Genomic DNA, 57,671 nt, shown 5'->3' with positions numbered 1-57,671 from the left:
TATACGAAATATCCGCAATATTTATACGATGATAGCCTAATTAATGATATGAAATATGTCATTGGCTTTGAAACGTGGACCAAATTCATACCGTTCATGCTCATTTACAATGCCTCTAACCGTCTCGATAATCCTGTATTTAATAAATTAACCGGCATTTTCTCTAACAGCACGGATATGAAACGGATGGGCGACTGGAGTCAAGGAACGGCATTCGGCGAAGATATCGTCATTAATAAATACGAAAACAATGCCGAAGCCGTTTCCGAACAAAACGCGGACGGAATGTTCGACAGAATGAAGACTAGATTCGAAAGCGATCTGTACCCGGTTATTCAAAAGAATGATGATCGGCAATTTATCTTTTTGTTGCCCCCGTATTCCGCGCTTTATTGGTATGAGGCTGAACGCAAGGGTTACGTGAATATACTATTTGAGTTTAAGAAGTATATGGTCGCCCGGTTGTCGCAGTTAAACAATGTCGTTGTTTACGATTATCAAGATTATGAAGGGATTGTAGACTTAAATCACTATAAGGATACGACTCATTACATTCCTGCATTCAATGATATGATGATTAAGAGCTTATCTGACTCGACTTATAGGATCAATGAGGATAATGTCGATCAACGTATTAACCAGCTTAAAGATAGAATAACAGCGTTCAAAACCAATGAAGCCGCTTGGTTGAATGAAACTTAAACTTAAACTTTTCTATATTGCAAAAGAAGGAGCAGCGCCGGTCCAGCGCTGCTCCTTCTTGCTTGATCTATACGACTATTCGCCGCCCATGAATACGTAACGGTAGATAATGAGCACGGCCAAAACCCACATGAGCCAGTGAACGTTGTACTTGCCTTTTTTCGGAAGGTTGCCTACTGTCGCAAGAACAACGTACGTTACGATACCGAACGAAATGCCGTTAGCGATGCTGTAAGTGAAAGGCATGAACGCGATAATGAAGAACGCCGGAATGCCGTATACGAGATCCGAGAAGTCGATTTCCTTCACCGATTGCATCATCAGCACGCCGACGATAATAAGTGCCGCGGCCGTAGCCGCGCCCGGAATAAGCGCAACGATCGGCGACAAGAAGATGGCGAGCAAGAAGCAAATACCTGTCGTAACCGCAGTCAAGCCTGTACGGCCGCCCTGCGCTACGCCTGCGGAGCTCTCGATGTAGGCCGTTACCGTGCTCGTACCGAGTACTGCGCCGCCGCTTACGCCGATCGCGTCGACGAACATCGCTTTGCCGACTTTTTTCTTGCCTTCTTCCGGATTTTTCATAAAGCCGGCACGGTTAGCCGTACCGACAAGCGTTCCGAACGTATCGAACAATTCAACGAATGTGAACGTCAGGATAACCGTCACAAGACCAACCTCGAACACGCCTGCGAAGTCGAAGTGCCAGAAGTTCAGCTTGCCGAAGTCCGGCACCCAAGTTTGACCCGTAAATGCTTCTTTCACATTAACTTCGCCGGAAATCATACCGATTACCGTCGTGCCCAGAATACCGAACAGAATCGCGCCCGGTACGCGAAGCACCATCAATATACCGATAAGCAGGAGCGCTACAACCGTAAGCACAACCGTGCCGTCCGTGAAGCTGCCGAGTCCCATAACGGTTTCCCCGCCGCTGACAGGCGTGAACGCGCCAGCCTTAATATCCGTGAAGCTGGATACGGCGATTGTCATCAGTCCGCTGTTTTTGAGGCCAACGACCGTAATGAACAAGCCGATACCGACCGTAATCGCATGCTTCAAGCTGTCCGGTACTGCCGTAATAAGCATTTGACGAACTTGCGTGACAGTCAGAATGATGAATATGATACCGGAAATAAAGACAGCCGTTAGACCCATTGCCGGTGAAATGGGTTCATCCGTTGCCGCCGAAGCGATAACGACTGATGCGAAATACGCATTAAGACCCATACCTGGAGCAAGCGCAACCGGGAAGTTGACGAACAGACCCATTGCGATCGTGAATATGCCCGCCGCAAGCGCCGTAGCAAGAAATACTGCAGTCCAGTCCAGTCCCGTCGGCGTGAGTATGATTGGATTGACGGCCAATATGTAAGCCATCGTCATGAAAGTCGTCAGCCCCGCCATAATCTCTGTTCTGACATTTGTCCCGTGTTCCTTTAAGCGAAAGAAACGTTCCATTTTGATAATAACCTCCCAAAATTGTGGTGGAACAAACAAAGAAGCCTAGTAACAATGTGATTACCACATTTTCCTAGGCTCTGCAAAAACGGAAAAAGTATACACGCCGGACCGTGGCGCGCTTCTTCCGATTTCGTAGCCAGGTCATTTACGGTGACCGAGTAGAGACTCTCAAGCCGATTCTTGAGATTATACGAAAAAATATGCTGTTGTTTTCCGTCTCCAATTTTAAAGAAGTTTTGTCGAATTTGTCAACAACTTTTACGAACATTATACTTTGAAAAATCGTCCAATATTCGTCTTTAAAAAAATGGTAACGTTACCACTGTAAAATCATTTATTCATTTCCGTTCCTATCCACTATTCCGCGAAAAAGTTCGGCAAATACGCCTTGTTCGCAAGCAGCATTTCATCCAGTAACTGCTTCGCGACGGCGATGCTTGGAACAAGCGGATGATGCACCATCGCCTGCAGCGCTATGCCTCTGTCGCCGGTTATCGCGGCTTCGATCGTTAACGATTCGTACGTTTTGACCGCATGCAGCAGCCCTGTGATTTGCTCTGGGACGCGCTGAAGCGGCAATGCGATCGGGCCTTGGGCCGTCACGACGCAGTTGACCTCGATGCTCGCGTCCTCGGGGAGAAACGGAATGATGCCGTTGTTGCGAACGTTCAGCGTCTGAATATCGCGTCTGTCGGTATAAAGCGAGTGCATCAGATTAACGGCCGCTTCGGAATAATAGGCGCCGCCGCGCTTCTCAAGCTGCTTTGGTTTCTCGGTCAGGTTAACATCCTTGTATAGCTCGAACAGCTCCGCCTCCACGCGGCTAACGACATCGGCGCGCGTACCGTTTTTCTCCATCGACTCCTTCATCTCGGCGAACATGACGTCGGTCATGTAGAAATAACGGAGATAATAGGTCGGGAGCGCGCCAAGCGACGATAGGAAATCATAGTCCCAATCGAAAGCCGCGACGTTCGTCGCCGAATAATCTTTGCCGCCTTGGATCATTTCCTGCAGCTTGTCTTCGCCGTTCACATAGGCTGCCGTCACCCAGTGCAGGTGATTGATGCCTACGAATTCCGGAAGCACCTCGCGCTCGGCAACGCCGTACTCTTTGGCCAGAAACTTCTGGAAGTTGATCGGCGAGTTGCATAGGCCCACCGTCTTTACCTTGCTATGTTTCTGTACCGCTTCCGTTACGATGCCCGCGGGATTGGTGAAGTTGAGCAGCCATGCCTTGGGGGCAAGCTCCTCGATATCGCGGCAAATGTCCAAAATGACCGGAACGGTGCGCAGCGCCTTCATCATCCCGCCCGGACCCGTCGTCTCCTGGCCGATCACGCCGTGCGAGATCGGAATATGCTCGTCGCGGCGCCTTGCCGCCAGCAGGCCGACACGCATTTGAGTCGTCACGAAGTCCGCGCCCGCAATCGCCTCGCGACGATCCAAGGTCAGCATCACTTTGATCGGAAGGCCCGCTTTCTCCACCATGCGTTTCGCAAGCTCGCCTACAATCTCCAGCTTATGCTTGCCCTCTTCAATATCGACGAGCCATAGCTCGCGAACCGGCATTTCATTGTATTTATTAATAAATCCTTCGACGATCTCGGGCGTGTAGGAAGAACCACCCCCGATGACTGCGATTTTCAACCCCTGCTTATTCATTGTGCTTAGCCTCCTCGTATGGGTTATATGGTTAATAAGCCGATTACTGCTCACTGCTTAGCGGAACGTGATGTTCCTAAGCGCCTTGTCCAGTACCCCATCGATCGTAAAACCCGTTTGATCCATCGCGCTCATGACGGCGCCAACGACCGGATCGACAGCAAGCTTCACGACGCTCGCATGAGGCGCAATGTCGCCGACCGCTTCCTTAATGGCATCAACCATATGGGATGTTGCGCCCCGCGACAGCACGCTGCCCGTCAACACCACATCGAATGCGTCATGCTGCATGTACAGCCGCTTAATGAGCGCGTTAACCGAATTCGCCAGTTCGCTTCCCGCTTGCCGCAAAATACGAATGGACACCGCATCGCCCTGCGCGGCCGCTTCGAACAACAGCTTGCCGAGCGTATTCGGCGGACGTTTGCCATGGTCAAGCGCGTCATCGTACATCGCCTGCACCGATGGATAACCAAGCTCCTTCGGGACGATGTCCGTCAGCAGCGTCGGCTGCTCTCTGCCTTCCCATCCGCGAATCGCGCCGCGAAACGCATGGACCGCCAGATCCGTGCCGGAGCATTGGCCGTCGCCGAACAAATAGCCGAAGCCGCCGTATTGCAGCTCCTCGCCCTTCGCATTGCGGGCCGCGGCATTGAATCCGGTGCCGCTAATGATGACGGCGCCATAGGAGCGTATCGTACCCGCCCGCATGCCAATCATCGTATCGCACGCGATTGCATGATGTTTGAAGCCAAGCGCCGCGATCATCGGGCGCAGGACGACATAATCCGGCTCGCGGTCGGCTCCGGCAAGACCGAAGTACGCGAAGTCCACTTGCTCCTTCGCCACGCCCGCTGTTTGCAACGCCTCTTCACATGCTTTGCCGATGTTGGCTCCCGCCTCTGCGAACGCCGTCTGATGGTTGCCGTTGCCCGCATAACCTTTGCCGAGCACCTGTCCTCTTTCATCGACGAGCAAAGCGTGCGTCTTGCTGCCTCCTGCATCCACGCCTAGAAATAGAATGAATCTCACATCCTTGTCCGATCGAATCGTCGAAGTCCAATCGATCGTATCTTTGATATAACCAGCATATACAAAAAAAGCACCGCGCTCTCCTGCAATGGCGCGATGCTCTGATACAATCTTACTGTTTTTGCCCTTTTCGCAAGGAGGACGGCGAAATGCCGAAGTATTGCTTGAACAAGCGGTTGAAGTTGGACAAGTTGCGGAAACCGCAGGCCTCGGCTACCTCAATCATCTTATGATCGCTCTCCCGCACTAAGCTTGCGGCATGCGCCAGCCTAAGCTGAATCAAGTAATCCATCGGCGACGTTCCTACCACTTGCGTAAAAAGCGCGCTGAACCTTGAGGGGCTAAGATGCGCCCTCTCGGACAGCGAACGAAGCGTCCATGGCTGCGTATAATCGGATTCAATCGCATGAAGCACTTCGCGGATCGTTTCCATTCCCCGAAGCGGCTGGTCGCCGCCATCCTCGCGCTTCATGAAATAACGACCCGCAAGCGCGGCGAACTGAATCAGCTGCGCCCGTACGATAGCCTCGTAATGCGCTTCCTTTCGTGCATATTCCTCCGCCATGACGGCAAGCGTTTCACGCAGCTTTGGGAGCTGCGGACGGTCTCGATCAAGCACGTATTCCAATGACAAGCCACGCTCGCGGAAGGGCAGCAGCAGCTCCTTGTCGTATCGGTGCTCCAGCGCCAAGTAGGCCGGGTCGAACATGACGACATTCATGATGAGCCCCTCCGATTCGAACGCCCGGTGCAGATCATTCGAGTGGATCAGCACGATATCGCCTTGCTGGAAGTCGTAGCGGTTACCGTTGATGAGATAATAGCCGCTGCCCTCTAGTATATAGTTAATCTCCAGCGCCTTATGCCAATGCAGCCGTTGAAAGGTCGGACTCACGCCGCGCGTTTGCGTGATCGAGATCGGAAAAGCGGGATTAAACGTAATTTCATCTTTCGTAATCGTCTTCGCAGTACTCTTCATCGCGGCGGTTCCTCCCCCTGCTTGTATGACCAATCCTTCGATTATAGCAGAGTCAGTCGGCCGATTCATAAAGTGGCTAAGCCGCAATGGCTTGGGACAGTCCCTCTTTTATTTTGAAGCAATAACTATTGACAACATTTGCTAAACGCGATTATTATATAACCAATGGTTAGTAACCACAGGTTACTTTTATATCGATTAAGGGTGCTACTTTCTGAAAGAGGTGTTGGGGAATGGACTTTTTGTTATTTATCTTTTTGTTTACCGTTGTATGCGGCTGGATTGATGCCAGGATTACCCCGAAGGAGGCGAAGTAAATGTTTGCTGGACATTTCGGCCTGGCTGCCGGAGTAAAGGCGATGGCGCCAAAGGTTCCCTTATGGGCGCTTATGGTAAGCACTCAGTTGCTCGATATCGCGTTTGTCCCTTTGCTTTTGACGGGGGTAGAGTCAATGGAGCCGATCGGAGACGGTGGTTACGGCGAATCCATTATTCATGCCGATTACTCGCACTCGCTTGTTGGTGCTCTTGTGTTGTCCTTCATTGCGGGGTTGATTGCTTGGCGTGTATGGAACCGGCGCAGCGCGGTTATTATAGGATCGGTTACTTTCAGCCATTGGCTGATCGATTTGGTCGTACATCGGAGCGATATGCCCATTTTGGCCGGTAATTTCGGGGATTTGCCGTTGCTGGGTTTCAGGCTATGGGAACTTCCGACCGTTGCCGCAATTTTAGAGCTAGCCCTTGTTCTTGTTGGCGCCATATTGTACTTTAGATCGGCGGTGGCGAGGTCTGGCGGTCAGAAGGTTAACGGTGCGAAGAGATTTCAAGGCTATCTGGCAGGGTCGATTATGGCTCTATTGTTGATTTTGGCGTTCGTCAGCGACTATTTCTCGATATAAAAAGACCTCAAAACGAAAAAGAGCCCTTCCTGCGCGGCATTCCGCGTTCGGAGGGGCTCTTTGGCTTACTGGTTATGAAGCTGCGTACTTATACTTTTTCCCAACCCTAAATAAAGATTTATTGAACAACGCAGTTAGAAGAGAGTATTTTCAACTTTATTAATGCATGTTTATTCCCACTCGATGGTTGCAGGCGGTTTCGACGTTACGTCGTACACGATACGGTTGACGTTGTCGACTTCGTTGACGATACGAACGGAAATTTTCTCCAGCACGTCCCAAGGGATACGCGCCCAGTCCGCCGTCATGCCGTCGATCGAAGTAACCGCGCGGATGCCTACGGTATAGGAATAGGTACGGGCATCGCCCATAACGCCGACGCTCTTCATGTTCGGTAGCGCCGTGAAGTACTGCCAAATCTCGCGGTCGAGGCCGGCTTTGGCGATCTCGTCGCGAAGAATCGCATCGGATTCGCGTACGATATGAAGCTTCTCTTCCGTTACTTCGCCAAGCACGCGGATCGCAAGACCCGGACCCGGGAACGGCTGACGCCATACGATCGCTTCCGGCAGGCCGCATTCTTCGCCGACCTTGCGAACTTCGTCCTTGAAGAGCGCTTTAAGCGGCTCAACAAGCTTGAACTTAATATCTTCCGGCAAGCCGCCGACATTATGATGGGACTTGATTGTTTGCGCCGTAGCCGTACCGCTCTCGACGATATCGGTGTACAGCGTTCCTTGCGCCAGGAACTCGAAGTTTTCCAGCTTGTCCGACTCTTCTTGGAACGCGTAGATGAATTCGTTGCCGATGATTTTGCGCTTCTGCTCAGGGTCGTCTACGCCCTTCAGCTTGCCAAGGAAGCGCTCCTGCGCATCGATCTTGAGCACCTTCATATCGAACTTGCCGACGAAGGTTTCCATTACGCCTTCGGCTTCGCCTTTGCGCAGCAGGCCGTGGTCGATGAACATGCAAGTAAGCTGGTCGCCGATCGCTTTGTGCAGCAGGATCGCTACAACGGATGAATCAACGCCGCCGGAGAGGGCGCAAAGCACTTTTTTGTCGCCGACTTGGTTGCGAATGTCTTGGATCGTATCTTCGATAAACGATTCCATCGACCAGTTGCCGTCGCAGTCGCAGACGTTATACAGGAAGTTGCGGATCATTTCGTTGCCGAACTCCGAATGACGCACCTCTGGGTGGAATTGCACCGCGAAGAACTTGCGGTCCGCATGGCTCATAGCCGCAACCGGAGCATGCTCCGTGCTCGCGTCGACTCGGAAGCCTTCCGGCAATTCAACGACGTGATCGCCATGACTCATCCATACCGTCTGCACTTTGTCGAGTCCGAAGCCGATATGCGAACCTTCGATAAACTCGACTTCGGCTTTGCCATACTCGCGTTTCCCTGCGCGCTCTACCTTGCCTTGAAGCTGATGCGACATCATTTGCATGCCGTAGCAGATGCCGAAGATCGGAATGTTCAGATCGTAAATAGCCGGATCTACAAGCGGTGAATTTTGTTCGTAAACGCTAGCCGGTCCTCCCGAGAATACGATGCCCTTAGGCTGTAGTTCGCGGATCCGCTCTACCGGCGTGTTGTAAGGCAGCAGCTCGCTGTATACGCCCAAATCGCGAATACGGCGTGCAATTAGTTGGTTGTATTGTCCCCCGAAGTCGAGAACAACGATGATTTCATTTTGCTTAGTCATGACCGAGCCTCCCTCAATAGATGTAGTAATTATATATAAGGGGCTTCGAACGAGTCAAGGCGAATGCGCGCGTGCAGGAGATTTGGCAAATATTGGAGCATTGTCTAAGCTAGATCAGATAATGTTGTGGCGTACGCGGATAAAGAATGACTGGATGGAGATGGAGTTACTTCTTCCTCCGCCGTCCGCATACGACGAGCCGAGTGCTGTAAGAGCGAATATGATCTTACACGATCTAGTAATCAGTTACTTCTGTAATGTAAAAGCAAATATGAGCTTACACCCGCCGCAGCAGCCACCCATCCGTCGAGCAGGGTGCTGTAAGAGCGAATATGCTCTTACACAAAAAGCCGTCCACATGCTGCTCGTGGACGGCCCTCAGGGTCATGCGCCAGCTCGATTATTGATTCGCTTGGCGCGATGCTTTGCTTGCCGAAGGAGTGCTCGCCTTCGGCGGCTGCTTGATGAGCACGCGCAGCGCAGCGCGCAGCTCGGCAGGTGTCGGCGCGCCGGACCAGCCGCCAGGCCGGCCGAACTGCGCTTGCTCCAGCCAGATCGTCATCTGGCGGAGCGCGTCCTGTTGCGCCGCAGCGAGGCCGGACTCGGCTGCTGCGGCATATTGTCGCGCCGTCTGATGCGGCGCGCGCTCGCCGAGACGGCGATGCAGGAGCGGCGCGAGCGCCGCAGCGACGGCGGCGAAGCGCTCGCGCAGGCGCGTCTCTTCGCCGCCGGGCGAGGCGTGTACGCGGCCTCGCCCGCTTCGGCTGCGCGGCGCGAGCGCCTGCGCCGGCGGCGGCGTTTCGCCAGCGCCGCCGCCTACGGCTGGCGCGGCAGCTTCGCCTTCGCCGCGCCGAGCAACGCCGGCGTGGGCCGCGCCATAGCGGCGCAGCGCCAACGCCAGGCGCAGCCGATGCCGCTGCGCGGCAGTTACGGCCGCGAGCGCAAGCGCAACCGCGGCTGCGCCTGCGGCGCCGGCAGCGGCGGGCTCTGCCGCCGCGCCCCTCACGGCGCTTTGCGCCGCCTCCGCGAGCGCATCCGCCGCTCGCGCAACCGCCGAGGCGGCGCGTTCCGCCGACGCCTCGAACGAGCGGGCTGCGCCCGCCAGCCACGGCGAGCTCGCCTCGCCGATCTCGCCGCCGGCGCTGACGCCCGCCGCTCCGCTGCTTCCGGATGCGGCGCTAAGCGCCGCCGCATCCTCCTCCGACATGACGCCGCCGAATCCCGGCGTCGGATCGAACGGCACCCAGCCTGCGCCTGGGAAATACACTTCAACCCATGCATGCGCATCCGAAGCGCTGACTGCATAATTAGCCGGCTTAACGCCGCCGCTGGCCGCTTCATCCCTCGCGCTTGCCCCATCCGTTCCTGCCGAGCCGGGCACCTCCGCGCCAGTCTGGGCAGCCCGCTCCGCCCCCGCCTCGCCTGCCGCTAAGTCATCCGCCAACCTTGTTCCCGGCGTAAAGCCTTTCACCCATCTAGCGGGAATGCCTTGCGTCCGCAGCATGACAACCATCGCCGACGAGAAGTGGACGCAATACCCGCTTTGCTGCTCGAACAAAAAATAATCGACGAAGTCGGCGTCCGCAGGCGGCACCGTACTGTCCGCGAGCGAATACGCATAGCTCGTCCGCAAATAATCCTCTATCGCCTCCACCTGATCGTAGCGGCTCGTTAAGCCTCCGCCCGCAACCTCGGATGCGAGCGCGACAACGCGTCCGGGCAACGATTCCGGCAGCTGCAAATAAGGCTCAAGTTCCTCGTCAAGTCCGGAAGCCGCTGCCTCGTCGCCCCCGTACTCCGCCATCTGGCCATCCGCATATTCGCTTAACGCGCGGAGCTGGACCGCCTCCGTAATCGGCAGCACGCTTTCCACCGTGTAGCGCTCAACTTTCGTCGATTGCGATGGCGCATAGAGAGAGTCGGTGCGCTCGTTATACATGAAGCTGCCCAGTTTTCTGCGCGGATCGGAAGCAATAAGCTCCGTTACGCGGCTATCGCTGCCCGAAGCGAACAACGGCATGGCGGCTACCGGCTCGTTCCATACAATCATCTGCCGAATGACGGTTTCCTCGCTCGCCTCGTCCGATTGCATCGCTTGCGCCGCTTCGCCATCTGACGATTTGCGTACGGGCATAAGCGTCACGCTGCTCCAATCGTTGCTCCACCCTCTGCCGTCGTACGCATTCTTCGACTCGCCCCGCCAATAAGCCTCGACCGGCGAGCTTCCCGTAAAAATGATGCGCCTATCCTTCCGAAGAGGCGCTCCCAGCTCGCTATCGTCGAATCCGTAGCCGATCAATCCGCTGCCGGAGACGAAACCTCCCGAGCGTTGAAGCGTTGCTGTAGAAGCTCCCTGATTGCCAAGCGAACTTACGGCATGCTCGATCTTCTGCGATAACGATTGCGTCCAGCCGGCAGGCGCCATCGTTGTCTCCTTGCCTCCCGCGAACAACAAGCCGCAGCCGATTATCGTAAGCACCAGGAAGGCAGACCCCGTCAGCCATCCCGTATCCAGACGCTTCACCGCGCCTATGCCCGTTTCCAATAACCGCTTTGCCCGCGGTATGCTAACGATCGCGGCCAGCATAAGTCCCTCCGCGACCGTGCGCAGCAATCCGCCCATGACATCAATGCCGAGCCAGGCATGAAGCACGATTAAATAACAAACCGTAATACCCGCAAGACCGATGGCTGTTTGTCGGAGCCAAAGCAGCGCTTGGAGTGCCGGGGCAAGCATCGCCCAGCCCGCGAGCAGCATGAGCGTCCGCAATTCGCCCGACATTGCCCATAGACCATTGTTGGCCATCATGGCGAAGTCGTCGCCAAGCAGCGTCGGAAATTCAATGATCCATTCGATAAACCCTTGGCTGTCGCTTTTGTACATGAACGCAAGGGTGAAAATACAAAGCATGACACTGAACGTAATCGTAACCGCCATCGGCATTCGGAATAACCCGGCAGCCAGTACGCAACCAATGACGGCAAGCAGCGCCATCGGTTGATAGATAGCCGCCCATTCGCCGGCATTCGTCCAAGGCAGCAGCCATTCCGCCAGCAAGCCGAACAATAAAGCGCTCGTTACTGCCCGATAAGCCAAAGAATGTTCAGGCATGCTAACGCGATTCGAAGCCGGGGCACCGCCCAGTCCCCCCATCTTGCCCTCCGCATTCGATTTAGGCATAGACATGCCGCTCGCCCCCTTCCTCGGCAAAAGGAAGCTCGTTCATGCCTGCCGGAATAGGCAGCCATGTCACTTTCACGCCGCTACTCTCCAGCCACTTCTGCTGCTCTCTCATCGCGTAAGTCGGCACTGCGCTCTGCACCGCGATGAACAGCTCAAGCCTGCAGCTCTTGGAAGCTGCATAAGCAGCCAAATCTCCCCATTTCCTGCCGCTTCGCCAATCGCCGGTAAAAGCCAGCACCGCTCCGCCCCGCTCCATAAGCCGCTCTTCGTGCAGCAGCAAAGCCGCTATCGACTCCCCGCCGTCGCACTTCGCGCGCGACATCGCGAGCAGCAGCTCCGATACGCGCGTCAGGCTGTCGCCTTCCAGCCCCGACCGCACAACGTTAATAACGCCCGCTCCAGCTCCGCTCCCGGAGCTAACGCCTGCATCTGCTCCTTGCTGCATAAGCAGCGTCACCGGCGCGCCCGCTGCGGCCGCTTGTTCGGCGGCAAGCGCCGCCCAGCCCGAGCAGGCGTCAAACAACCGATCATTGCGGTCATAACCGGCCGCGCAAGTATCCAATACAATGCACGTACCGGCCGGTGTCTCAAGGCTATGCAGCTTCGTCTGCAAGCCGCGCCCTTTGGCCGCCGATCTCCAGTCCATATGCCTCAGCGAGTCGCCGTCGCGGTAAGGCCTGCTGTCCGGCCCGATACCGGCAGTCTTAGCTACGGCTGCTACATCCTCGCGGACATTCGTGCCCATATCGCGTCCCGTGCCCGTATACACCGTCTCGATACCGTCCGCGGTATATTGCGCGCCCCGCTCAGCCTCATCCATCCGCTCGCCCGTCGGCAAAGCCGGCAAGACGACGATCGCTTCCGAAGGACAGGCCAGCCGCTTCGTTATCGTCGTCAATCCAAGCCAGTCGCCGACCGTCACCGTTAGCGGCGCGAAGGAATGACTCCCTCGGCGCAAACGGCGCAGCTTATATACGATCTCCTTTTGCTTCTCCACAAGAGGAATGAATACCGCTCCGTACACGACGCGGCTTTCCTTCATCGTATAAGCGTTCGCGATTTCCTCGCGCACAGCGATCCATACGAATGGGAATGCCACGCGCCTAGCGATCGACAGGCGTATGCCGGCTTCGCCGCCGTCCCTCAGCATGACGCCTTCGACTTCACGGATAGCGCTTAACCCTGTCGCAGCTAGAGCCGGCGCGGCTCCGCTTATAAGACCGATCATCGTAAGCACGGCCGCCATGAACCATTCCACCGCTCCGCCGCGCATCGCAACAGCCGCAATCGAGCAGCCCCAACCGGCTGCAATCAGGCACCAAAGCCACCATTTCGTCCGATAAGCTCGAATGGAGGCCGTTTCTTCATCGTCGATATGCGCATCTGCATCAAAAAGACTGCTCATCTGCGCCTCCCCGCCCCTTGAGCCGAGCCGGCGCCTACAGCCGCAGCGGGCCAAGGAACGTCGCGTACCGCCCGCTTAACGACGGCAAGGGCATCTGGCGCATTAGACGAGGCGACATAACGCATCGCCAGCCGATGCGGAAGCACGGCTTCCGCCGTTGCCAGCACATCGTCCGGAATCGCATAACCGCGACCGTCCACATAAGCGCTTGCCTGCGCGGCACGCAGCCAGTCGCGCAGCGCGCGCGGGCTAAGTCCAAGCAGCACCTCCGGCGCCCGTCTCGTTGCATCCGCCACCTGCACCATATATTCGATCAATGCCGAATGCATATGCGTCTGGCGCGCTTCCGCCTGCATTTGCAGCCATTCCTCGGTCGCAATGACGGGACGCAGCCGTTCGGGTTCGACCCGCTTCCGGTCGGCGTATTGCTCCAGCATCCGCTTCTCCTCCGCCGCTGCCGGATAACCGATCGACAGCCGCATCATGAACCGGTCAAGCTGCGCTTCGGGCAGCGTATTCGTTCCCTCGAAGCTAAGCGGGTTTTGCGTGGCGATCAGCATGAACGGAACCGGAAGCCTGCGCGTCTTCCCTTCCACGCTAATGCGCCTCTCCTCCATCGCCTCGAGCAGCGCGGACTGCGTACGCGGAGAAGTACGGTTAATCTCGTCGGCCAATACCACATTGGCCATTATCGGTCCAGGCCTGTAGACGAGCTCGCTTGAGCGGGCATCCCAGACTACTCCGCCGATGACATCGGCCGGGAGCATATCCGAAGTGAATTGGATTCGCTTGAAATCGCCGCCGACAACGCGGGCGAAAGCTTGCGCAAGCATCGTTTTGCCGACGCCCGGCACGTCCTCCAGCAGCACATGCCCTCCCGCGAGCAGCGCGATCAGCGTATGTCTAATGACGTCTTGCTTCCCTAGCAGGACGCTCTCTACTTTGACTAGCAATCTGTTTAGTAACACTTGGGGAGGTTCAGCCCAGTGACTATGCGGCAGCTTATCTTCTTCCTCGGACAATTGGGGAGCATTCATCGTATAATTCGCCTCCTGAAAAATAAATCTATCTATTTTTCAGTCTCCCCAGCTTACTCTTGCTTTAGACGTGCTAGAATCGCTATTCGGCTGCTATTTTACCCAAATCTCGCGACGTTCCTCATCATAGACGTAGTCCGATATCGCGAAGCCGAACTTCTTAAGCGTAGACCGGACGGGCACGATAGCCGCCTCTGCTTTTCCTTGCACCCCGCCGAGGGCGTAATCCGACAGCCAATAGACCTGCTCGCCGTTATAGTAGGTCTCTATGACGCCGCTATCCGGATCAAGCTCCGCGCTGCCCCCTATCCATTCCGCCAGCTTCGTGAGCGGCACTTTAATCGAGCCTCCGCTTAGATCGTACTCCTCCGGCGTCAGCACAAGCTGCTCTTCGCCTTTATGAAGGACCAGATTCGGCTCCAAACCGGCCGGCTGCGGCAATTGCATGCGCTCTCTGGCGATCTGACCCGCATATTGCACGAGCGCCGCCTTCTCGTTCTCCAACACGGCAGGCCTGCTCCACTTCAGCTTTTTTGCGAGTGTAAAATGGATCGGCGTAACTTCCTCTGTAATCGGGGCGAAAGAATAACCTTTGTCCTTATAATAAGAAATAATCGCTGGCAAAGCGTTCGCCGATTCCTCATGTCCGCCGCCGTCATGCAGCAGCACGTTCAAGCTGTCCGCAAGCTTCGAGTTCTTAACGGTAGCGATGATTTCGGACGCCGGTACGCCGCGTCGCTTCGAATCCCCGCTATCCACATTCCAGTCATGCACGATGTAACCCGCCTCGGCCATCGCGTCGAAATAACCTTGGTCGAAGTTGCTGTACGTGCCTCCGGGCGCACGGAATAACGACGTCCTGACGCCTGTCGCGCCGAAGATGGCTTCGTCGGCCTTCATCACCTGCTCCGCGAATTCGGCGAAACTTCCGTAAAGCTCCTCATATTTATGATTATAGGAATGATTGCCGATGGCATGGCCTTCCTCCAGCACTCGCCTTGCGATATCGGGATGCTGCTCCACATGCTCGCCGAGCATGAAGAAAGTCGCCTTAACGCCTTCCGCCTTCAAAATATCAAGCACCTGCTCCGTGTGCTTGCTTGGACCGTCGTCGAACGTGAGGTAAACGGTTTTGCCGTTTGGCTTAGGCTGCGCGGGAACGACCGTCTCGCTGGCAGCGCGCTCCGTTTGCGCGGCTGATTCCTTCTTTACTGCGGCATGCTCGGTCTCCGCGTCGTCAGCAGCCTCATATGCGGCCGGCTCAGCAAGCAGCGGCTGTTTCTCGGCATGCCTAATCGGAGAAGCAGGCGCAAAGGCCGGCGGCTCTGTCGCCGTTGCCTCTACGGCCGCTTCCCCTTTGTAGACTGCCCATCCTCCAAGCTCAACCATCGTGAACCACACCACAATCACACAAATCGCCGCTTGCATCGTCCGCCGCATCGACATTGCCACCCTTCTCTACCATCATCGTAATGAAAATCATTCATGTGGTAGATTATATGAGCGGCAAGTCTAGTAAATGACAGCCTTCTATAAATTGCTCTACTCTTTCTCTTTGCCCAAACCAAACCCTATGATGAATATAAGATGTAATTCTCCACCTAAATCGATCCAAACCATGGCATCTCCAAAAATAAGATGGATTTCTCCAGCTATTTCTCCGTCTGCCTTGAAGGAAAAGCGACTTCTACCGTATGAATGGAATATAAGTCGGATTACTCATCTAATCTCCGCGTCGCTTGCCCTTTTTTCGAAAAGAAGTCGAATTACTCCGCTTACGCCTCCCCTTCCCGCTCAAGCCAAAAAAACGCGCCCACCAAAGCGGTGCGCGCGTTTCTATCATTGATCCGATCCGTTAAAATGCAGGCACGATCGAGCCTTTGTACGTATCCTCAATAAACTTCTTCACTTCCGGCGAGCGAAGCGCTGCGGCAAGCTTCTTGATCGCATCCGCATCCTTGTTGTCCGAACGGGACACGAGGATGTTCACGTATGGCGAGTCGCTGCCTTCGATGAACAACGCATCGGTTGTCGGCACGAGATCGGCTTCAAGGGCGTAGTTCGTGTTGATGAGCGCCAGATCGACCTCGTCCAGCACGCGGGGCAGCGTCGCCGCTTCGACTTCCCTGATGTCCAGCTTCTTCGGATTGTCCGTAATGTCGCCGACCGTTCCGTTCACGCCGACGCCTTCCTTCAGCTTAATCAAGCCGTTCGTAGCCATCAGCGCAAGAGCGCGGCCGCCGTTCGACGGATCGTTAGGAATGACGACTTTGCCGCCATCCTTCAACTCGTCGATCTTCTTGATTTTTTTCGAATAAGCGCCGAACGGTTCGATATGAACGGCCCCCGCGTTAACGAGATCATAACCTTTGTCCTTATTGAACTGCTCTAAGTAAGGCGTGTGTTGGAAAAAGTTGGCATCGATCTGCTTCTCGTACAGCTGCGTATTCGGCTGTACATAATCGTTGAATTCAATGATGTCGAGCTCAATGCCTTCTTCGGCAAGCAGAGGCTTAACAACCTCCAATATTTTTGCGTGCGGTACGGGCGATGCGCCGACCTTCAGCGTCACTGTCTCCGGCTGTTCGCCGGCATTGCCGGCATTATCGGTCGGCCCAGCCCCGTTATTCTTGTCCTGTCCGCAAGCGGCCAATGCAAGCACGAGCAGAAGCGTAACGAAAATATTTCCTGTTTTTTTCATGTATAGCCCTCCTTTGAAAGTAGCTTTTCTCTAAGCTGTTCCTTTATTCCTTATTTGCGGCTGTAGCGGCGAACGAGCGCGTCCCCTGCCATCTGGAGCAACTGGACCAGGACGATGAGGAGCACGACCGTCACGAGCATCACGTCGGTTTGAAAACGCTGATAGCCGTAACGAAGGGCAAGGTCGCCCAGCCCGCCGCCGCCGATAACGCCCGACATCGCCGTGTACGACACGAGCGTCACCGCCGTAATCGTCACCGCGGCCATCAATCCGGGGCGCGCTTCGCTAAGCAGCACGCGTCGTACAACATCCCACTTGGATGCGCCCATCGCTTGGGCCGCCTCGATTACGCCGCGGTCGACCTCGCGCAGCGACGTCTCCACCAGTCGCGCGAAGAACGGCGTCGCTGCGACGACAAGCGGCGGGATCGAGCCTTCCACGCCAAGCGAAGTTCCCGTGATCCATTTTGTAATCGGCATAATCATAATCATCAATATAACGAACGGCACGGATCGCAACACGTTCACGATAACAGACAAAATGCCGTACACCATCGGCTGCTGCAGCAATTGCCTCCTTGAAGTCAGGAACAACACGATACCGATCATCAAGCCGAATATAATCGTGAACAGGAGCGAGGCCGCCATCATGTACAGCGTGTCTTTGGTCGCTTCCCATATCTCTTCCCAGCGCACATTCTCGAAGCTCATCATAACGTATCCACCTCCAGCCCTTCCTTCCGCAGAGCCGCGACGACGTTATCGATTTCAAGGTCTTCGCCCAGCAGTTCCACGATCAGTTGCCCATAAGGCGTTTGCTTCATCCGCGACACCGTTCCCTGCAAAATAACGAATTGCACCGGCGTCTGCTTCACCGCGTTGTACAGAATCGGCTCGTACGTAAGCTCGCCCACGTAGGTCACGCGAAGCAGCCGTCCCTGCCGTTTCTCCAGCAGCACGCTTGCAGCGCTCGTATCGGACACTTGATCGACGAAATCGCGCGTCACCGGATGCTCCGGCTTCAGAAAAACATGAAGCACATCGCCAAGCTCCACGATCTCGCCTTTGTCGATGACCGCCACCCGGTCGCATATCGAGCGGATGACCTGCATCTCATGCGTAATGAGCAATATGGTGATGCCGAGCTTTGCATTAATATCTAGCAGCAGCGACAAAATCGAATTCGTCGTCTGCGGGTCAAGCGCGGACGTCGCCTCGTCGCATAGAAGCACATCGGGATTGCCCGCTAGCGCCCTCGCTATGCCTACCCGCTGCTTTTGTCCGCCCGACAGCTGCGCTGGATATTTGTCCGCATGCTGCTCGAGCTGGACAAGCTTCAGAAGCTCGTCTACGCGATCGCGCACAGCAGTTCCCGTCAGCCCCGCCAGCTTGAGAGGAAAAGCGATATTGTCGCGAACCGTCGACATCGAAAGCAGATTAAAGTGCTGAAAGATCATGCCGATCTTCCGGCGCTGCGCCTGCAATTGACGCTGCGACAGCTTGGTCAGCTCCACTTCTCCGACCTTCACCGATCCGGAGGTCGGCCTCTCCAGCAGATTGACGCACCGCAGCAGCGTGCTCTTTCCAGCCCCGGAATGGCCGATAATGCCGAATATTTCGCCCCTCTTAACCGTTAAGCTTATATCTCGAACAGCCTCTACCGAGACGGCCCCAACCTGGTACGACTTCGTGATGTTATGTAGCTCTATCAGATGCGTATGCCCCCTATCGTCCAAATGCCGCTGCCGCTCCGTACTCCCTGTTACAGCAAGCCATATTGTATAAATAGGCTGTCGCAACGGTCAACGAACAAAATATCCCAGTCCGCCCATTCATGGTCTATTGTCTCCAACAAGTTTTGTTTCATTAATGCTCGCCCGTAAAAAAAACGACGACTAATCCATTTGCTGATCGATATCGGATTCGCATAACGGCTAAATAATCACCAAGCAAGCAGGTTGTCCGTCGGAGATGGCTAGCGATGGGGCTATATTGGATACTTGCAGGATAGAACGGCTTATTTAGACGTATCAGATGGCTATATTGGATTTTTGCAGAAATACAAGCCGGAATCCGTTGAAATGGGCTCATAACGAGTACAGTTACTCTAAATTTCCAATGTAGCTTGGAGCCCTCCTCCAAATCAGCTAAAGTTACTGCGAATATCCAACATAGCTATAGTTATGACAACAAAGAAGCAGGCAAGGGATTATCCCCAGCCTGCTTCTTTGTTGTTGCCTATTTGCGGTCCAGCTCTTGAATAGCCTCGAGCACCTGCCGGACATGGTCCTTAATCTTCACTTTGCGCCACTCGCGTACCAGTTTGCCCTTCTTGTCGATCAGGAAGGTGGAACGCACGATGCCCATATACTCTCTGCCGTACAGCTTCTTAAGCTGCCAGACGCCGTACTTCTCGCATACTTTTTTCTCGGTGTCGGCGAGCAGCAGGAACGGCAGCTCCTTCTTCTCCACGAACTTCACATGCGACTTGACGTCATCGGCGCTTATGCCGAGCACAACGGCTTCCAGCTGTCGATATTCCGCATAAGTATCGCGGAAATCGCATGCCTGTTGCGTGCAGGTCGCCGTCAAATCCTTCGGATAGAAAAACAGAACGACCGGATGTCCGATGTAATCGCTAAGCTTGACCGTTTCGCCGTTCGAAGCTTTTAGCGTGAAGCCCGGCGCTTTTTTGCCCAATTGCAATTGAACCATGCTGCTCTATTCCTCCTGATTCAGCTCGAAACCTTAAGAGCCCGCTCCTCTGTATCGTTTGACGCCGTTATTCCAGAACGCGAGCCCGAGCCCGAACACGATAATGCCCATGATCGGCGTGAACCAGGCAAGGCGCGACAGATCGTCCGCCTTTTGCTCCAGGAAGTACGACGCCGGAATGACGCCGACGAAGGCGAACGGCAGCAGCCAAGTGAGTACGAAACGAATCATTTTATTGTAAATGTTGACCGGATAGCGGCCATAGTTCTGAATGTTATACATAAGCGGCACGATGCCTGTCGGCGCATCCGAGTAGAAAGACAACGCGCTGAGCGCCGTATACAGACCCGCATAAATAAGAACGGCGCCGATGACGAACACGAGCAGCATCACAATGTCCATTACATGGAACGGCAAGCCGAGCTGCGTCCAGCATATAACCATAATGACGGCGCCGACGAACGAGCCGATCAGCGACGGCGGATCGACATTTTCGAGCAATACTTGATAGAGGTTATGAGCCGGCCTGGTGAGTACCCGGTCCATCTCGCCCTTCACGATATAGCGCTCGCTGAAATTCCAGATGCTGAAGAACGTACTGAATATACCGAAAGGAATCATGAAGAAGCCGTAGACGAAGACGACCTCCGCCTCCGACCAGCCGCCGAGCGACGGCGTATGCTGGAATACGATCAATATGAAGATCAGGTTCATCCCTTGGAACAGCAGATCGGACAGCACTTCAATCCAGAAGTCGGCGCGGTAAGTCAGACGCGTCTTGGCATAGTTCTTTAAATATTCCCAAAATAGTTCCGCGTATCTCATCTCTGGTTATCCTCCTTGCACGAACGTCCGCTTGCGTGCTGTACGCCACACGAACCAAATCGGCAGTAATAGTCCTAAAAACCATACGACCTGCAAGCCAAGTACCCCGGCAATCTCGTTGCTTGGCGTACGGCCCGTGAATACCGCGCTTGGCAAATACGTAATCGCTTGGAACGGCAGCCACTGCATAATCCCCGAGAGCCAGCCCGGGAAGAAAGCGATCGGAACGACGACGCCGGAGAACAGGTCGACCATGACGCGCTTCATGCGCATCATACCCTCGTTATTTTCGACGAAAAAGGCGAATAGGCCTGTAAGAATATTGATTTGTGAATTGATCAGAAAGCTGAAGAACAGCATGACGAGATAGATCAGCCATGTCGAGAGATCGGTCGGCAGCTTCACCGGGAACAGCAGGCAGACGACGATCATGCCCGGCACCATGAACAAAAGCATGCGGAACAAACCTTCGCCGAACCCTTGCATCATTTTCACGAACAGATAGGAATAGGGCCGAATGAGTTGAACGGCGACGCTGCCGTCGCGTATTTCATTCGCTATCTCGCGGTCCAGGTTGTTGAAGTAGAACGCGCGCGCCATCCACGAGACGGCGACGTAAGTCGTCATCTGCGCGACGGTAAAGCCGGCGAGCGACTCCTTATCGCCATAGATCGCTTGCCACAGAAAATAGTACGCACCGATGTTAATGGCATAAATAACGATACCGCTATAATAGTTAACGCGGTAAGCGAGCATCATCAGGAAGCGTATCCGAATAAAGTCGATATAAGCGCTCATCATTGTCCGCTCGTCTCCTTCGAGACTTCGGCAGAGCCGGATGAGTAGATGCTGCGGACGATATCGTCCGTGTTCGTCTCGAAAATTTTGATGTCGCGGATTTCGGTACCGGCCACGACCTTCGAGAGCGCGTCGGATACGTTCACTTCGTGCGGCAGCCACATTTTCGCGGTCACGTCGTTCTCAAGCGACCATGTTACAGCAAGCTCTTCCGTCAATTGCTGCAGCTTCGCCAGCGGCGTATGCCCGGCGAATTGGAACTGAATTTCGCGGCCCTTGCTCCAGCGGCTCTTCAAATCGTCAAGTCCGCCGTCATAAATAATGCGGCCGTCGTCGAGCATAATGACACGCGAACATAACGCTTCAATATCTTGCAAGTCATGCGTCGTGAGCAGGATCGTCGTTCCGTGCTCGCGGTTCATCTCTAATAAAAAGTCGCGGATCTCCGTCTTCACGACTATATCGAGCCCGATCGTCGGTTCGTCGAGGAAAAGGATCGACGGATTATGCAGCAGCGAAGCAACGAGCTCGCAGCGCATCCGTTGTCCGAGGCTAAGCTTGCGGACCGGGCGGTTAAGCAGATCGCCCAGTTGGAGGCGTTCCACGAGGTTGTCCAATCTTTTGCGGAAGTCCGCTTCCGATACGCGGTATACTTTGCGCAGCAGCTGGAACGACTCGATTACTCCGATGTCCCACCATAGCTGGGAGCGCTGACCGAATACGACGCCGATGCCGCCTACGAATTGCTCGCGATCCTTGTAGGGCACGTAGCCGTTGACCTTGATATGGCCGGCTGTAGGCACAAGAATGCCGGTCAGCATCTTGATCGTCGTCGACTTGCCTGCCCCGTTCTCGCCGATATAGCCGCATATTTCCCCTTGCGGGATTTGGAACGAAATATCTTTGACCGCCGTTACCTCGTTATATTCGCGCTTGAACAAGTCCTTAAGCGCACCCGACAGCCCTTCGCGGTTTTTCTGAACCTTGAATTGCTTGCGTAAATCCTTCACATCTATAGCCAGCATAGCGTGTTGTCTAGCTCCTCTCGTTCGACATTTCCTGGGAAATTACGATTTTTTATTGGCTGAATCGATAAAACTTGCTTCCAAGCAGCGTTCAGCTTTATAATTTTATGATATGTAATATTACATTAGATAAGGGCAAGCGTAAACGCCTTGTGTCAACCTTTGGTAACACAAGTTTCGTTTCACGTAGAAATACAGGACGATAAATGCAGATTCCATGCATGAATCCTTGTATTTAAAGCGTAAACGCCTTGTGTCAACCTTTGATAACACAAGTTTCGTTTCGCGTAGAAATACAAGGCGATAAATGCAGATCCAGTGCATGAATCCTTGTATTTAAAGCGTAAACGCCTTGTGTCAACCTTTGGTAATACAAGCTTCGTTTCGCGTAGAAATACAAGGCGATAAATGCAGATCCAGTGTATGAATCCTTGTATTTAAGGCGTAAACGCCTTGTGTCAACCTTTGGTGATACAAGCTTCGTTTCGCGTAGAACCACAAGATGATTATGGCACATCTCGTACGTTAATTCTTGTATTAAAAGCGTAAACGGGTAATGCCGGCTTCTGATGGCGAAAGCTTGGTTTCGTGCCCGCTCTTTCATGAACGAAGGATTTTTTGTTTTTTCACAGCATAAATATGGAATATTCGGCGTCAAGTCAACTTCTACGGGATGGAACAGCAAATATTATTTGAATTCATAGCAATCGCATGATTTAGACCACTGAAACAACCCTATACTGCAAATATTAGGTTCATACTAGTTTTCATTGTCTTCATGCTATCCATGCATGCCAATAATCGAGCTTTCATACGAATCAGTCTCTGCGCATTGAAAGGAGCACTACTAACGAAATGCAAAACAAACCGAAGACCAAAAAAACTTGGAAATGGATTCTCATCAGCTTCTTGGTCATCATTGTCGCCGTCGTCGGCTACGCCATCTATTGGAGCGTCGGCGTATATAATGCTTTGGATAATTTCCAGGATCCAGTCGTTGAGTCAACGCCTAACGGCACATCGGAAACGCCTATACCGGTACCCGAATGGGAAGGCACGGAGCGCGTCAATATTTTGCTGCTTGGCGGCGACGCCCGCGGCTTGGATGAAGGAGAGAAAGCCCGTTCCGACTCCATTATGGTCGCTTCGTTCGACCCTGTGACGAAGAAGGCGCATCTATTATCCGTCCTCCGCGATACGTATGTCGAGATTGAGGGCCACGGCCGCGGCCGCATTAATACGGCACTTACGCTAGGCGATTACCCGCTGGCTATGAAGACCGTTGGCGACTTGCTCGGACTTGATATTCAGTACTACGTGTACACCGACTTCGAAGGGTTCAAGGCGCTCGTCGATACGATCGGCGGCATCGACTTCTATGTCGAGAAGGATATGCGTTACACGGACAACGGCGACCAGAACCGCTATGATATAGACTTGAAAGAAGGCTTCCAGCATCTCGATGGGGACAAGGCGCTTCAATACGTTCGTTTCCGGCATGATGCGATGAGCGATTTCACCCGGACCGAGCGGCAGCGCAACTTCCTTAAGGCGGTAGCCAAGGAGCTTCAATCGACCTGGAACCTCATTCGGATGAAGGAGATTCTTGAGAGCGTACAGCCTTACGTCGATATGAACTTGTCCGTCAACGACATGCTGAAGCTTGGACAGCTCGGCGTGAAGAGCCATGTAGCCGGTACGACGCAAGTGCCTCCGATGGAGCTGATCGCGGAGGATCGCGTAGGCGGCGCATCCGTTATCGCTGTTAAGGACGAGGATGAGCTTCACGAGTACATTCAGGAACTGCTGCAATCCGACGAGACGATTCCTGTCGTATCCGAGACGCCTGTTCCTTCGGATAACGGCTCGAATGCAACTAACGAGTAACGATAAAGACGTAGGCGGATGGATGGTATCCGCTTGCGTCTTTTTTTCATGATTAAACTCGGAGCCGTCCATATTCGCATTGTACTTTTTGGCGCGGCTTTTGTATTCTAGAAGATAGCGTTTTGAATGTGTTTAATGAGGAGGAATACATACCATGACTTTGCAACGACCACAATCCGGCGTCCTATATGAGCAAGCTCTGGCACATATCGTAGGCGGCGTCAATAGCCCGTCCCGCTCGTACAAGGCGGTAGGCGGAGGCGCTCCCGTATTCATGAAACGGGCAGAAGGCGCGTACTTCTGGGATGTCGACGATAATCGATACATCGATTACTTGGCCGCATACGGGCCTATCATAACGGGTCATGCCCATCCGCATATTACGAAAGCGATCGTAACGGCCGCGCAGAACGGCACGTTGTACGGAACGCCAACCGAGCTTGAGATTACGCTCGCTCGCATGCTGAAGGAAGCGATCCCTTCGCTTGACAAGGTTCGCTTCGTCAACTCCGGCACGGAAGCGGTCATGACGACGATTCGCGTAGCCCGCGCTTATACGGAACGAACCAAAATCATTAAATTCGCCGGCTGCTACCACGGCCATTCCGACCTTGTGCTCGTCGCAGCCGGCTCTGGGCCTTCCACGCTCGGCATTCCGGACAGCGCGGGCATCCCGACAAGCATCGCGCAAGAGGTCATTACGGTGCCATTCAACGATCTTGAAGCGCTTAAGCTTGCCCTGGACCGCTGGGGGGACGATACGGCAGCGGTTATGGTCGAGCCGATTGTCGGAAACTTCGGCATGGTTATGCCCCATGAAGGCTTTCTTGAAGGATTATGCAAGCTGACGCGCGAGGCTGGAGCGCTAGTCGTTTACGACGAAGTCATTAGCGCGTTCCGCTTCCACTATGGCGCAGCTCAGACTTACGGCATCTTCCCCGACCGCGCCGCTATCGAACCGGATCTGACCGCCCTTGGCAAAATCATCGGCGGCGGTCTGCCGATCGGAGCTTACGGCGGCCGCAAAGAAATCATGGAGCAGGTCGCTCCGCTCGGACCTGCCTACCAAGCCGGCACGATGGCCGGCAATCCCGCCTCGATCTCGGCGGGTATCGCCTGTCTGGAGCTGCTTCAAGAGCCGGGCATCTATGACCGCATGGATAAGCTTGCCGCCCGTCTTGCAGACGGCCTGCTGTCAGCGGCAAAGGAACATAGCATCCCATTAACCGTTAACCAGATTAGAGGGTCATTCTCCGCTCACTTCTGCGACCACAAAGTGACTAATTACGATGAAGCGCAGGACACGGACGGAGAACGGTTCGCCAAGTTCTTCCGCCTTATGCTCGATCAAAGCATTAACCTTGCCCCTTCCAAATATGAGGCATGGTTCATGACGACGGCGCATACGACTGACGATATCGACGCAACGATCGAAGCAGTCCGCAAAGCGATGGCACACCTGTAAAGTCAAATCGCTCCCCCGCACGACAGAAGGCAGATAGATACACTTTCTGTATCTATCTGCCTTCAACACATCCATATTGGCGAATAGTGCTGCTTTCCAGTACTATTCCGTTCAACCAACCGCCTGACGCACCATTATCGCCGTTCTCTCAGACAGATAGATATACTTTCTATATCTATGCGCCAACTACACGCGCAATTTAGCAGAATAGAGCTGCTTTCCAGCACGATTCTAATTAACGTTGTTTAAAATTAACAGCCTATCATCCGCATCCGTCGGAATCCCTCTACCGTCCGTGTTATTCGTGATCACGTAGATTTGTCCATCGTGTACCTTCACGTCGCGCAGCCTTCCCGCGCCTGTGAACACCTTCTCCATCTTGCCGGCAACCGTATCATAGCGGTAGAGCGCTTCTCCTCTTAACGTAGCGATCAACAGACGATTTCTCTCATCCATTGCGGCTCCTGAAGGCGCAATAGCCTCTTCCCCCGTATGATATAGTGGAGCGATCATCCCGCTGCGATTGTCGTCGCCGTACACGGTCGGCCATCCGTAATTGCCGACTGCCTCGATCCGGTTAATCTCGTCATGACCGCCCGGATCGCCCGATGGCCCATGCTCGGTATTGAACAGCACGCCCTTATCGTCCCATGCAAGTCCTTGCGGATTACGATGACCATAGCTGTACACATACGAATTAGCAAAAGGATTGTCGGCCGGCACTTTGCCATCCAATGTCAGCCTTAATATTTTGCCCGCCAGACTGCTTCGATCTTGAGCAAGCTCCGGCTGCTGAGCATCTCCCGTCGTCACATACAGCATCCCATCCGGCCCGATAGCCATTCTGCCGCCATCGTGGTTAGCTGCTCCAGGGATGCCTTCGAGCAACGCGCGCACTTCGGTCCATTTCCCTGCATCCTGCTTAATAAGAACGATACGGTTCAAAAGCGCACCATTCTCTTCATAGGTGTGGTAGGCGTAAGCCAGTCCCGTCGTACTGAAGTCCGGAGCCAGCAGCAAGCCGAGAAAGCCGCCTTCCCCTCTATGTCTCACGCTCTTGCTGAGTTGTACGGATTGACGCTCCAAGGCTCCCCCCTCCAGCTTAACAATAGCCCCTTCCCGCTCGCTTATGTACACCGTATCCCCGTCAAACTCAATGACCCATGGAATCTGTAGTTTCTCGGCGAGAACCGAGTAAGATTCGTTCGATTCAGGCGCAGCCGTTGGATCCGCTCCGGAAGTCGGCTCACCGCCAATCGTTGCAACCGTCGTTGGCACAATCGTTGGAGCAACCGTTGCTTTGCCTGCGTTTTCAGCTCTGTTGTTGTCGCAGGCTGCCAGTATGAATGAACATACGATAACGACAGCCGCTAACCTGGTCATATGCGCTTGATTCATCGTCTATCATCCTCTCTCGCTATTAATCGAAACTATCATCTTTTCATGCATTATAGACAATTTCCCGAAGAAACCAACCATAGCCCGCACACTATGCAAAAAAAGGACAGCCACTTGCGCTCTAACGTGAGGGCATGCTGTCCTTCTGCTATTCCTTATTCATTTGCATTCGCCGCTGCCAGCGCTGCGATTAACTCGTCTTGTATGCGACCGTTCGAAGCCATCACATTGCGTACGCTCAGATCGTACGGCTTGCCGTTCGTATCCGTCACGATACCGCCGGATTCTTGGATCAGCAGCGCGCCCGCCGCTAAGTCCCAGCTGCTCAGGCCGATTTCCCAGAAGCCGCTTAGGCGTCCTGCCGCCACATACGCCATATGAAGGGCAGCCGAACCGGCGATTCGAAGATTGCGCACCTGCGGAGCTACCGCGGCAATGCCTTTCAAATTAACGGGAAGCGCATAGTGATGATCGGCTGGAAGTCCCGTCGCAACAAGGCTTCCGCGCAGCGTCTCCTCGCTCGATACACTCATCCGCTTGCCGTGCACATAAGCGCCTTTGCCCTTCTCGGCGACAAACAGCTCATCCTTCACAGGATCGTATACGACGCCGACGATGACGTCGCCCTTATGAGCAAGCGCGATCGATACGCAGAAGAACGGGAAGCCGTGCACGAAGTTCGTCGTGCCGTCGATCGGATCGACGATCCATAAATATTCGGCATCCAGCTTGTCTTCCAGCGCCTTCGCAGACGCTTTTGGCCCGGGCTCAACGCCTTCCTCCCCTAAGAAGGAGTGGTGCGGGAAATGCGTCATGACCAAATTTTTGATCAGCCGTTCGGAGCCCTTGTCGATCTCCGTTACAAGATCATGGGAAGAGTACTTTATATCAAGGCTAGCGTAATTGCCAAGCTTTGTCTTAATCCATTCGCCTGCTTTCGAGGCGCAATTGATAGCAACAGCGGTAAAGCTTTTGCCTCCAACGACGGAAGCGTTAAGCTGGTCACTCACGGTCCATCACTCGTTTCTTTGCATGATTTTTAGTAAATCCATGTATGGCTTTACATACGTATAAATAGGCTGTTGCGTTTCGCGAAAAAAGTTAATGCAGCGTCTACTCAAAAAGCCGATATTCCCTCAATGATCAATTGTGCTGCCAGCAGCAGAAGCGTGACCCGCAGCAGCCACATAAGACCCTTGCCGCTCATTCGAAGCGCAATATAGGCTCCGGCTTTGCCGCCAATCCAAGCGCCGGGTACAAGCGCCAGCACGAAAAGCCAATTCGTCTCGCCCAGGAAGGCGTGCATCCCGCTGCCGAGGATGGAAGATAAGAAAATAACAAACATCGACGTTGCCGTCGCCACATGCGGCGGGAATCGGAATAGCAGCACCATAAGCGGTACGAATAACGAACCTCCGCCTATGCCGAACAAGCCGGATATAAGACCCACGCCGAATCCGATTAACAGTGCGGGAAGGATGGCATAGCCGTAACTGTGCGTCTCTCCGGAAGCATCCGTGAAGCTGCGTTGGATCGGCCATTCGCGCGTAAACGGTTTCATATAATCTCGGGCAATGAGCAAACCCGCCATAAGCAGCATAAAAATACCGAATACGAGTTGGAACACGCCGTCCTTCAGCAGTCCCGTCAACGCAGAGCCTGCCATAGCCGCCGGCCCGCTCGTAATGAAGAATAACCAAGCGCTCTTGAAATCGACGATTTTGCGCTTGGCATAGGATAACGTCGAAGCTAGCGCCGTCACGACGAGCACCGTTAACGATGTGCCTACGGCAGTCGCATGTCCGATCTCCCCGCCCGTAAGGACTGGACCGAGCAGCATTAGCGCCGGCACGATAATAATGCCTCCGCCAAGCCCGACGATGCTCCCGAATATGGCAGCAACCGCGCCAAGCACGACAAGCAGCAGCCAACTTAACATCATAAATCACCACTCTCTAGTTGTGAACGTTGGGCCTGTTTCCAGCATGCAAGCTATTTACGTTCAGAACAGCACCGCCAAGGCGATCCCTTGACGGCGCTGTTCACGATTATTCTTAAATGACGATTTCAATGCTTGCACCATCGATCACCCTCACGCCTTTCCCCTGCTTCTCCAGCTTGCCAAGCTCGTCCATCAGCTTGAAAAGCGCTTCGTCCTTGCTCTTGGCCTCCAGCATGCAATCGAGGTATTCGGTTGCTGGCGCCGCTTGGCGAAGAAAGCGAAGCAGAGGCAGCGGCTCGACGAAGTCGGCATGGCCTCTAGGGTCGGTTACGCTCTTCGGGCTGGAGGCATGGATCTTCGGCGGCAGCTCCTGCACCGAAGACATGCCTAACCGCTCGCGCTCGCGTTGCCAAGTCTGTACGATTCGCGGCCATTGCTCACCGCACAGCTCGTCCTCCGAGATGCCGCCCGGATTCACCGCATGATGGTGAATATCGAGCACCATCGGCACGCCAACCTGTTCCGCGGCAGCTAGCGTCTCGGCAACATTAAACGTTTTATCGTCGTTCTCTAGCGTAACTCGGTGCAGACAGCGCGGCTCAAGCGCTCCGAACTGACGGACGAACCGTTCGCGGGACGTTTCTTTATCGCCGTATGCACCGCCCATATGTATATTGCATTTTGTCGCTTCGTCCAATTCCATCGCCTCAAGCATCCGCACATGGCTGTCCAAGTCGATGATCGAACCCGCCAGCACTTCCTCGCGCGGCGTACTGAACACGCAGAAGTGGTCGGGATGGAACGATACGCGCATGCGGTTTCGCTTGACGAAATCGCCCAGCTCCCGGAACGACGGCGTCAGCGCCTCGAACGGATTCCAATCGGCGAGCGCTCCGTGCGTCGCAAGCGGTATAAGCTTGGACGAGAACCGGTACATCTGAACATCGCTAGCCCGGCAATGCCTCAATATGCGCAGCGTATTAGCCAGGTTCTCCTCGGCGAGCCGTTCCAGCTTGCGAATGCCCGCTTCACGGTCATTCAGCTTGGCGAAACTTTTGTACGTCATCGTCCTCGAGGGAGATGCGTTCTCAAGCGTCAAGCTCATCGCTACGAAACCGAATCTGACGATCATCGGCTACTTGCGGTCTCCAAAAAACATTTCATAAGCAAGCGCCGTCTGAATGCGCGACTCTTCCTCGGTCAGCTTTCTCACAAGCTCCATCTCCACTTCGGTCACTTCTTCGCCTTGAAAATTGATTTCGGCGATAGAAGCCAAGATGCGGACAATCGCGATCGCCTCGTTATTTGGCGTATAGGCAATAACCTTCTGGCCCGTCGGAAAGACGCGAAATCCGCTCTTGACCATTTTGCCCCTTCCATACTCCAACAATTCATACAGCTCTTGCTCGGACTTGTATTTGCATACGGAATTAAATTCGGTTGAGAAACCCATATTGACTACCTCCCTTCCTTAAAATATTCGAACCCACCCAAACCCTCCCTTCCAAGGGAGGGCTCCGAGGGCTGCCGCCCTCCGGACACCCGCTTTATGAGTAACGTTGGCGCTGCAAAGGCTCTCGCGAGCTTCGTTTGAGCTTGGATCGCTAACGTCCCTTGCGGGACATGCTTTACTTTTGACGCGCTTAGATTGCCTTATTTGGCGGATGGAGCAATCCAAGACTTTAGATCGCGTCGCCTGAGAAATCGATCGCTTGCTTGTCGTTGTAGCGAGCCATCGCAAGGTCGATCAGATTGTCTAGTAGCTTCTTGTACGGGAGGCCCGTTTCCTTCCACATGAGCGGGTACATGCTGAACGGCGTGAAGCCCGGCAGCGTATTCACCTCATTAATAAGAAGCTGGCCATCGGACTTCCGAAGGAAGAAGTCGACGCGCGACAAGCCGGAGCCGTCAATCGCCTGGAAAGCGCGAACGGCCATCTCACGAACGGCTTCCGTCGTATCGGCAGGAATTTGAGCCGGTATTTGCATCGTGGACTTGCCGTCGATATATTTTGCCTTATAATCGTAAAATTCATTGGACGGAGCGATCTCGCCCGGCAGCGAAGCTTTCGCCTCGTCGTTGCCAAGCACGCTGACTTCGATCTCGCGCGCATCCACGAACTCCTCGACGATGACTTTGCGGTCGAAGCGGAGCGCGTAATTAACGGCTGCGATCAATTCCTCGCGGTTTCTCGCTTTCGATACGCCTACGCTGGAACCCAGGTTGGCCGGCTTCACGAAGCAAGGGTATCCGAGCGACACTTCGCATTCCATAACGAAATAGGAGGAGTCCTTCTGCCATTGCGTTCGGTTGAAGTACCGGTACACGCATTGCGGCAAGCCCTCTTGGGCGAACACTTTTTTCATAATAATCTTGTCCATGCCAACGGCAGAAGCGAGAACGCCGGCGCCGACGTAAGGAATGTTCGCCATCTCGAACAAGCCCTGAATCGTGCCGTCCTCGCCGAACGTGCCGTGCAGCAGCGGAAAGACGACGTCGATCTGCTGCTGCTCGTCGCTCGTACGACGGCCGACACTTGCGAACAGAGGCGCTAACGCCGCTCCTGTATCGGAAGGCTCGCTGGACTCGTAACGCAGCTCCGCCACGCTTGCCGGCCGGCCCTCCAGCACCGCTCCCGTCTTCCATTCCCCTTGCTTCGTAATATAAAAAGGTTTGATTGCGTATTTGCTATAATCGAACTCGCCCATAACGGCAAACGCCGTTTGTAGAGAGACCTCATGCTCTCCCGATTTCCCCCCGTATACAAGACCAACTCGAACTTTGCTTCCCATGGCACATCCTCCGGTACGAATAAATTTCATAACTGCTGTATCCATTTGCTTGCTGTTTGCATCCCAGTCATCACTTCAAAGCTTACATGAGGTCGGCAATATGAAAAAAACGATATTTCGTCTGTTCCGTCCATGCGTAAGAATCGCGATAATCCCAATAACGATGCCGGCTGGCTACGGTATTGGCGTTAACGAGCGGCATCCCCGCCGCATCGAACGCGGTTACGATCGTACTATGCTGGAATCGGTTATCCCCGTTCCAATCATACGTTATAATATCGCCAAGCTGCAGCTCGTCGGCAGAAAATACGCTCTCCGCGCGCATTCCCGATGTTCGCGATCCGCCCAAATAATGCGTTAAAGCATTCGACACGGCCCAACTGAAGCTCCATGATTCCTGGCCTTTATTTCTACCTTTATACCACCAGCCGCTTTCTCTTTTACCAGTATAGTTCATTGGGGCATTACCTGCAAAGACGCATTGGGATACATAATTCGTGCAATTCACCTCAAAAAGCTCATAGGCGGGATTGCCCTCGTTCCACCACCGGTCGGCGTAAGCGGCAACCAAATCTCTCCTGTAGGGAATACCCGGCTGACGGTGTTTGAATTGAGGGAATAGGTCATAATTTAAGTATGGCATCGAGGGCGTAGAGCGCTCGCCTTCGGAGAATGTGTAATCGTCCACTGTCATCCAGTTTTCGGTTGAAGTCCCATAACGCGGCCTGCGTTCGGATATGATCGGCTCGACGCGCATGACGTCCCAGCTTTTTCCTGCCGGGCACAACCATAACCGCTCGTATTCGGATCTCTCCTCCATATAGAAGCGGCCCCGCTGCTCCATTCTCCTTCTAATATGAAGCTTAATGAGCACCGACACTTCGCTTGGAGACTCGTTGACGCGCACAAGCTCTGCTTTCGTCTCGCTTCCCGCGGGAAGAACGCCGCGCAGCAGCTCCCGCTCGCGAAGACGCTCAAGCCTGCAGCGAAGACGCTCGCAATGCTCCGCGTCCGTCACGAAGTCGGACAGCACCTGGACATGCTGCTCCGTCTCGGCTTGATTGTACAAACTAATGTACCGGTGTACGGCAGACTTCCATCCTTCCGCTTCTCCTTGTTGACGCTGCAGCCCGTATTCCGATGCACGCAGGAGCGATGTAAGCTTAGGCTGCTTGGTCGAATGACTTAGACTTGCCTGAGGCTGGGGCTGATTGGCCGCATTGCGCAGGCGCTGCTCCTCCTCGGCGCGTTGCTGCGGCGACCCGGCATTTGCCATGAGCTTAATGCCCGTCTTACGCGAAGAGCCGCTGCCCTGTTGCGACGACGTTTGATTCCGTTTATGACCCTGACTAGGCTGGCTGACTGGCGGCCTTTGACCTGTACGCGACATCGATATCCCTCCTGCATTTGACAGAATAACTGATTAATTATATGAAACGATGCACCGATTCATGTAACATCCCGTTAACCGTTTTTTCGCCCCCTTTCGCATGTCTCCAAGGACATAATTGGTCTTTACGCAGGGGGTATTTTAACGCTATACTATAGCTATAAGGAATTTGAAATCCTGTTTCACAGAGTGAAACAAGGGTTACATTTTATACAAAAGGAGAATGACGATGTCTAAACAAAATCAATACTCCGTCCGCACCACGCTTGATGCCGGCGGCAAGTCGTATGCATACTATCGTATCGACGGACTTCAGGAGCAAGGGCTTGGCGACGTTTCGAAACTGCCTTTCTCGATCAAAGTATTGCTTGAAGCAGCCGTTCGCCAATTCGACGGACGCGCAATTACGCCTGAGCACGTGAAACAGCTGGCTACTTGGGCTGACGGACGCGAGGACAAAGAAATTCCTTTCATCCCTGCCCGTATCGTTTTGCAGGACTTTACCGGCGTACCGGTTGTCGTTGACCTTGCGGCCATGCGCGACACCGTTAAGAAAGCCGGCGGCGATCCGAAGAAAATCAACCCGCTCGTCCCGGTCGATCTCGTTATCGACCACTCGATCATGGTTGACGCATTCGGCAGCCCTGAAGCTCTTGAATACAACACGAAAGTCGAATTCGAGCGCAACGAAGAACGTTACCGTTTCCTTCGCTGGGCGCAAACGGCGTTCGATAACTTCCGCGCGGTGCCGCCGGGCACAGGTATCGTTCACCAAGTTAACCTGGAGTACTTGGCATCCGTTGCCGCAACGAAAACAATCGACGGCGAAACCGTCGTATACCCTGACTCCCTTGTAGGCACGGACTCCCATACAACGATGATCAACGGTCTTGGCGTCGTAGGTTGGGGCGTTGGCGGTATCGAGGCGGAAGCAGGCATGCTCGGACAACCGCTTTACTTCGTCATGCCGGAAGTTATCGGCTTCAAATTGACAGGCAGCTTGGCGGAAGGCTCTACGGCAACTGACCTTGCATTGACGGTTACTCAAATACTTCGCAAAAAAGGCGTTGTCGGCAAATTCGTCGAGTTCTTCGGCCCTGGCTTGTCCAACATCAGCCTTGCCGACCGCGCGACGGTTGCCAACATGGCTCCCGAGTACGGCGCAACGATCGGCTTCTTCCCTGTCGACAGCGAGACGCTTGCATTCATGCGTCAAACGGGTCGTCAAGAAGAACAAATCGAGCTTGTTGAAGCTTACTACAAAGCGCAAAGCATGTTCCGTACGGACGAAACGCCGGACCCTGTTTTCTCCGACGTTATCGAGCTTGACCTCTCGACAATCGTTCCTTCGCTTGCCGGACCGAAGCGTCCGCAAGACCGCGTTGAGCTGACTTCGATGAAGGAATCGTTCAACAGCATTATCCGCACGCCGATCGACAAAGGCGGATACGGCCTGAGCGACGAGAAAATCGAGCAATTCGTTACCGTTAACCATAATGACGGCCAAGTGTCCAAAATGGGCACGGGCGCCGTTGCGATCGCAGCTATTACGAGCTGTACGAACACATCCAACCCAAGCGTAATGCTCGCTGCAGGCCTCGTCGCTAAGAAAGCGGTAGAGCGCGGTCTGAAGAAGCCGGCTTACGTGAAGAGCTCCCTGACGCCGGGCTCGCTCGTCGTTACGGAATATTTGAAAAAAGCTAACCTGATCGAATCGCTCGAAGCGCTCGGCTTCCACGTTGCAGGCTACGGCTGCGCGACTTGTATCGGCAACTCCGGTCCATTGCCGGACGAAGTAAGCAAAGCGATCGCCGACAACGATATGACGGTAGCGGCCGTATTGTCCGGTAACCGTAACTTCGAAGGCCGCGTTCACGCTCAGGTTAAAGCGAACTACCTGGCTTCGCCGCCTCTCGTTGTTGCTTATGCGCTCGCGGGTACGGTTAACATCGACCTTGCAAGCGATGCGATCGGCTACGATCAAGACGGACAGCCGGTATACTTGAAAGACATCTGGCCTACGAACCAAGAAATCAAAGACGCAGTTGCGGCTTCGCTGAACCCGCAAATGTTCCGCGACAAATACGAGAACGTATTTACGCAAAACGAGCGTTGGAACGCGATTTCCGTACCGGAAGGCGAAAGCTACGAATGGGACGAAAAATCGACGTACATCCAAAACCCGCCGTTCTTCGAAAGCATCGGCGACGCGCTTACCGACATTGCCGATATTCCTTCGGCAAGCGTGCTTGCGCTTATGGGCGATTCGGTTACGACCGACCATATCTCCCCTGCCGGCAACATTACGGTTAACAGCCCAGGCGGCAAATACTTGATCGACAACGGCGTTGAGCGCAAAGACTTCAACTCGTACGGTTCCCGCCGCGGCAACCACGAAGTGATGATGCGCGGTACGTTCGCGAACATCCGCATTCGCAACCAAGTGGCTCCTGGCACAGAGGGCGGCGTAACGACTTACTTGCCAACAGGCGAAGTGATGTCCATCTACGACGCATCGATGAAATACCAAGATAGCGGCAAAAACCTTGTCGTAATCGCCGGTAAAGAATACGGAACGGGAAGCTCCCGCGACTGGGCTGCCAAAGGCACGTACCTGCTTGGCGTCAAAGCCGTTATTACCGAAAGCTTCGAGCGTATTCACCGCTCCAACCTTGTCGGCATGGGCGTGCTTCCGCTTCAATTCCAAGAAGGCCAAAGCTGGAAAACGCTTGGCATTACCGGACGCGAGACGTTCGACATTACAGGCCTGAGCAACGACGTTCAACCGGGCGATACGGTTACCGTAACCGCTACTCGCGAAGACGGCACAACGTTTGAATTCCCGGTAATTGTTCGTCTGGACTCCCTCGTTGACGTAGATTACTACCGCAACGGCGGCATCCTGCAAACGGTGCTTCGTCAAATGATCGCGAACATGTAATAAAAGTGAAAACGGGATGGTGCAGGTGTTATCTGCTCCATCCCGTTTCTATTTATCGACTACGCCTTTCCCCCTCTATCATCCTTCGTACCGCAAGTACGTTTGCCGAGTTAGGTATGTTGGATTTTTGCAGTAACTTTCCGAGGTTTTGACTATCGAACGAAGTTACTGCAGATATCCAACATAGCTCGTTTCTTTAGATTGAAACGAAGGAGGTGTCCCTTAGCCTATGGCTTTGGGAACACCTCCTTTTTAAATCCTGCTTACACAATCATCATGCCTAGACGCTTGGCCGATTCGATCATCACAGGCGCATAGCCGCGCATCGTGTCCATCGTCAGTCGGCTCGCAGGACCCGATACCGACAAGGCGGCAACCAGCTTGCCCGAACGTGTCAGAATCGGCGCCGACAACGCCGCAGCGCCCGGCTCGCGCTCCTCGAAGCTCGTCGCGTAGCCCTGCGCAACGATCTCGTCCAGCTGCTGCTTATACTGATCGAGGTCTATCGCATACAGCCATGCAGGATCGACGAACAGCTCCTGTTGAACGTGGGGCTCCGCATAAGCGATCAACACTTTGCTGGACGCTCCCGCATAGAGCGGCAGCCGCGCCCCGACAGGCGCCACCCGCCGCACCGGCTGATTGCTCTGCACCGCTTGAATCCGTATACGCTCCGAGCCGTCCCGCACATAGATGCTGACCGTCTCTCCCAGCCTGTCGCGCAGCCGCACCATCTCCGGCAGCCAGATCGTCGCCTGATCGTCCGAACGGGACAAATTAGCCGACAGCTCCCATACCTTAAGCCCCAGATGATACCGCTCCGTCGCCCGGTCACGCTCCAGAAAGCCCTTCTCTTCAAGTGTGGCAAGCATGCGGTGAACCGTACTCTTATGCAGCCCGATATGCTCGGCTATTTCCGTCATTGCCCAATCCGTCTTCGTCGTAAAGCAGAGTAAAATATCAAGCGCACGATCTACCGCGCGTACAGTCGTTTTGCCTTCCTCCATGCCGCCCCATCCTCTCTATCCGGTGTTTCATTCAATGAAACTGATTCTCATTTCAGTATACCCTATTGGTTCTTAAGCCGTAAAGAAAAGTCTCTACGTTACAGCTATATTACAAACGATTAACATCTTGTCGACATCAATTGACAGGCTACTTCATCAGGACTACGATAAAAGTACTAGACACAAAAGAACGCTTACATTTTTAGTTTAGCCGCCGCTTCTCTCCCTGCCACTACGACGCAACCGGAAGCACCATTGAAGGAGGATGACGATATGAGCACAACAACAATGACGCAACGGCCGCTGGAATCCGGTTTTTCGGGCAGCTTGCAGCCGTTCCCTTTCATCGACCCCGACGGGCTGTTTGCGAAGAGAAAAGCAAAGAGTCGCGTCAAGCATTTGGTCGTTGCCTCTATCGCCTCCGTCACTGCCATGTGCTTGCTGGCTATCGTTATCTTTCACGGTTATGTTGCTTGGATGCTCGCTTATCCATACGTAGCTCCGCTCACTTCCAATCCGAAAGCCGCCATCGGACTTGAATACGAAGACGTTGTTTTCCCAAGCCATAGCGGCCATACGACCGTTAGCGGCTGGTTCGTTCCCGCAGCCGGCTCCGAGATAAGCGCTGCAGACGCGTCCGATGCCGCATCAACGAGAACCGTCGTATTCAGTCACGGCTACGGGGCCAATCGCGAGGAGACATGGGTACCGATGTACGATCTCTCCAAGCTGTTGAACGGCTTAGGCTACAATGTGCTGCTATTCGATTACGGGTATGCTTCCAAGGAATACAAAGCGCCGGCTACAGGAGGTTTGGAGGAATCGCAGCAGCTTCTCGCAGCGATTGATTACGCCAAGTCGCGCGGTGCGGAGGACATCGTCGTATGGGGCTTCTCGATGGGCGCCGGTACGGCTCTGCAGACCGCGCTGCAGACCGAGGAGATCGACGCAATGATTCTCGATAGCATGTTTGTTCCAAGCCCGGAGGCTTTGTTCGATAATTTGAATCAATTCGTAGAGCTGCCGCGCTTCCCATCGTTGCCTCTCATCAAATCCCTTATCCCTCTGTGGACGGGATCGAGCTTCGGTTCCATACCTGCCGAAGAGGTCGTGTCGAATGATTATGAAATGCCGATCTTCGTGATTCACGGCACAAACGATGTGAAAGCGCCTTATGAGACGGCAGAGGTTGTCGCATCCGTGCAAGGCAATCCGCTCTCCCGCTCTTGGATCGTGCCTGACGGCCAGCATGAGATGCTGTTCCAAGTCCATCCGCGTGAGTATATACAGCGGGCAGCGCTCTTCTTAAGCCAAGTGGACGGCCAATTGCAAGCCGACAAAACGTTATAGCCTAACATTAAACCAACTTAGCACGACATAACCCCTATATGCGACGAATACATCTACCTTAGATGCATTCTATAGTTGCAGCACATAGGAGGCGATGGCCGTGCTTTTTATTTATGGCAAACTGATGCCTGTAAGAGCAATGGAACTTGTCCGTCACTGGAAAATGCAAGAGAAAGAGCATAACGCCATCATCCTGCAAAGCGCTCCATATCTGGACCTGCAATATGCCGGCTTGTTGCAGTCGTGGGAGCCCGTGTTTGCCGGAACGGCGCAATACGCCAATCAATGGCTGGAATCATGGCTTCCCCATCCTACCCGATTGCCGGAGCATGCCGAACATACCGTCGATGCGCTCATTGACACCGCGCTCGAGCAATCCCATCGCTATGTCGAACAGCTTGAACAGCTGTTAGGCGGCAATACGCCGCAGAGCGCACGGACGATTATCGCCCATTCCATCCGCGAGACGAATTACTATCGCGGGCTAGTCGGCGCATACAGGCAAGCCGCCAACAGCCCAGGCAACCGCGAGCTGCGCTCTCCGCTTGCCCAAGTGCCGATCGGCGGGCATACGTTGCCGCCCCTTCCTTACGATTATGACGCTTTAGAGCCTTATATCGATGAGATAACGATGCGTATTCACCACGACATTCATCATAAGTCGTATGTAGACGGTCTCAATAAAGCCGAGACGCAGCTGCAGATCGCCCGCGATACCGGCAACTTTGACCTCGTCAAACATTGGGAGCGCGAGCTTGCCTTTAACGGAGCGGGGCATTACCTCCATACGCTGTTCTGGAGCGTCATGTCTCCCCATGGCGGAGGCGATGCCGCAGGCCCGATCGCTACGCAGCTCGCGAACGATTTTGGCAGCTACGCAGCTTTCAAGAAGCAGTTCAGCGAAGCGGCAGCTAAGGTCGAGGGCAGCGGCTGGGCCATCCTCGTATGGAGCCCCCGCAGCAGAAGGCTAGAAATCTTAACCGCGGAGAAGCATCAGAATTTATCGCAATGGGATGCGATCCCGCTGCTTCCGCTGGACGTGTGGGAGCACGCCTACTATTTGAAGCATCAGAACAAGCGCCCCGACTATATCAAGGATTGGTGGAGCGTCGTCTACTGGCCGTACGTGAACGAGCGCTTCGAGGATGCGGCCCAGCTTGTCTGGCGGCTAATTAACGATTAAACGCATCAGAAGGCCCCGATGCTCCGTTCACACAGAGCGTCGGGGCCTCCCCTTGATTAGTGATTTGCTACCAATTGCCTCTTTGAGCCTGGAAAAGCGTCTCTATCATGCTCGAAAGCTTCTTAAGCGTTGGCTCGGCGGAATCTTGCTCGAACAACGTCGGGAAAACTTCTGCGAATTCTTTAGGACGCTTATTAAGAATGCCGTAATGATTGACAGCCTCCGGATTCAACTGGAACGTTGCAGGCACGGAATCCGCCGTCTCCAGCTTCATGATACGAAGCAGCTCGTCTTGCTGCACGAGCGGTTTGTCATTATAACGTGGGTTCTTCATCGCAAGCGCGTTGTAATTCGCGAAGCGCACCGCTTCATCTTCATTGTCGCCGGCCAGCGCCTTCAGCAGTTCCACTGCCGCGCTCTTGTTCGGCGAATCGGCCGCAATCGCCAGCCCCGTCGTCAGCATCGTATTATACCGGTTTCCATCTGCAAACAGAGGCATTCGAGTTATTCGGAGATCGATATTTTCATCCAACAGGGAATACAGCTCGGACGGCCTCCCCATTCCTAGCGCTATAGGGCTGCTCTTGTTCACCCCATTGAATTGCTGAACGCGCATATCCGAGACATATCGCTCGAATGCGGATACCGTCGATTCACTGTCCAAATATTGGATGAAGCGAGTGCCGTCTTCCGAAGTATAAGCGCCTCCAAGCCCTTTAATGATGTGCTCTACCGCATCGAACTCATCGGGAATATCGGTAACGTAGCCTTCCGCGTTCAGTTTCTCCGACGCCGCGACGAAATCATCCCACGTCCAGCCCTCATGCGGTACCGCAATATTCAGCTGGCCAAATACCCGCTCATCGTAAAAAACAATCATCGGTTCGCTCTTTATGGGAAGCATGCGTGCCGTTCCGTTCAACCTCGTCCGGTCGACCAGCTTCGCATATGACTCATTCCATCCTGATATCTGCACGACAGGATCAAGGTTCTCCAATTCGTCAACACCGGCAACCCACTGGATCTGATAAGGCACTACCTCGATAATGTCGGGCAACGGCTCTTGAGGAATCGTAGAAGGCTCATCCGTCATGAAACTAATATCGATCAGCTCGATCTCCAGATCGGGATGCTGTTTCAGGATGCCTCTCAATTTATCGTATATCGGTCCCTTTGTGGATTCATCAAGAGGATGTACATACCCGCTTCCAATAATTGTGCCTCTATTGATCGCAATCCGCAGCTTGCCCGACAGCCTCTCCTCATCCCCCACCGGATCGGTATTATTTTGGCATGCCGAGAGGAACAACAGTAAGACAATTGATACACTGATAATGGTTCTTCCTATTCTTCTCATTAAGATTACGCCCCCTTACAGCTTTCGTCTGGTAAATACCATTCGACTTGCGATTCATACATCTGTTTATAGTCGCCGCCTAACTTCATTAGCTCGTCATGCGTGCCCTGCTCGATCAGTTCCCCTTGTTTTAATACCAAAATCCAATCCGCTATACGGCAGCTACCTAACCGATGGGATACGAGAAACGTTACTTTGCCTTCAGACAGCCGCTTGAACTGGCGATATAGCTCCGATTCGGCATTAGGATCCAGCGATGCAGTCGGCTCATCCAATACGACAATCGAGCCGTCATTAAAATACGCCATGCCGAGCGCAAGCTTCTGCCATTGGCCTATCGACAACTCCTGTGCATTCTGAAATCCCGCCCCTACCAGCGCATCGTAGCCATTGTGCAATCGACTTATAAATTCGGATGCGCCGGATAAGCCGGCTGCCGCCTCAATCGCCGAGAGATTATCCATAAGCTCCACGTTTCCAAAGCCGATATTTTCTTTGATACTTCCGTGATAGTGTACATAATCTTGAAATACTGCCGATACGCGTTTCTTGAATGAAGCGACATTGATTTCCTTTAAATCAACATCGTCATAAGTAATACTGCCCTCGTAGCTTTGATGAAGACCAATCAGGCAATGAATGAGCGTGCTCTTCCCCGCTCCGTTATCCCCTACGACCGCGACAGTCTCGTTTGCTTTAATGCAAAACGATATATTTTTCAGCGCCGGCTTCGTGCTGCCAGGATAGGCAAAGGAAAGGTTGTTGACCGTAATGCCTTCCTGCACCTTGCCGGCAAATTCGAGTTCTTCATGAGCAGTTCGTTCCTCTTCCGTATCCATGAACGTAAAAAATTGTTGAATAATCATGCTCTCTGCATAAAATTGCGATAAACTGTAGGCTACATTTTTCATTTGCGATTGCGTCGACACTATAATTTGTGACACGGCTACAAACGTGCCGAGCGACAATTTCTTGGAATAGCACACCCACAGCACGTATACGGAGTAGGCAAGTAAAGACAGCGTGTTCCAACCATCGATACCCGAGCGCGTGCTAATCGACTTTCTGTCTACTTTTCTTTGTTCATGCGCGTTTTTCCAATAGTATTCGCCCCATTCCTTTAAGAAAGCAGGCGCTAAACGATAAATGCGAAGCTCCTTTGCCGCAAAACAATTGGTGAGCAACTCAAACAAATAGACAAACTCTCTTTCTTGCATATTTAGAAACAACGAAATTCGACGAAAATCCAAAAAAGGAATTAACAATTCTTTAATTACAATATTTATATTATTTTATACTAAATATTCAATCAACCTTACAAATTCTAGATAATTACAATGATTCCCCATGTTGATTCGAATAACTTGTCGAGGTTAGTCACTTTATGTAAATTAATGTAATCGGTTTATCCATTGCGATTTATCTCTTTAATGAAGCATAATGCGATAAAAAACGGGTCGGCGGCTCCCTTATAAGAGAGCCGCCGACCCGTTTCAACTATTATACCGATATTGGGATTCTATTGCTTCAACAACGCAAGAAACTCGGAGCGCAGCGCAGCGTTGCTGCGGAACTCGCCGCGCACCGCCGAGGTGACGGTTTTGCTGCCCGGCTTCTTCACGCCGCGTGCGCACATGCACAGATGCTCGCCTTCGACGACGACCATAACGCCATGCGGTGCAAGCTCCTCATCCATAATGTCGGCAATCTGCGACGTGATGCGTTCTTGCACCTGCAGTCTGCGCGTAATCGCTTCGACCAGGCGCGCCAGCTTGCTAAGCCCGGCGATCTTGCCGCTCGGGATATACCCGATATGGGCCTTGCCGAAGAAAGGCGCCATATGATGCTCGCACTGGCTGTAGTACACAATGTCTTTGACAATGACTAGCTCCTCATGCTGTTCATCGAACGTAACGCCCAGCACTTCCCGGGGGTCAACCTCATAGCCCGCGAATATTTCCTCATACATCCGAGTGACGCGCGCGGGTGTCTCCAGCAGTCCCTCGCGCTCCACGTCCTCGCCTACCAGCTTCAATATCTCTTTTACGTGGTATTCGATTTGCTCCCGGTTGCTCGTTACCTTTGTATTGACGTAATCTTTCCTTCCCGCCACGTATGGTCACTCCTTCCGGATCATTCCTCTTAACTCCCGAACAAATGCCTTTATTTACGAGGAAACTTTTGATTTTTCATCATGTTTTGCGCGCGGTTCATTTGCTGCTTATTCAAGTTATAGCCCATCTGCTTGGCCATCTTTTGTATCATCTCTGGGTCATTCTGCATCTTCTCAAGCTGCTTGCGCAAATAGAATACGCCGACGAAGAAACCGCCAACTGCGCCGACCACTAATGTAACGATAGGAAGTACAATGTTTAACCACATAAAAAAATGTCACCCGACCCTTTCTAACTCCTGCTGTAATAATTTCATTCATGATAGCATGTTCGCCCTTTGTTCGCAATGAACAGCCATCATTTTCAATCTCTAGCATTCCGCCCTATCGCAAAGCATCGATCGCCTTGGCGATATAAGCCTTGGCTTCCTCGTCGCTCTCCCTCTCAAATGCCGCAAGAAGAGCCTCTCTCGCCTCTGCTCCCCCGATTCGTCCCAGCGCCCAAGCCGCCGTTCCGCGAAGCACCGGCCTCGTATCCGACTCAAGCACCTTCACAAGCTCAGGCACGGCGGACTCTTCCTTGTAATTGCCAAGCGCAATGACGGCATTGCGCTGAATCGGCTTCTTGCCTCGCCAGGCGGACGAACTGCGCGAATACCGTTCTTGGAACTCCTTGTTGCTCATCGAGAGCAGGGGTTCTAAGAGCGGCATAACAAGCTCCGGATCGGGCTGCAGCTCCGGCTGATGCGTCCAGTTCTTCCCCTTATTGCTCGGGCATACCGTCTGGCATGTATCGCAGCCGTATATCCGGTTGCCTATCTTGCGCATAATCGGTTCTTCAACGAACCCTTTGGTCTGCGTAATAAACGAAATGCACTTGCTTGAGTCGAGCTGTCCCGGCCCGACAAGCGCATCCGTAGGACAGGCATCGATGCATATGGTGCAGGAACCGCACTGATCGGTCATTTGCTCGTCGGGAGGCAGCGGGATATTCGTTATCATCTCGCCGAGATATACCCACGAGCCCCATTCCGGCGTAATAACCGCGCAGTTTTTCGCGCTCCAGCCCAGTCCGGCGCGCTCCGCTACCGCACGATCGACGAGCTCTCCCGTGTCGACCATGCTCTCCACTCGCAGACCTTCCACGCGCTCGCGCAGCCAAGCCTCCAGCCGCGCCAACCGGTCGCGCAATACGCGGTGATAATCTTCTCCCCAAGAGGAACGGGACATAATACCGCGTCGTGCGCCGCGTTCCGACTTCGGAGGGTTGTCCATCTTGGACGGGTACGCAACCGCTATCGCGATGATCGATTGCGGGTTGTCGAACAGGAGCGCCGGGTTCGTCCGCTTGTCGAGATCCTTCTCCTCGAAGCCGGATTCCCTGCCGAGCTCGCGGTGGCGTACTAATATTTGCTTCAGCTCCGTGAACGGATCAGCCGATGCGACCCCGATCTTATCGATGCCGAGCTCGGCCGCCGCCGCTTTCATCTCTTCCTTCAGCTTGCTCCACCGATCGTTCATCGCTTACAGCCTGCGGATCGCTTCGCGCGCAAGCTCATCGCAGCGATTGTTCCATTCATTGTCGCTATGACCCTTGACTTTGACGTATTCGACGGTATGCGTCTTCATAAGCTCCCATAGCGCCTTCCATAAATCCTGATTTTCCACCGGATCCTTCTTGCTGTTCTTCCATCCGTTGCGAAGCCAGCCGTTTATCCAGCCTTTCTGGAAGCAATTGACGACGTAAGCCGAATCGCTGTAGACCTTGACGGTGCAAGGCTCCTTCAACAAGCTTAAGCCTTCGATGACCGCTTGAATTTCCATCCGGTTATTCGTCGTATGCTTCTCTCCGCCGGAAATTTCCTTCTGCTTCGATCCGTAGAAGAGCACCGCTCCCCAGCCGCCAGGCCCGGGATTGCCGGAGCAGGCTCCGTCGGTATAGATCATAACTTCCTTCATTAATGTTCTACCTCCCAAGTTCTAAACGAGTGGAATGCTTTACTTATGCTTAGCGCGGATTTACGCTTTCGCTTTTTCTACAATCCGCGTATTTTGTGATAGGGCCATAAAATATAATCCGCCCTGCCTTGAATCAGACTTCGCGGTACAGTGCCGAATATTCGGCTGTCCAAGCTCGCCTGCAAGTGACGGTTGTCTCCCATAACGAAGTACCGCCCCTCCTCCACGACGCTTGGACCGTAATTCATGCCTTCTATAGATGTGTCGATATAATTCTCGGTGACGAGTTCTCCATTGCGGTACAGCTGATTATCGTAGATCTCGATCCGATCGCCCGGAACGCCGATGATGCGCTTAACGAGAAACTTCTTGTCCCCGCTTCCTTCATCTGGCTCCTTCAATATGACGACGTCGCCTACTTTCGGCTTGCCGACCAAATATACGAATTTGTTGACGAACAGCCATTCATTATCGACCAGCGTCGGCTCCATGGAATGACCCTCTACCGTAGATAAGTTGAATACAAAAAAATGGACGATAAGGACCACCGCGAATGCGGCAATAAGCGTCTTCAGCCAATCCCAGGCCTCGGAACGCCAAGTCCGTTTATTGCTATTGCCCATATTGGAGGATGGAGATGTTTCCGAATCTGCCATTGTCATTGTTCCACCTCGCCGTTTGCCTGCAACCACGCTTCGTAGTAGGCTGCTATCTGCTCATCTTGGAAAGGCGCTTGTCCTCGTTCTATTCTCAACAGCAAGGAGGATAGTCCTTCTTGTACTTTGTCGTCCACCATCTGCGGATAATGATAAAGATTGCTATGAAGCTCATATTCATCCCGATCGACGACAAAGCATCCTCCGTCGGTCGTGCGAATGACATCCAGGTCGTAATCGATATATGTCAGCACGTCCCCTTGCAAATAAGGAGGCGAGGCGATGTTGCAATAATAGCGTATGCCGCCCTCTTCAATAAGCGCGACGATGTTATACCAAATGCCGGGTATGAAGAAGGAGACGGCGGGAACTCGGCTAATCCATAACTTGCCGTCCGATTCCTGTATCGGCGTCTGTCTATTAATAAGAACGATCATGGACTCTTCCCGGTGTTCCGGAACGAGAAGCTCGCTCGGAACGAGCCAATTACGCTGCCATGTACGATGGATGTGGCCGTTATGCTTGAAGCTCTTGATAACACAGTGCATGTATCGTACCATACCGTTCTCCTCACACCTGTCTATAGTAATAAGAAAAGCATATCTCACCGCCAAAAGCAATGGCGATGCAGATATGCCCCTGCACAAATTATGATTGCAGTAAATCCGCGTTAACCCGTTACGATGCTCAGCTTCTGGAATGACCGGAAAAAGTCGTTGGACGCGTAGCCCATGGACTCATATAACGGCAATACCGGCTCGTTGTGCTCGTCCGCGGTAATGAGTATCTTTGTAACATGACGCTGTTCGAAGCGCTGACGCAGCCCTTGGATAAGCGACTTGCCTATTCCTCTCCGTTGATGCTGTGGCGATACGGCGATCCGATAATAATAACCTTTGTTATTATCGATCGTTCCGATAATCATTCCAACAATCTCGGAATTTTCGACAGCGACTAGAACCAAATCGCTATCCCATGACAATTGACGTGCAAAAGCTTCCATCGTTTGTTCGTAGCACTCCTCGGTTAACACTTCTTCGAGAAGAGCTGTAATCGGTCTGTAATCGGACAACTGGAAGGAACGTACGTTCATTAAATTAACACCTTCTATTTCTTGTCATAGTGCTGCTTCTCAAATATTATACGACAAAATCATACGAATTCCTTCTAAAATCTTCGAAATTCCTTATAAAAATTAAAGAAATCTTCGTTTTTCTCTTGAAAACGCTTTATATAAAGCGTTTTCATTCATTTTATATCTTTTTATGTTAAAAATACGTTAATGGACCTAATCCCTGAATATTCGAGTCCCTTCTGTGTTACGCTATGATGGTTGCTGGGAGACGCTCTTTTGGGCATCCTACTTTTGCAACAATAATGTTGATTTATTCAATCCGATAAGGGATAATGGAATTGAGAAGTTACATATATTTAGGAGGTAATAATAATGGCACATCAACTACCGGCATTGCCTTACCCGCACAACGCGCTTGAGCCGCACATCGATGCGACTACAATGGAAATCCACCACGGCCGTCACCACAACGCATACGTGACGAACCTGAACGCGGCACTTGAGTCCGCTCCCGAACTGCAAAGCAAATCGATCGAAGAGCTGATCTCCGATTTGGCTAGCGTACCGGAAGGCATCCGCACGGCTGTTCGCAACAACGGCGGCGGCCATGCTAACCACAGCCTGTTCTGGGAAACAATCGCGCCGAACGCTGGCGGCGCTCCTACAGGAGCTCTTGCAGCGGCAATCGAGAGCGAGCTTGGCGGCTTCGAAGCTTTCAAAGCCGACTTCGCGAAAGCGGCAACTACTCGTTTCGGCAGCGGCTGGGCATTCCTTGCGGTTGCTAACGGCAAATTGAAAGTATACAGCTTGCCTAACCAAGACAGCCCGATCATGGAAGGCGAAACGCCAATCCTCGGACTGGACGTTTGGGAGCATGCTTACTACCTGAACTACCAAAACAAACGCCCCGACTACATTGCAGCGTTCTGGAACGTTGTAAACTGGGCTGAAGTTGGCAAACGTTACGAAGCTGCTGTTAAGTAATCGTTGCTAATCGAAGAGCGGCACTGTTCTCATTTCTGAGGGCAGTGCCGTTTTTTTGTTGCAAGCTCCTTACACCGGATAGGCTAATGCCGCATAGGATACATCAAGACATTTGCCTATTCGGCTGCATGAAGGAGATTGGATGCTAGCATGTATGATACTTATGGCAACTATAACGAGCAGCAGTACTATGCGGACGCACGGCAAGCGGCAACCGCGGGCGGCGACTGCGGCTGCGGCGGGCCGCGCGTAGCCAGAGACCGCGGACTAGTTGGTCCGGGCGGACTTCCACCAGGTCCGGGACCGTTCCCTCCAGGGCCAGGGCCGTTCCCGCCAGGGCCAGGGCCGTTCCCGCCGGGGCCGGGGCCGTTCCCTCCAGGGCCAGGGCCGTTCCCGCCAGGGCCAGGGCCGTTCCCGCCGGGGCCGGGGCCGTTCCCGCCAGGGCCGGGGCCGTTCCCGCCAGGGCCGGGGCCGTTCCCGCCGCCTCGCCCTCCATTCCCGTTCCCATTCCCGGTGCCGATTCCGTTCCCGCTGCCGTTCCCTCCGGGGCCTCAAGCGTACGTCACCGTAATCATTAACGGCGGCGCGGCATTCCCGTACGTAACACAGCGTTATTTCGTACCGTATCGCCCGGGAATATCGATTTATTGGGCACTTGCCCAAACAGGCGCTGTCCAATTTACGCCGAACGGGTTTATTTATGCCGTTAACGGCATTCGCATCGGCGGACGCGTCAGCTACCGGTTGAGGCTGAACGGACGCGTCATCCCTTCGACGCTGTTAAACTTCCCGCTGCAGCCTTATGATGCTGTCGGCATCGATCTGATCTACACGCCTTTTCTTCGCGAAGACGAGGAACAGGAAACAACCAACGTCGGCCACTCTGAGCAATAGTTGCTGCTTGGAGCAGCAAACAAAGAGCTCGAAGGAGCGTCTCCCCGGACGCTGACTTCGAGCTCTTGTTTCGCAGACGGCAATTAACCGATTACTTTGCCCTTGCCGCTTAATAGCTTCAATATGTCATTTTCATATCCGACGCGATACGTAACTTGATACTTGCTTAGCACATATTTGCCGTCGACACGCTCGTCTACCGATATGATCGCCGTAACCGTCGCTTCATCGGTATCGCTCGTCTTCACGATCATGTCGTCGATAACGACATTTCGTGTCGGTATGTATCCTTCGCGGAACTTCTCGTAGCTCGTGCCTTCCTTCCAATTGCCGCCGAGCAGCGAATACGCGTATACATAATCGGCATTGTTCAAGCTGTCGTAGAAATGAGTCACCAAGTACTCCGCATACTCTTCCATCGAAGCTTTCTCCGGCATTAAATCCGAATCGTCCGTGAACGAGAGGGCCGGCAGCTCGGCCATCGGCTGCTTGGACCATTCCTCTGCCATCTCGATGATATTAACGATCGGAATGCTGAATCCGATCGAGCCCTGCTCGATTCCCGCTGAGTTGATGCCAAGCACCGCTCCGGACGCTTGATCGACGAGTGGTCCGCCGCTGTTACCCGGAGCGATCGGAGCGGAGATTTGATAGAGATCGCTATATTTGTAAGGTTCAATCTCGAAGCTTCTTCCCAGGCCGCTTATAATGCCGGTCGTCACCGTATTTTGAAATCCTAACGGACTTCCGACCGCCAGCACATCATCGCCAACCTCGGCTTTTTGATCCCGCACCAGCTCAAGCGGCTCAAGGCCTGCCAGACCCGGCACTCTGACAACCGCGACGTCGGTTTCCGTGCTTATACCGATGACCTCGCCTTCCAGCTCGCGAGCATCTGCCGTCTTGATCTTCACATCCTGTGCTCCTGCAACGACATGGGCGTTCGTAATGAGATCGCCTTGCTCGTTATAAAGGAAGCCCGAGCCTTGCGTGCCGTTCTCTGTCTCGATCATAACGACAAGCTTCTGTGTCTCAAAAATAATATCCTTCAGCGTCTTAGACCCCTTCGACCTGCTATCGTCGGAGATCGCAAGCATCGGTGCTCCCGTCAATTGCTTAGGCACCTCGGAGCGTACCGCCCATGCCGCGATGCCTGCACCTCCGATAATGAAAAAAGAGGCGATCAGGCTCATCCATGCTCCCGTCCGCATCCTATCGCCTCCTAGTCCAGATACCATGTCGCATGATCCACGACAACAGTTGTATTTTCAACGTAAACTCCGTACACCGTACCGCTAAAGCTCATGGCCTCGCCCGGTTCAATGTAGTCCGGCGTCGCTTCGGCTGTACCCGTGCCGATCTTGTTTTGCTGGGCGTCGTATACGGTATATTCGACCACGACCGTATAGATCGGACGCGTGGCCGCGTTTTTGAGCTCCCCGTGAATGTTCAGAACGCCGAACTCATCTAGGGTCCCTTCGATTCGGACGACTTCCACCGCAGCCGTCTGATTTTTCAGATCCTCCTCGGCTGCTTTCTGCATCGCATGCTCAATACGCTGCTGCTCCGCTTGTTCGTACTCAGCCTTCGCGCCGGAAATTTTGCTTTTTAACCCAAGCAGCCGCTCATCGTCGCTAACATAGAGAAGCGCCTTGTCAACGGCATCCATGGCGTCGTTGTATTTTTTCTTCTTAAGATGACTTTCCGCTTCCTCATAACCGATATCTACGATTTTCGCCTTAATTTGTTCGCGTACGGCCGTCGCCTCATCGCCTTCAAGCCCGCTGGCCACATTAAGCTTGGCAGCCAGCTCGTTGATTGTCGTAGACGTATCGAGCTCCTGCGTCAGCTTCTGCAGTGCAAGCTCGCTGCTTAGCGTATCGAGCAGTTCCTTCGATTTGCCGAAGATAGGCTCAACCGTGTCCTTCAGATCTTCCTTAACCTGTATAAGCAGGCGCTCCGCGTCGATCAGCTTGCCATCCGCCAAATGTCCTTTAGCCGATTCCAGTAATCCTTCATAACCGGCTGCAAGCTTAATAATGCCCTTGTCCGCCTGCACAGGAGCAAAATCCGGTCGGAATAGAGCAGCCTCTTCCAGCGATGCCAGCGCTTGATCATATTTGCCTGCCAATGCGTCTTCTCTTGCCTGCTGCTGCAGTATAATAACCTTATCGTTCAGCCGAGACTCATAGCCGTAATAGACGGTCACTGCTGCTGCCGCTATAACAGTTAGCGCCACTGGGGTCAACCACATCCACCAACTGCCTCCATTGCGCTGCCTGGTTACTACTACGTCTTGTTGTATATGTATATGGGAATGGCTCAGCTCCGCGCCGACAGCCGATTCATTATCTATTGTATCGATGACGGCATCTATGGCTGCTATTGGTGACTGCTCAACAGCTTCTATAAGCAGCTGTTTGCCGCATTTATTGCAATAAACAGCATCCTCTGGCTGTAATTTCCCGCATTGATGGCAATGCACTTCCTTCAACTCCCAGCAGTATGTTCTCTCTCTATTTCGCTATTTCTTTCCCTAGCAATCTACTTCACTCTATTCTACATGACTTATATGTTTTATACCAACAGTTGGGAAATGAAATTTTTACAAGTCTACAGCCATATAAGTTATGCAATTAAAAAAAATACGAGCGCAACCGTCCGTTACCACGTGACATGGCAGGCGAACTTTTGTGCACTCGCAGCTTCGTTATATGAAGTTATTCCATCTTGCTAGTCTTCGACCTCATTTCTTCAATAAATCGCGACCGTTTGTTCCAATAATCCGAAATTTCGCTGCGGAGATTTTCTTTTGCCCCCTGCAACGTTTGATCGGCTAAAAAAGTCGATGAGCTAACTACTTCTTCTAGCCGCTGCCCCATACCGAAATAATCGTCAAGGCTCGGTTCGAACGCTCCTGCTTGCGTCGTCGTTTTGAAAAATGAAGCTGTTGACTTGCCCGATAACAGTGACGAGGATTCCCCGAATTGATCCACAATGGATACGGAGTCGGTCCGCAAGCTTGCCAGCCCTTTACGCATATTGTCGGCCTGCACCTCCTCCGACAACAGATAAATCATCACCTTGTAAGCTTCCTCCTTATTCATCGCCGCACCCGGCACTCCGATATATAGCGTTTGCTTTGCCGGCGCAAGCAGTTTCTCGTCACTGAATACAGGATAGCTGACGGCATCCCATTCCACATGGTTCATAGTCAAATTGCTCTCTTGATCATAAAAACCTTGCTTCAATTGCGTATCGTCATACAATGAGCCTGCTACCATAGCCGTTCTGCCACTTGCGAATGCGGACATGCTACTGTTCTTTGGGGATTTTCCGTCTCTCTTCTCCTCACTTTGGAGACTGTTTAGCTTTTTCACAAAATGCTCCATCTCCGTCCACGCATCCAATTCGTAATCAACCCGCTCCGTTTCAGGGTCAAATAAACGAAGTGATAGTTGGCTCGCAGCGAGGTCGTAATCGGCTATATCTAGCGCTGACCATTTCTTCGGATTCGAAACGTTTTCGGCAAGTACGGTAATATCTTCCCAAGTCATTCCATCTGTAGGGTAGGGGACATTCATCTCATCGAATATCGCTTTGTTATAAAACAATCCTGTAACATTTTGCCCTAATGGCAGTGCATACAACTCACTATCGGGTGCGAATGATCGAATGTCCGCAAGCGCCGATTCATGTATATCAAGGTCGTATTCCTTTTTGACATGTATGGGTTCCAAATAGTCGATTTCTAATAAAAGCGGAAGAAACCGACTGTTAAATACGATAAGATCTGGAACTTCCCCCGATTTAAGTTTCACAAACAAATCTTTTTGCCCTGGAGGAGCAATAATAAACGGCGTGTGGAACTCATTGAACTGAAATGCAGTATCTTTGAATTGCTTCTCCAAGTGCTCGTCAGCGTATACGCCGGAAGGAATTCCGGAAGACTGATCAATATTTGTAATTTAAAGATAAATATTACAGGTCGATCATTATAAAAACAACCCGTCAATTTCTTGATTTGACACCTTACAAATGATTGTTTCTAAAACTAAAAAAATACAGGTAAGTAATTGTTGACCTGTCTTCCACGCATCCCCACAGCGCTTTTTTCCAAAAGAAAAGACCGCCTTAACTTAGGCAGTCTCACTTGCATGCTATAGATTAGTCAGCTTCAATCGCTTCAGCAAATAACGCTTCACGTCGGCCGATAGATCGTCACGCTCCAGCGCGAAGTCGATCGTCGCTTGCACGAAGCCGAGCTTATCGCCAACATCATGCCGCCTGCCGTCGAAGCGGTACGCCGACAAGGAGGAGATTCGATTCAGCTCCTGCAAGCTGTCCGTGAGCTGAATCTCACCGCCCTTGCCGGGCTTCGCCCTCTCCAGCAAATCGAATATAGCCGGATCGAGCACGTACCGGCCGACGACCGCATAATTGGAAGGCGCTTGTCCGGGCAGCGGCTTCTCGACGATGTCGCGAACGCGCGCGACCTTATCGCCCGTTTCGATATCGACGATGCCATACTTATGCGTCTGATCCCATGGCACTTCCATAACCGCTACTACCGACGATCGATCACGCTCATAGATGTCGATCATGTCGCGCAGGCACGGCGGCTGCGACACCAATATATCATCGCCGAGCAGAACGGCAAACGGCTCTTCGGCAATGAAGCGACGAGCGCACAATACCGCATGCCCAAGCCCGAGCGGCTCTTTCTGGCGAACGTAATAAATATCGGCCAGCTGCGATATTTCCTTCACCACCGCGAGCATCTCCTCGTTGCCCCGCTCCTCGAGCTCGGCTTCCAGCTCTGCCGACTTGTCAAAATGATCCTCGATCGCCCGCTTATTCCGTCCGCTTACGATAATGATGCTTTCGATGCCTGACTGAACGGCTTCCTCTACAATATATTGAATGGCCGGTTTATCGATAATAGGAAGCATTTCCTTCGGCTGCGCTTTTGTAGCCGGCAAGAACCGCGTGCCAAGTCCGCCTGCCGGAATAATCGCTTTACGAATACGCTTGTCCATTTGTGATCGAAGCCCCTCTCTAAGGTTATAAATCGCATTACTTCATTTTAACCTTATTTACAGGATTATCCAACCCCTTCGGACAAAGGGCACAGAGGCAACTGAATGACAAAGCACGCTCCCACGTTCTGATCGGCTTCCGGATCCAGCATGATCGAACCGCCGTGAATCTCAACAATCTTCTTCGCAATGGACAAGCCTAGTCCGCTTCCGCCTTGGCTTCGATCCCTCGATACGTCGGCCTTGTAGAAACGCTCGAAAATACGTTCCCGATCCTCCTCGGCAATGCCTACGCCCGAATCTGATATACGGACAGTCGCCTTGTCGTCCCTCTCCGTCAGCTGGAACGATATTTTACCGCCCTCCGGCGCAAATTTCATACTGTTAGCGAGCAGGTTGAACCATACTTGGCTAATTAAGTCCTCATCGGCTGTAAGGACTGTCTCCTCCATCATCAGTTCGACGGTTTGCCGCTTCGCTACCCAATGCGGCTCACAGGCAAGCACGACGTCTCGAAGCTGCCGGTCAAGTCTATACGATGCAGGGTGATACGGATGCTGCTGCGAGTCGAGCGAAGCCAGCTTAAGCAAGTTTTCGCTCAGGCGGGACAGCCTCGTGCTTTCCTGCTTAATGATGCTGACGTAACGATTCCGCTCCTTCTCCGTCAACTCCTCGCTGCGGAGCGCCTCCGCGAAGCCGCCGATCGACGTGAGCGGCGACTGAATTTCATGAGATACGTTCGAGACGAAGTCCTGACGCATCATCTCAAGCTGAGACAGACTGAGCGCCATTTTGTTCATGCCGTCCGCCAGTTCCCCAAGCTCGTCTCCTCTTCGAGCGGGCAGCCTTACCGTGAAGTCCCCTTCCGCCATCCTTCTGGCTGCAGAGGTCATCAGCTTCAGAGGCTTGACCAAATATCTGGCCGCTACCAGGATAAGAATGCTTCCCACAATAAGCAGCGTCACAAGCAGCGTCACTGCCGTCCATATAAAGTTGCTGTTCTGCGGAAACCGGTTAGGCTGGACGAACATCGCCCAGTTCATATTGCCGAGCCGCACTAACCGCCCAATGGCGAACGGCGCAGGCGGTCGCTCCTCTTCCGTCCTGTTGACGTTGACACTGACACGATATCCGCCCAACACATTCGATAGCTGTTCCCGCGTAATTTGGCCCATTAACCGCTCACTGCCCTCGCCCGCCCTAACCAAAGTTCCCCTCACGCTAATGGCAACGATGTTTTGCCCAAGCTGCTTGGACATTTCCTGCAGAAATTGTTCCATCGAGGCAGGCGCGGAAACCGCATAGAGCTGCTCGATCCGCTCAATGGCGCTGTCTATTTGTCCCGGAAGCTGACCTCTCGCGTCACTCTTGAACATTTGATTCGTGAACAAAAAGGCGACTCCAATGCTAATGATTACAATAAGAAGAAACGTCGCTGTAATACGAAAATATAAGCTGCGCATTATCCGCATTCCTCCAATCGATAACCGAGACCGCGAATGGTCACAATGCGGAACCGATATTTCTCCTCAGGAAAACGGTCACGCAACCTTTTAATATGTACATCGACTGTTCGTTCATCCCCCGCGTAATCCATCCCCCATATTTGCTCGATCAATTGATCTCTGGAAAATGTTTTGCCCGGGTAGCTTGCCAGCTTGAACAACAGCTCGAACTCCTTCGGCGGGAGCGTAATCTTCTCGCCGCTTGCGCTCATCTGAAAGTCCGCTTGGTTCATCGTAACGCCGCCGAACTCCACCGAATGGGACGACGCAATGCGATACCGCTTCAGCAGCGCCTTCACGCGCGCCACAAGCTCCGGCGGGTCGAACGGTTTCACCATATAATCGTCCGCACCGAGCTCGAAGCCCTTTACCTTATGCGTCGTCTCCCCTTTGGCCGTCAGCATAAGAAGCGGTATATCATAGCTCTCGCGCAGCGCTGCGCACAGTGCCCATCCATCCATTCGCGGCATCATAATATCAATAATGGCCATATCCGGCTTCACGGCTTCCAGCTTATCGAATGCATCAACGCCGTCGACCGCCTCAATGATCTGAAACCCTTCCCGTTTCAAAAAAAGACCGACAAGCTCGCGAATATTCGCGTCGTCGTCCGCTACAACTATTTTGGGCATAGCCAATCCCCCCCATCCGATTGCCAGTATGTCATAGTCATCATACTACATGAACATGAACGTTAGATGAACGGTATTGACATTGGTTACAGTTTATAATAATTTTAAATTAAGATTTAATACAGGAGGATCACGACTATGCATAAAACAATTATTATCGGTACAGGACCTGCCGGATTAACGGCAGCTATCTATTTAGCACGCGCCAACATGGAGCCGCTCGTAATTGAAGGCTGGCAGCCAGGCGGCCAATTGACGACAACGACAGAGGTCGAGAATTTCCCGGGTTTCCCTGAAGGCATTCTTGGCAGCGAGCTGATGTCCAACATGCGCAAACAAGCACAGCGCTTCGGCGCAACGTTTAAGACTGGATCCGTAAAGAGCGTCGACTTCAGCAAACGCCCTTACACGCTTGACGTAGAAGGAATCGGACAGATGCAAGCGGAGTCCATCATCATCTCCACGGGCGCATCCGCGAAATACCTGGGCATTCCGGGCGAGCAAGAAAATATCGGACGCGGCGTCAGCACTTGCGCTACATGCGACGGCTTCTTCTTCCGCGGTAAAAAAATCATCGTTGTCGGCGGCGGCGATTCCGCTATGGAGGAAGCGGTGTTCCTGACTCGCTTCGCTTCCGAGGTTCGCCTGGTTCACCGCCGCGATGAGCTTCGCGCTTCGAAAATCATGCAAGACCGCGCGCGCGCCAACGATAAAATCGTATGGAGCTTGAACCGTACGCCGGTTGAAGTCGTGGCGAACGGCATGGGCCTTCAAGGCCTTAAAGTGCTCAATAACGAGACGGGCCAAGAAGAGCTGCTCGAGACGGACGGCCTGTTTGTTACGATCGGCCATACGCCGAACACCGGCTTCCTGGGCGGCCAAATCGATACGGATGAGCAAGGCTACATTATCGTGAAGCCTGGCACTTCCGAGACGAACATCCCTGGCGTTTACGCTTGCGGCGACGTACAAGACCGCAACTACCGCCAAGCGATTACGGCAGCAGGCAGCGGCTGCATGGCGGCACTGGATTGCGAGAGATACTTGGAATCGCTCACTCACGAAACCGTCAATTCTTAAGATTTTCTTATTTCACTAGTACGAATCGTACAAATTATGTATAATTAAAGCGTTGAGAGATAAAATATAAAGGCAATGCTACCGCATCCTATTTTAGGAAAAAGGTACAACCTCGGCTGTATAAGCAGAGGTTGTACCTTTTTCATGTTTATCTCTATTTCAATTACCAACAATCGTTGAAGGAGCGATGAAAGGCATGCTATTGGAAGCCGTATATCACCGGCCCAAACAGAACTGGGCTTATGCTTACGACGGAAAGACGCTTCATCTTAGAATCCGCACGAAGAAGGACGACATCGATTCGGTCCAAGCCATTGTCGGGGACAAGTATGCCTGGAAGCACACCAAAACAACTGTCCAGATGAAGATTTTGTCGTCCGACGCTTTGTTTGACTATTGGGAGACAGCCGTAATCCCTCCCTACCGCAGACTTCGTTATGCCTTCCAACTTATAAGCGGCAGCGAATCCATTTTACTTAGCGATAGAGGCTTTGAGCTAACCGTGCCGGACAATCCGGACTCTTTCTTCGATTTCCCTTATATAAATCCTGTCGACGTGTTCTCACCGCCTGCGTGGGTGAAGGACGCCGTCTTCTATCAAATATTTCCGGAGAGGTTCGCGAACGGCGATCCTTCCATCGATCCTGACCAAGTACTGCCGTGGGGGAGCACCGAGCCGACGCCAACGAATTTCTTCGGCGGCGACCTGCAGGGCGTTATCGACCACTTGGATCACATTGCCAAGCTTGGCGTAAACGCCATCTATTTCACGCCTGTCTTCGAGGCGACGACCAATCATAAATACGATACGCGCGACTATTTGAAGGTCGATCCCCACTTTGGAACGAATGCGAAGCTGAAGGAGCTTGTCGACATATGC

General features: G+C 53.1%; 50 protein-coding genes and 1 riboswitch (2 of these 51 cut by a window edge). Of the genes, 11 read left to right on the top strand and 39 right to left on the bottom strand.

Annotated elements, in window-relative coordinates:
- Positions 1-702: the 3' portion of a hypothetical protein gene (locus J2T14_RS26250; protein ID WP_307475685.1), read on the top strand. 405 nt of this gene lie to the left of the window's left edge; only the last 702 of its 1,107 coding nucleotides appear in the window; its start codon lies beyond the left edge, outside the window; its stop codon occupies positions 700-702.
- A gap of 75 nt (positions 703-777) precedes the next feature.
- Here J2T14_RS26250 and J2T14_RS26245 read toward each other — a convergent pair whose 3' ends face one another.
- The 4 genes from J2T14_RS26245 to J2T14_RS26230 all read right to left on the bottom strand — a co-directional run bounded on the left by J2T14_RS26245 (position 778) and on the right by J2T14_RS26230 (position 5,842).
- Positions 778-2,163 carry an NCS2 family permease gene (locus tag J2T14_RS26245; RefSeq protein ID WP_307475683.1) on the bottom strand — a complete coding sequence of 462 codons (1,386 nt, stop codon included), beginning with the start codon at positions 2,161-2,163 and terminating at the stop codon, positions 778-780.
- Positions 2,164-2,279: 116 nt separating this feature from the next.
- Positions 2,280-2,380: riboswitch (purine riboswitch) on the bottom strand.
- A gap of 143 nt (positions 2,381-2,523) precedes the next feature.
- Positions 2,524-3,831: a 6-phospho-beta-glucosidase gene (locus J2T14_RS26240; RefSeq protein ID WP_307475681.1), complete on the bottom strand. Its 1,308-nt coding sequence runs from the start codon at positions 3,829-3,831 to the stop codon at positions 2,524-2,526.
- Between the two features lie 57 nt (positions 3,832-3,888).
- Positions 3,889-4,863 carry an N-acetylglucosamine kinase gene (locus J2T14_RS26235; protein ID WP_307475679.1) on the bottom strand — a complete coding sequence of 325 codons (975 nt, stop codon included), beginning with the start codon at positions 4,861-4,863 and terminating at the stop codon, positions 3,889-3,891.
- A gap of 112 nt (positions 4,864-4,975) precedes the next feature.
- Positions 4,976-5,842 carry a helix-turn-helix domain-containing protein gene (locus tag J2T14_RS26230; RefSeq protein WP_307206398.1) on the bottom strand — a complete coding sequence of 289 codons (867 nt, stop codon included), beginning with the start codon at positions 5,840-5,842 and terminating at the stop codon, positions 4,976-4,978.
- Between the two features lie 317 nt (positions 5,843-6,159).
- Between J2T14_RS26230 and J2T14_RS26225 the strand changes: the two genes are divergently transcribed.
- The gene (locus J2T14_RS26225; RefSeq protein WP_307475677.1) at positions 6,160-6,744 is read left to right on the top strand and encodes a permease; all 585 of its coding nucleotides are present in this window, start codon (positions 6,160-6,162) and stop codon (positions 6,742-6,744) included.
- Between the two features lie 170 nt (positions 6,745-6,914).
- On the opposite strand, the gene guaA is transcribed toward J2T14_RS26225, so the two are convergent.
- The 12 genes from guaA to J2T14_RS26165 form a co-directional block, all read right to left on the bottom strand.
- Positions 6,915-8,453 carry a glutamine-hydrolyzing GMP synthase gene (gene guaA, locus J2T14_RS26220; protein ID WP_307206400.1) on the bottom strand — a complete coding sequence of 513 codons (1,539 nt, stop codon included), beginning with the start codon at positions 8,451-8,453 and terminating at the stop codon, positions 6,915-6,917.
- Between the two features lie 400 nt (positions 8,454-8,853).
- Positions 8,854-11,640, bottom strand: coding sequence for a transglutaminase-like domain-containing protein (locus J2T14_RS26215; protein WP_307475675.1), 2,787 nt, complete (start codon positions 11,638-11,640; stop codon positions 8,854-8,856).
- A complete protein-coding gene (locus J2T14_RS26210) occupies positions 11,627-13,042 on the bottom strand; it encodes a DUF58 domain-containing protein (protein WP_307475673.1) in 1,416 nt (471 codons plus the stop codon). The genes J2T14_RS26215 and J2T14_RS26210 overlap by 14 nt, the downstream gene beginning before the upstream one ends.
- Positions 13,039-14,079: an AAA family ATPase gene (locus tag J2T14_RS26205; RefSeq protein WP_307206403.1), complete on the bottom strand. Its 1,041-nt coding sequence runs from the start codon at positions 14,077-14,079 to the stop codon at positions 13,039-13,041. The genes J2T14_RS26210 and J2T14_RS26205 overlap by 4 nt, the downstream gene beginning before the upstream one ends.
- A gap of 93 nt (positions 14,080-14,172) precedes the next feature.
- Entirely contained in the window at positions 14,173-15,525 is a 1,353-nt protein-coding gene (locus J2T14_RS26200) for a polysaccharide deacetylase family protein (protein ID WP_307475671.1), read from the bottom strand.
- Positions 15,526-15,934: 409 nt separating this feature from the next.
- Positions 15,935-16,780, bottom strand: a complete 846-nt coding sequence (locus J2T14_RS26195) for a MetQ/NlpA family ABC transporter substrate-binding protein (protein WP_307475669.1) — start codon at positions 16,778-16,780, stop codon at positions 15,935-15,937.
- Between the two features lie 50 nt (positions 16,781-16,830).
- A complete protein-coding gene (locus tag J2T14_RS26190) occupies positions 16,831-17,493 on the bottom strand; it encodes a methionine ABC transporter permease (RefSeq protein WP_307206406.1) in 663 nt (220 codons plus the stop codon).
- Positions 17,490-18,491: a methionine ABC transporter ATP-binding protein gene (locus J2T14_RS26185; RefSeq protein WP_307476048.1), complete on the bottom strand. Its 1,002-nt coding sequence runs from the start codon at positions 18,489-18,491 to the stop codon at positions 17,490-17,492. The genes J2T14_RS26190 and J2T14_RS26185 overlap by 4 nt, the downstream gene beginning before the upstream one ends.
- A 526-nt stretch (positions 18,492-19,017) precedes the next feature.
- Positions 19,018-19,494 carry a thioredoxin-dependent thiol peroxidase gene (gene bcp, locus J2T14_RS26180; RefSeq protein ID WP_307475667.1) on the bottom strand — a complete coding sequence of 159 codons (477 nt, stop codon included), beginning with the start codon at positions 19,492-19,494 and terminating at the stop codon, positions 19,018-19,020.
- 33 nt (positions 19,495-19,527) lie between these two features.
- Entirely contained in the window at positions 19,528-20,319 is a 792-nt protein-coding gene (locus J2T14_RS26175) for an ABC transporter permease (RefSeq protein ID WP_307206408.1), read from the bottom strand.
- A gap of 6 nt (positions 20,320-20,325) precedes the next feature.
- On the bottom strand, positions 20,326-21,120 hold the full coding sequence (locus tag J2T14_RS26170; protein WP_307475665.1) for an ABC transporter permease: 795 nt from the start codon (positions 21,118-21,120) through the stop codon (positions 20,326-20,328).
- Positions 21,117-22,142, bottom strand: coding sequence for an ABC transporter ATP-binding protein (locus J2T14_RS26165; protein ID WP_307206410.1), 1,026 nt, complete (start codon positions 22,140-22,142; stop codon positions 21,117-21,119). The genes J2T14_RS26170 and J2T14_RS26165 overlap by 4 nt, the downstream gene beginning before the upstream one ends.
- An 855-nt stretch (positions 22,143-22,997) precedes the next feature.
- On the opposite strand from J2T14_RS26165, the gene J2T14_RS26160 reads away from it, so the two are divergent.
- Together J2T14_RS26160 and J2T14_RS26155 are read left to right on the top strand one after the other, a co-directional pair.
- A complete protein-coding gene (locus tag J2T14_RS26160) occupies positions 22,998-24,029 on the top strand; it encodes an LCP family protein (RefSeq protein ID WP_307475663.1) in 1,032 nt (343 codons plus the stop codon).
- Between the two features lie 154 nt (positions 24,030-24,183).
- Positions 24,184-25,494 carry a glutamate-1-semialdehyde 2,1-aminomutase gene (locus J2T14_RS26155; RefSeq protein ID WP_307475661.1) on the top strand — a complete coding sequence of 437 codons (1,311 nt, stop codon included), beginning with the start codon at positions 24,184-24,186 and terminating at the stop codon, positions 25,492-25,494.
- A gap of 231 nt (positions 25,495-25,725) precedes the next feature.
- Here the strand turns inward: J2T14_RS26155 and J2T14_RS26150 are convergent, their stop codons facing one another.
- From J2T14_RS26150 to J2T14_RS26120, 7 genes are all read right to left on the bottom strand, one after another.
- Positions 25,726-26,892: a PQQ-dependent sugar dehydrogenase gene (locus tag J2T14_RS26150; protein ID WP_307475659.1), complete on the bottom strand. Its 1,167-nt coding sequence runs from the start codon at positions 26,890-26,892 to the stop codon at positions 25,726-25,728.
- A 155-nt stretch (positions 26,893-27,047) separates the two neighbouring features.
- Entirely contained in the window at positions 27,048-27,902 is an 855-nt protein-coding gene (locus J2T14_RS26145; RefSeq protein ID WP_307206414.1) for an inositol monophosphatase family protein, read from the bottom strand.
- 107 nt (positions 27,903-28,009) lie between these two features.
- On the bottom strand, positions 28,010-28,831 hold the full coding sequence (locus tag J2T14_RS26140) for a sulfite exporter TauE/SafE family protein (RefSeq protein WP_373458216.1): 822 nt from the start codon (positions 28,829-28,831) through the stop codon (positions 28,010-28,012).
- Between the two features lie 115 nt (positions 28,832-28,946).
- A complete protein-coding gene (uvsE, locus tag J2T14_RS26135; RefSeq protein ID WP_307475655.1) occupies positions 28,947-29,966 on the bottom strand; it encodes a UV DNA damage repair endonuclease UvsE in 1,020 nt (339 codons plus the stop codon).
- Between the two features lie 3 nt (positions 29,967-29,969).
- Positions 29,970-30,287: a hypothetical protein gene (locus J2T14_RS26130; protein WP_307475653.1), complete on the bottom strand. Its 318-nt coding sequence runs from the start codon at positions 30,285-30,287 to the stop codon at positions 29,970-29,972.
- Positions 30,288-30,516: 229 nt separating this feature from the next.
- Positions 30,517-31,626, bottom strand: a complete 1,110-nt coding sequence (locus tag J2T14_RS26125; protein ID WP_307475651.1) for a D-alanine--D-alanine ligase — start codon at positions 31,624-31,626, stop codon at positions 30,517-30,519.
- 82 nt (positions 31,627-31,708) lie between these two features.
- On the bottom strand, positions 31,709-33,016 hold the full coding sequence (locus J2T14_RS26120) for an amidase domain-containing protein (RefSeq protein WP_307475649.1): 1,308 nt from the start codon (positions 33,014-33,016) through the stop codon (positions 31,709-31,711).
- A gap of 229 nt (positions 33,017-33,245) precedes the next feature.
- Between J2T14_RS26120 and acnA the strand changes: the two genes are divergently transcribed.
- Complete coding sequence (gene acnA, locus J2T14_RS26115) at positions 33,246-35,957, top strand: aconitate hydratase AcnA (RefSeq protein WP_307475647.1); 2,712 nt, start codon at positions 33,246-33,248, stop codon at positions 35,955-35,957.
- 263 nt (positions 35,958-36,220) lie between these two features.
- Here acnA and J2T14_RS26110 read toward each other — a convergent pair whose 3' ends face one another.
- Positions 36,221-36,964, bottom strand: coding sequence for an IclR family transcriptional regulator (locus J2T14_RS26110; protein WP_307475644.1), 744 nt, complete (start codon positions 36,962-36,964; stop codon positions 36,221-36,223).
- 273 nt (positions 36,965-37,237) lie between these two features.
- Here J2T14_RS26110 and J2T14_RS26105 point away from each other — a divergent pair, with 273 nt between their 5' ends.
- Positions 37,238-38,314, top strand: coding sequence for an alpha/beta hydrolase (locus J2T14_RS26105; RefSeq protein WP_307475641.1), 1,077 nt, complete (start codon positions 37,238-37,240; stop codon positions 38,312-38,314).
- Positions 38,315-38,414: 100 nt separating this feature from the next.
- Positions 38,415-39,497, top strand: coding sequence for a Fe-Mn family superoxide dismutase (locus tag J2T14_RS26100; RefSeq protein ID WP_307475639.1), 1,083 nt, complete (start codon positions 38,415-38,417; stop codon positions 39,495-39,497).
- Positions 39,498-39,564: 67 nt separating this feature from the next.
- On the opposite strand, the gene J2T14_RS26095 is transcribed toward J2T14_RS26100, so the two are convergent.
- The 9 genes from J2T14_RS26095 to J2T14_RS26055 all read right to left on the bottom strand — a co-directional run bounded on the left by J2T14_RS26095 (position 39,565) and on the right by J2T14_RS26055 (position 46,675).
- Positions 39,565-40,854: an ABC transporter substrate-binding protein gene (locus J2T14_RS26095; RefSeq protein WP_307475636.1), complete on the bottom strand. Its 1,290-nt coding sequence runs from the start codon at positions 40,852-40,854 to the stop codon at positions 39,565-39,567.
- A gap of 5 nt (positions 40,855-40,859) precedes the next feature.
- The gene (locus J2T14_RS26090; RefSeq protein ID WP_307475634.1) at positions 40,860-42,047 is read right to left on the bottom strand and encodes an ABC transporter ATP-binding protein; all 1,188 of its coding nucleotides are present in this window, start codon (positions 42,045-42,047) and stop codon (positions 40,860-40,862) included.
- Positions 42,048-42,373: 326 nt separating this feature from the next.
- Entirely contained in the window at positions 42,374-42,967 is a 594-nt protein-coding gene (gene folE / locus J2T14_RS26085) for a GTP cyclohydrolase I FolE (RefSeq protein ID WP_307475632.1), read from the bottom strand.
- 50 nt (positions 42,968-43,017) lie between these two features.
- The gene (locus J2T14_RS26080) at positions 43,018-43,236 is read right to left on the bottom strand and encodes a YneF family protein (protein ID WP_307206429.1); all 219 of its coding nucleotides are present in this window, start codon (positions 43,234-43,236) and stop codon (positions 43,018-43,020) included.
- Positions 43,237-43,351: 115 nt separating this feature from the next.
- Positions 43,352-44,488, bottom strand: coding sequence for a tRNA epoxyqueuosine(34) reductase QueG (gene queG / locus J2T14_RS26075; protein ID WP_307475630.1), 1,137 nt, complete (start codon positions 44,486-44,488; stop codon positions 43,352-43,354).
- 3 nt (positions 44,489-44,491) lie between these two features.
- Positions 44,492-44,926 (bottom strand): ribonuclease HI, encoded by a 435-nt coding sequence (gene rnhA / locus J2T14_RS26070; RefSeq protein ID WP_307475628.1) that lies wholly within the window; start codon positions 44,924-44,926, stop codon positions 44,492-44,494.
- Between the two features lie 77 nt (positions 44,927-45,003).
- Positions 45,004-45,582, bottom strand: coding sequence for a signal peptidase I (gene lepB / locus J2T14_RS26065; protein WP_307475625.1), 579 nt, complete (start codon positions 45,580-45,582; stop codon positions 45,004-45,006).
- A 2-nt stretch (positions 45,583-45,584) separates the two neighbouring features.
- Positions 45,585-46,142, bottom strand: a complete 558-nt coding sequence (locus J2T14_RS26060) for a DUF402 domain-containing protein (protein WP_307475623.1) — start codon at positions 46,140-46,142, stop codon at positions 45,585-45,587.
- A gap of 110 nt (positions 46,143-46,252) precedes the next feature.
- Entirely contained in the window at positions 46,253-46,675 is a 423-nt protein-coding gene (locus J2T14_RS26055; protein ID WP_307206434.1) for a GNAT family N-acetyltransferase, read from the bottom strand.
- A 354-nt stretch (positions 46,676-47,029) separates the two neighbouring features.
- On the opposite strand from J2T14_RS26055, the gene J2T14_RS26050 reads away from it, so the two are divergent.
- Both J2T14_RS26050 and J2T14_RS26045 read left to right on the top strand, forming a co-directional pair.
- Positions 47,030-47,641, top strand: coding sequence for a superoxide dismutase (locus J2T14_RS26050; protein ID WP_307206435.1), 612 nt, complete (start codon positions 47,030-47,032; stop codon positions 47,639-47,641).
- A 150-nt stretch (positions 47,642-47,791) separates the two neighbouring features.
- Positions 47,792-48,535: a hypothetical protein gene (locus tag J2T14_RS26045; RefSeq protein WP_307475621.1), complete on the top strand. Its 744-nt coding sequence runs from the start codon at positions 47,792-47,794 to the stop codon at positions 48,533-48,535.
- 83 nt (positions 48,536-48,618) lie between these two features.
- Here the strand turns inward: J2T14_RS26045 and J2T14_RS26040 are convergent, their stop codons facing one another.
- The 6 genes from J2T14_RS26040 to J2T14_RS26015 all read right to left on the bottom strand — a co-directional run bounded on the left by J2T14_RS26040 (position 48,619) and on the right by J2T14_RS26015 (position 55,711).
- A complete protein-coding gene (locus J2T14_RS26040) occupies positions 48,619-49,746 on the bottom strand; it encodes a S1C family serine protease (protein WP_307475618.1) in 1,128 nt (375 codons plus the stop codon).
- 11 nt (positions 49,747-49,757) lie between these two features.
- Complete coding sequence (locus J2T14_RS26035) at positions 49,758-51,020, bottom strand: FxLYD domain-containing protein (RefSeq protein WP_307475616.1); 1,263 nt, start codon at positions 51,018-51,020, stop codon at positions 49,758-49,760.
- A 235-nt stretch (positions 51,021-51,255) separates the two neighbouring features.
- Complete coding sequence (locus J2T14_RS26030; RefSeq protein ID WP_307475614.1) at positions 51,256-52,356, bottom strand: extracellular solute-binding protein; 1,101 nt, start codon at positions 52,354-52,356, stop codon at positions 51,256-51,258.
- 339 nt (positions 52,357-52,695) lie between these two features.
- On the bottom strand, positions 52,696-53,574 hold the full coding sequence (gene galU, locus J2T14_RS26025) for a UTP--glucose-1-phosphate uridylyltransferase GalU (RefSeq protein ID WP_307475612.1): 879 nt from the start codon (positions 53,572-53,574) through the stop codon (positions 52,696-52,698).
- A gap of 65 nt (positions 53,575-53,639) precedes the next feature.
- The gene (locus tag J2T14_RS26020; RefSeq protein ID WP_307475609.1) at positions 53,640-55,037 is read right to left on the bottom strand and encodes a sensor histidine kinase; all 1,398 of its coding nucleotides are present in this window, start codon (positions 55,035-55,037) and stop codon (positions 53,640-53,642) included.
- Positions 55,037-55,711, bottom strand: coding sequence for a response regulator transcription factor (locus J2T14_RS26015; protein WP_307206441.1), 675 nt, complete (start codon positions 55,709-55,711; stop codon positions 55,037-55,039). Before J2T14_RS26015 ends, J2T14_RS26020 begins: the two co-directional genes overlap by 1 nt.
- 138 nt (positions 55,712-55,849) lie before the next feature.
- On the opposite strand from J2T14_RS26015, the gene trxB reads away from it, so the two are divergent.
- Together trxB and J2T14_RS26005 are read left to right on the top strand one after the other, a co-directional pair.
- A complete protein-coding gene (gene trxB / locus J2T14_RS26010; protein WP_307475606.1) occupies positions 55,850-56,791 on the top strand; it encodes a thioredoxin-disulfide reductase in 942 nt (313 codons plus the stop codon).
- A 196-nt stretch (positions 56,792-56,987) separates the two neighbouring features.
- Positions 56,988-57,671, top strand: the start of a protein-coding gene (locus J2T14_RS26005) for an alpha-glycosidase (protein ID WP_307476046.1). 1,104 nt of this gene lie beyond the right edge of the window; only the first 684 of its 1,788 coding nucleotides appear in the window; it begins with the start codon at positions 56,988-56,990; its stop codon lies beyond the right edge, outside the window.

This window comes from Paenibacillus harenae, from assembly GCF_030812415.1.
GTDB lineage: Bacteria > Bacillota > Bacilli > Paenibacillales > Paenibacillaceae > Pristimantibacillus > Pristimantibacillus harenae_A.
Note: the sequence above shows the minus strand (reverse complement) of the source record. Positions and strands in the feature narration are given on the sequence as shown.

Excerpts from the sequence above, each read along its gene's own strand:
- lepB (WP_307475625.1), bottom strand. The coding sequence starts at position 45,582 with ATGGCAGATTCGGAAACATCTCCATCCTCCAATATGGGCAATAGCAAT.
- J2T14_RS26050 (WP_307206435.1), top strand. The coding sequence starts at position 47,030 with ATGGCACATCAACTACCGGCATTGCCTTACCCGCACAACGCGCTTGAG.
- J2T14_RS26175 (WP_307206408.1), bottom strand. The coding sequence starts at position 20,319 with ATGAGATACGCGGAACTATTTTGGGAATATTTAAAGAACTATGCCAAG.
- J2T14_RS26130 (WP_307475653.1), bottom strand. The coding sequence starts at position 30,287 with ATGGGTTTCTCAACCGAATTTAATTCCGTATGCAAATACAAGTCCGAG.
- J2T14_RS26095 (WP_307475636.1), bottom strand. The coding sequence starts at position 40,854 with ATGAGAAGAATAGGAAGAACCATTATCAGTGTATCAATTGTCTTACTG.
- J2T14_RS26080 (WP_307206429.1), bottom strand. The coding sequence starts at position 43,236 with ATGTGGTTAAACATTGTACTTCCTATCGTTACATTAGTGGTCGGCGCA.
- trxB (WP_307475606.1), top strand. The coding sequence starts at position 55,850 with ATGCATAAAACAATTATTATCGGTACAGGACCTGCCGGATTAACGGCA.
- J2T14_RS26240 (WP_307475681.1), bottom strand. The coding sequence starts at position 3,831 with ATGAATAAGCAGGGGTTGAAAATCGCAGTCATCGGGGGTGGTTCTTCC.
- galU (WP_307475612.1), bottom strand. The coding sequence starts at position 53,574 with ATGGACAAGCGTATTCGTAAAGCGATTATTCCGGCAGGCGGACTTGGC.
- J2T14_RS26215 (WP_307475675.1), bottom strand. The coding sequence starts at position 11,640 with ATGTCTATGCCTAAATCGAATGCGGAGGGCAAGATGGGGGGACTGGGC.
- J2T14_RS26210 (WP_307475673.1), bottom strand. The coding sequence starts at position 13,042 with ATGAGCAGTCTTTTTGATGCAGATGCGCATATCGACGATGAAGAAACG.
- J2T14_RS26140 (WP_373458216.1), bottom strand. The coding sequence starts at position 28,831 with ATGTTAAGTTGGCTGCTGCTTGTCGTGCTTGGCGCGGTTGCTGCCATA.
- J2T14_RS26205 (WP_307206403.1), bottom strand. The coding sequence starts at position 14,079 with ATGAATGCTCCCCAATTGTCCGAGGAAGAAGATAAGCTGCCGCATAGT.
- guaA (WP_307206400.1), bottom strand. The coding sequence starts at position 8,453 with ATGACTAAGCAAAATGAAATCATCGTTGTTCTCGACTTCGGGGGACAA.
- J2T14_RS26055 (WP_307206434.1), bottom strand. The coding sequence starts at position 46,675 with ATGAACGTACGTTCCTTCCAGTTGTCCGATTACAGACCGATTACAGCT.
- J2T14_RS26245 (WP_307475683.1), bottom strand. The coding sequence starts at position 2,163 with ATGGAACGTTTCTTTCGCTTAAAGGAACACGGGACAAATGTCAGAACA.
- J2T14_RS26020 (WP_307475609.1), bottom strand. The coding sequence starts at position 55,037 with ATGCGCAGCTTATATTTTCGTATTACAGCGACGTTTCTTCTTATTGTA.
- J2T14_RS26120 (WP_307475649.1), bottom strand. The coding sequence starts at position 33,016 with ATGTCGCGTACAGGTCAAAGGCCGCCAGTCAGCCAGCCTAGTCAGGGT.
- uvsE (WP_307475655.1), bottom strand. The coding sequence starts at position 29,966 with ATGATCGTCAGATTCGGTTTCGTAGCGATGAGCTTGACGCTTGAGAAC.
- J2T14_RS26045 (WP_307475621.1), top strand. The coding sequence starts at position 47,792 with ATGTATGATACTTATGGCAACTATAACGAGCAGCAGTACTATGCGGAC.
- J2T14_RS26200 (WP_307475671.1), bottom strand. The coding sequence starts at position 15,525 with ATGTCGATGCGGCGGACGATGCAAGCGGCGATTTGTGTGATTGTGGTG.
- J2T14_RS26110 (WP_307475644.1), bottom strand. The coding sequence starts at position 36,964 with ATGGAGGAAGGCAAAACGACTGTACGCGCGGTAGATCGTGCGCTTGAT.
- J2T14_RS26150 (WP_307475659.1), bottom strand. The coding sequence starts at position 26,892 with ATGAATCAAGCGCATATGACCAGGTTAGCGGCTGTCGTTATCGTATGT.
- J2T14_RS26125 (WP_307475651.1), bottom strand. The coding sequence starts at position 31,626 with ATGGGAAGCAAAGTTCGAGTTGGTCTTGTATACGGGGGGAAATCGGGA.
- acnA (WP_307475647.1), top strand. The coding sequence starts at position 33,246 with ATGTCTAAACAAAATCAATACTCCGTCCGCACCACGCTTGATGCCGGC.
- bcp (WP_307475667.1), bottom strand. The coding sequence starts at position 19,494 with ATGGTTCAATTGCAATTGGGCAAAAAAGCGCCGGGCTTCACGCTAAAA.
- J2T14_RS26105 (WP_307475641.1), top strand. The coding sequence starts at position 37,238 with ATGAGCACAACAACAATGACGCAACGGCCGCTGGAATCCGGTTTTTCG.
- J2T14_RS26170 (WP_307475665.1), bottom strand. The coding sequence starts at position 21,120 with ATGATGAGCGCTTATATCGACTTTATTCGGATACGCTTCCTGATGATG.
- J2T14_RS26230 (WP_307206398.1), bottom strand. The coding sequence starts at position 5,842 with ATGAAGAGTACTGCGAAGACGATTACGAAAGATGAAATTACGTTTAAT.
- J2T14_RS26165 (WP_307206410.1), bottom strand. The coding sequence starts at position 22,142 with ATGCTGGCTATAGATGTGAAGGATTTACGCAAGCAATTCAAGGTTCAG.
- J2T14_RS26155 (WP_307475661.1), top strand. The coding sequence starts at position 24,184 with ATGACTTTGCAACGACCACAATCCGGCGTCCTATATGAGCAAGCTCTG.
- rnhA (WP_307475628.1), bottom strand. The coding sequence starts at position 44,926 with ATGAAGGAAGTTATGATCTATACCGACGGAGCCTGCTCCGGCAATCCC.
- J2T14_RS26195 (WP_307475669.1), bottom strand. The coding sequence starts at position 16,780 with ATGAAAAAAACAGGAAATATTTTCGTTACGCTTCTGCTCGTGCTTGCA.
- J2T14_RS26160 (WP_307475663.1), top strand. The coding sequence starts at position 22,998 with ATGCAAAACAAACCGAAGACCAAAAAAACTTGGAAATGGATTCTCATC.
- J2T14_RS26225 (WP_307475677.1), top strand. The coding sequence starts at position 6,160 with ATGTTTGCTGGACATTTCGGCCTGGCTGCCGGAGTAAAGGCGATGGCG.
- J2T14_RS26190 (WP_307206406.1), bottom strand. The coding sequence starts at position 17,493 with ATGATGAGCTTCGAGAATGTGCGCTGGGAAGAGATATGGGAAGCGACC.
- J2T14_RS26040 (WP_307475618.1), bottom strand. The coding sequence starts at position 49,746 with ATGCGGACGGGAGCATGGATGAGCCTGATCGCCTCTTTTTTCATTATC.
- J2T14_RS26015 (WP_307206441.1), bottom strand. The coding sequence starts at position 55,711 with ATGCCCAAAATAGTTGTAGCGGACGACGACGCGAATATTCGCGAGCTT.
- J2T14_RS26060 (WP_307475623.1), bottom strand. The coding sequence starts at position 46,142 with ATGGTACGATACATGCACTGTGTTATCAAGAGCTTCAAGCATAACGGC.
- queG (WP_307475630.1), bottom strand. The coding sequence starts at position 44,488 with ATGAACGATCGGTGGAGCAAGCTGAAGGAAGAGATGAAAGCGGCGGCG.